General features: G+C 68.8%; 57 protein-coding genes. 25 read left to right on the top strand and 32 right to left on the bottom strand.

All coding sequences use genetic code 11. The annotated features are described in order from the left end of the window. The first annotated feature begins 157 nt into the window (after nt 1-157). From icmF to ACIHAX_RS26545, 3 genes are all read left to right on the top strand, one after another. Nucleotides 158-3,376, top strand: coding sequence for a fused isobutyryl-CoA mutase/GTPase IcmF (icmF, locus tag ACIHAX_RS26555; protein ID WP_397280174.1), 3,219 nt, complete (start codon nt 158-160; stop codon nt 3,374-3,376). 211 nt (nt 3,377-3,587) lie between these two features. Further along, on the top strand, nt 3,588-4,658 hold the full coding sequence (locus tag ACIHAX_RS26550) for an amidohydrolase family protein (protein WP_364433117.1): 1,071 nt from the start codon (nt 3,588-3,590) through the stop codon (nt 4,656-4,658). A gap of 46 nt (nt 4,659-4,704) precedes the next feature. Beyond that, entirely contained in the window at nt 4,705-4,818 is a 114-nt protein-coding gene (locus ACIHAX_RS26545) for a DUF3224 domain-containing protein (protein ID WP_379252146.1), read from the top strand. Here the strand turns inward: ACIHAX_RS26545 and ACIHAX_RS26540 are convergent. The 3 genes from ACIHAX_RS26540 to ACIHAX_RS26530 all read right to left on the bottom strand — a co-directional run bounded on the left by ACIHAX_RS26540 (nt 4,803) and on the right by ACIHAX_RS26530 (nt 9,466). Further along, entirely contained in the window at nt 4,803-5,600 is a 798-nt protein-coding gene (locus ACIHAX_RS26540; RefSeq protein WP_397280171.1) for a helical backbone metal receptor, read from the bottom strand. The two genes, ACIHAX_RS26545 and ACIHAX_RS26540, sit on opposite strands and share 16 nt — an antisense overlap. 282 nt (nt 5,601-5,882) lie before the next feature. Continuing rightward, nucleotides 5,883-6,650: an SWIM zinc finger family protein gene (locus ACIHAX_RS26535; RefSeq protein WP_364433124.1), complete on the bottom strand. Its 768-nt coding sequence runs from the start codon at nt 6,648-6,650 to the stop codon at nt 5,883-5,885. Next, a complete protein-coding gene (locus tag ACIHAX_RS26530) occupies nt 6,647-9,466 on the bottom strand; it encodes a DEAD/DEAH box helicase (protein ID WP_397280169.1) in 2,820 nt (939 codons plus the stop codon). Before ACIHAX_RS26530 ends, ACIHAX_RS26535 begins: the two co-directional genes overlap by 4 nt. Before the next feature lie 149 nt (nt 9,467-9,615). Between ACIHAX_RS26530 and ACIHAX_RS26525 the strand changes: the two genes are divergently transcribed. Next, a complete protein-coding gene (locus ACIHAX_RS26525; protein ID WP_355073623.1) occupies nt 9,616-9,978 on the top strand; it encodes a hypothetical protein in 363 nt (120 codons plus the stop codon). Nucleotides 9,979-9,982: 4 nt separating this feature from the next. On the opposite strand, the gene ACIHAX_RS26520 is transcribed toward ACIHAX_RS26525, so the two are convergent. Continuing rightward, nucleotides 9,983-10,789, bottom strand: coding sequence for a sulfurtransferase (locus ACIHAX_RS26520; protein ID WP_397280213.1), 807 nt, complete (start codon nt 10,787-10,789; stop codon nt 9,983-9,985). Between the two features lie 185 nt (nt 10,790-10,974). Here ACIHAX_RS26520 and ACIHAX_RS26515 point away from each other — a divergent pair, with 185 nt between their 5' ends. After that, entirely contained in the window at nt 10,975-12,177 is a 1,203-nt protein-coding gene (locus ACIHAX_RS26515; protein WP_397280166.1) for a benzoate/H(+) symporter BenE family transporter, read from the top strand. Nucleotides 12,178-12,344: 167 nt separating this feature from the next. On the opposite strand, the gene ACIHAX_RS26510 is transcribed toward ACIHAX_RS26515, so the two are convergent. The 3 genes from ACIHAX_RS26510 to ACIHAX_RS26500 are packed head-to-tail and all read right to left on the bottom strand — an operon-like array spanning nt 12,345 to nt 14,345. Next, entirely contained in the window at nt 12,345-13,151 is an 807-nt protein-coding gene (locus ACIHAX_RS26510) for an SDR family oxidoreductase (protein WP_364433131.1), read from the bottom strand. Nucleotides 13,152-13,171: 20 nt separating this feature from the next. Further along, nucleotides 13,172-13,810, bottom strand: a complete 639-nt coding sequence (locus ACIHAX_RS26505; protein ID WP_379252139.1) for an antibiotic biosynthesis monooxygenase family protein — start codon at nt 13,808-13,810, stop codon at nt 13,172-13,174. Nucleotides 13,811-13,853: 43 nt separating this feature from the next. After that, nucleotides 13,854-14,345, bottom strand: a complete 492-nt coding sequence (locus ACIHAX_RS26500) for an Lrp/AsnC family transcriptional regulator (protein WP_355073615.1) — start codon at nt 14,343-14,345, stop codon at nt 13,854-13,856. A 148-nt stretch (nt 14,346-14,493) separates the two neighbouring features. Here ACIHAX_RS26500 and pdhA point away from each other — a divergent pair, with 148 nt between their 5' ends. The 3 genes from pdhA to ACIHAX_RS26485 are packed head-to-tail and all read left to right on the top strand — an operon-like array spanning nt 14,494 to nt 18,088. Continuing rightward, nucleotides 14,494-15,606, top strand: coding sequence for a pyruvate dehydrogenase (acetyl-transferring) E1 component subunit alpha (gene pdhA / locus ACIHAX_RS26495; protein ID WP_356969376.1), 1,113 nt, complete (start codon nt 14,494-14,496; stop codon nt 15,604-15,606). Further along, nucleotides 15,603-16,586, top strand: a complete 984-nt coding sequence (locus tag ACIHAX_RS26490; protein ID WP_397280163.1) for an alpha-ketoacid dehydrogenase subunit beta — start codon at nt 15,603-15,605, stop codon at nt 16,584-16,586. The genes pdhA and ACIHAX_RS26490 overlap by 4 nt, the downstream gene beginning before the upstream one ends. 29 nt (nt 16,587-16,615) lie before the next feature. Continuing rightward, nucleotides 16,616-18,088, top strand: a complete 1,473-nt coding sequence (locus ACIHAX_RS26485; protein ID WP_364433140.1) for a dihydrolipoamide acetyltransferase family protein — start codon at nt 16,616-16,618, stop codon at nt 18,086-18,088. A gap of 12 nt (nt 18,089-18,100) precedes the next feature. Here the strand turns inward: ACIHAX_RS26485 and ACIHAX_RS26480 are convergent, their stop codons facing one another. After that, the gene (locus tag ACIHAX_RS26480; protein ID WP_364433143.1) at nt 18,101-18,523 is read right to left on the bottom strand and encodes a thioesterase family protein; all 423 of its coding nucleotides are present in this window, start codon (nt 18,521-18,523) and stop codon (nt 18,101-18,103) included. After that, on the bottom strand, nt 18,520-19,473 hold the full coding sequence (locus ACIHAX_RS26475) for an AraC family transcriptional regulator (protein ID WP_397280159.1): 954 nt from the start codon (nt 19,471-19,473) through the stop codon (nt 18,520-18,522). The genes ACIHAX_RS26480 and ACIHAX_RS26475 overlap by 4 nt, the downstream gene beginning before the upstream one ends. Nucleotides 19,474-19,861: 388 nt before the next feature. Here ACIHAX_RS26475 and ACIHAX_RS26470 point away from each other — a divergent pair, with 388 nt between their 5' ends. Further along, a complete protein-coding gene (locus ACIHAX_RS26470; protein ID WP_397280157.1) occupies nt 19,862-21,214 on the top strand; it encodes an MFS transporter in 1,353 nt (450 codons plus the stop codon). Between the two features lie 139 nt (nt 21,215-21,353). On the opposite strand, the gene ACIHAX_RS26465 is transcribed toward ACIHAX_RS26470, so the two are convergent. From ACIHAX_RS26465 to ACIHAX_RS26445, 5 genes are all read right to left on the bottom strand, one after another. Further along, nucleotides 21,354-22,103, bottom strand: a complete 750-nt coding sequence (locus tag ACIHAX_RS26465) for a hypothetical protein (protein WP_356969366.1) — start codon at nt 22,101-22,103, stop codon at nt 21,354-21,356. A 159-nt stretch (nt 22,104-22,262) separates the two neighbouring features. Next, the gene (locus tag ACIHAX_RS26460; RefSeq protein ID WP_364433154.1) at nt 22,263-23,411 is read right to left on the bottom strand and encodes a DUF5925 domain-containing protein; all 1,149 of its coding nucleotides are present in this window, start codon (nt 23,409-23,411) and stop codon (nt 22,263-22,265) included. Between the two features lie 100 nt (nt 23,412-23,511). Continuing rightward, nucleotides 23,512-24,924 (bottom strand): NAD(P)(+) transhydrogenase (Re/Si-specific) subunit beta, encoded by a 1,413-nt coding sequence (locus ACIHAX_RS26455; RefSeq protein WP_355073773.1) that lies wholly within the window; start codon nt 24,922-24,924, stop codon nt 23,512-23,514. A 17-nt stretch (nt 24,925-24,941) separates the two neighbouring features. Next, nucleotides 24,942-25,256, bottom strand: coding sequence for an NAD(P) transhydrogenase subunit alpha (locus ACIHAX_RS26450; protein WP_063023007.1), 315 nt, complete (start codon nt 25,254-25,256; stop codon nt 24,942-24,944). After that, nucleotides 25,256-26,461, bottom strand: coding sequence for a Re/Si-specific NAD(P)(+) transhydrogenase subunit alpha (locus tag ACIHAX_RS26445; protein WP_355073597.1), 1,206 nt, complete (start codon nt 26,459-26,461; stop codon nt 25,256-25,258). Before ACIHAX_RS26445 ends, ACIHAX_RS26450 begins: the two co-directional genes overlap by 1 nt. A gap of 406 nt (nt 26,462-26,867) precedes the next feature. Here ACIHAX_RS26445 and ACIHAX_RS26440 point away from each other — a divergent pair, with 406 nt between their 5' ends. Genes ACIHAX_RS26440 through ACIHAX_RS26430 form a run of 3 tightly spaced genes read left to right on the top strand, consistent with a single transcriptional unit; the run spans nt 26,868 to nt 28,823 of the window. Beyond that, complete coding sequence (locus tag ACIHAX_RS26440) at nt 26,868-27,329, top strand: HIT family protein (protein ID WP_355073595.1); 462 nt, start codon at nt 26,868-26,870, stop codon at nt 27,327-27,329. Then, the gene (locus ACIHAX_RS26435; protein ID WP_356964585.1) at nt 27,326-28,162 is read left to right on the top strand and encodes a maleylpyruvate isomerase family mycothiol-dependent enzyme; all 837 of its coding nucleotides are present in this window, start codon (nt 27,326-27,328) and stop codon (nt 28,160-28,162) included. The genes ACIHAX_RS26440 and ACIHAX_RS26435 overlap by 4 nt, the downstream gene beginning before the upstream one ends. A gap of 7 nt (nt 28,163-28,169) precedes the next feature. Continuing rightward, entirely contained in the window at nt 28,170-28,823 is a 654-nt protein-coding gene (locus ACIHAX_RS26430) for a Type 1 glutamine amidotransferase-like domain-containing protein (protein WP_397280153.1), read from the top strand. Nucleotides 28,824-29,253: 430 nt separating this feature from the next. Here the strand turns inward: ACIHAX_RS26430 and ACIHAX_RS26425 are convergent, their stop codons facing one another. Further along, nucleotides 29,254-29,763, bottom strand: a complete 510-nt coding sequence (locus ACIHAX_RS26425) for a GtrA family protein (RefSeq protein ID WP_364433166.1) — start codon at nt 29,761-29,763, stop codon at nt 29,254-29,256. Between the two features lie 60 nt (nt 29,764-29,823). Next, nucleotides 29,824-30,153: a hypothetical protein gene (locus ACIHAX_RS26420; RefSeq protein ID WP_356964590.1), complete on the bottom strand. Its 330-nt coding sequence runs from the start codon at nt 30,151-30,153 to the stop codon at nt 29,824-29,826. 225 nt (nt 30,154-30,378) lie between these two features. Between ACIHAX_RS26420 and ACIHAX_RS26415 the strand changes: the two genes are divergently transcribed. Both ACIHAX_RS26415 and ACIHAX_RS26410 read left to right on the top strand, forming a co-directional pair. After that, nucleotides 30,379-31,737 (top strand): FAD-binding oxidoreductase, encoded by a 1,359-nt coding sequence (locus ACIHAX_RS26415; RefSeq protein WP_397280150.1) that lies wholly within the window; start codon nt 30,379-30,381, stop codon nt 31,735-31,737. 46 nt (nt 31,738-31,783) lie between these two features. Then, on the top strand, nt 31,784-32,068 hold the full coding sequence (locus ACIHAX_RS26410) for a GNAT family N-acetyltransferase (protein WP_397280147.1): 285 nt from the start codon (nt 31,784-31,786) through the stop codon (nt 32,066-32,068). Between the two features lie 110 nt (nt 32,069-32,178). Here ACIHAX_RS26410 and ACIHAX_RS26405 read toward each other — a convergent pair whose 3' ends face one another. The 3 genes from ACIHAX_RS26405 to ACIHAX_RS26395 are packed head-to-tail and all read right to left on the bottom strand — an operon-like array spanning nt 32,179 to nt 33,491. Continuing rightward, nucleotides 32,179-32,385 carry a DUF397 domain-containing protein gene (locus ACIHAX_RS26405; RefSeq protein ID WP_397280145.1) on the bottom strand — a complete coding sequence of 69 codons (207 nt, stop codon included), beginning with the start codon at nt 32,383-32,385 and terminating at the stop codon, nt 32,179-32,181. A gap of 18 nt (nt 32,386-32,403) precedes the next feature. Continuing rightward, a complete protein-coding gene (locus tag ACIHAX_RS26400; protein ID WP_397280143.1) occupies nt 32,404-32,610 on the bottom strand; it encodes a DUF397 domain-containing protein in 207 nt (68 codons plus the stop codon). Beyond that, nucleotides 32,607-33,491 (bottom strand): helix-turn-helix domain-containing protein, encoded by an 885-nt coding sequence (locus ACIHAX_RS26395; protein WP_397280141.1) that lies wholly within the window; start codon nt 33,489-33,491, stop codon nt 32,607-32,609. The genes ACIHAX_RS26400 and ACIHAX_RS26395 overlap by 4 nt, the downstream gene beginning before the upstream one ends. Before the next feature lie 344 nt (nt 33,492-33,835). On the opposite strand from ACIHAX_RS26395, the gene ACIHAX_RS26390 reads away from it, so the two are divergent. Together ACIHAX_RS26390 and ACIHAX_RS26385 are read left to right on the top strand one after the other, a co-directional pair. After that, the gene (locus ACIHAX_RS26390) at nt 33,836-34,246 is read left to right on the top strand and encodes a DNA-directed RNA polymerase subunit beta (RefSeq protein ID WP_397280138.1); all 411 of its coding nucleotides are present in this window, start codon (nt 33,836-33,838) and stop codon (nt 34,244-34,246) included. Then, the gene (locus ACIHAX_RS26385; RefSeq protein WP_364433178.1) at nt 34,239-34,460 is read left to right on the top strand and encodes a hypothetical protein; all 222 of its coding nucleotides are present in this window, start codon (nt 34,239-34,241) and stop codon (nt 34,458-34,460) included. Before ACIHAX_RS26390 ends, ACIHAX_RS26385 begins: the two co-directional genes overlap by 8 nt. Before the next feature lie 339 nt (nt 34,461-34,799). On the opposite strand, the gene ACIHAX_RS26380 is transcribed toward ACIHAX_RS26385, so the two are convergent. The 5 genes from ACIHAX_RS26380 to ACIHAX_RS26360 form a co-directional block, all read right to left on the bottom strand. Further along, on the bottom strand, nt 34,800-35,957 hold the full coding sequence (locus tag ACIHAX_RS26380; RefSeq protein ID WP_355073573.1) for an acyl-CoA dehydrogenase: 1,158 nt from the start codon (nt 35,955-35,957) through the stop codon (nt 34,800-34,802). 166 nt (nt 35,958-36,123) lie between these two features. Continuing rightward, entirely contained in the window at nt 36,124-36,810 is a 687-nt protein-coding gene (locus ACIHAX_RS26375; protein WP_355073571.1) for a TetR family transcriptional regulator, read from the bottom strand. A gap of 316 nt (nt 36,811-37,126) precedes the next feature. Next, entirely contained in the window at nt 37,127-38,170 is a 1,044-nt protein-coding gene (locus ACIHAX_RS26370; RefSeq protein ID WP_397280136.1) for a hypothetical protein, read from the bottom strand. Between the two features lie 29 nt (nt 38,171-38,199). Beyond that, nucleotides 38,200-39,159: an RNA polymerase sigma-70 factor gene (locus ACIHAX_RS26365; RefSeq protein WP_364433186.1), complete on the bottom strand. Its 960-nt coding sequence runs from the start codon at nt 39,157-39,159 to the stop codon at nt 38,200-38,202. A gap of 190 nt (nt 39,160-39,349) precedes the next feature. Further along, nucleotides 39,350-40,549 (bottom strand): NAD(P)/FAD-dependent oxidoreductase, encoded by a 1,200-nt coding sequence (locus ACIHAX_RS26360; protein WP_397280133.1) that lies wholly within the window; start codon nt 40,547-40,549, stop codon nt 39,350-39,352. A gap of 222 nt (nt 40,550-40,771) precedes the next feature. Between ACIHAX_RS26360 and ACIHAX_RS26355 the strand changes: the two genes are divergently transcribed. Then, nucleotides 40,772-41,230: a helix-turn-helix domain-containing protein gene (locus tag ACIHAX_RS26355; RefSeq protein ID WP_364433192.1), complete on the top strand. Its 459-nt coding sequence runs from the start codon at nt 40,772-40,774 to the stop codon at nt 41,228-41,230. 2 nt (nt 41,231-41,232) lie between these two features. Continuing rightward, a complete protein-coding gene (locus ACIHAX_RS26350) occupies nt 41,233-41,799 on the top strand; it encodes a PIN domain-containing protein (protein WP_364433195.1) in 567 nt (188 codons plus the stop codon). Between the two features lie 11 nt (nt 41,800-41,810). Here the strand turns inward: ACIHAX_RS26350 and purE are convergent, their stop codons facing one another. Continuing rightward, the gene (gene purE / locus ACIHAX_RS26345; RefSeq protein ID WP_195045335.1) at nt 41,811-42,326 is read right to left on the bottom strand and encodes a 5-(carboxyamino)imidazole ribonucleotide mutase; all 516 of its coding nucleotides are present in this window, start codon (nt 42,324-42,326) and stop codon (nt 41,811-41,813) included. After that, nucleotides 42,319-43,539: a 5-(carboxyamino)imidazole ribonucleotide synthase gene (locus ACIHAX_RS26340; RefSeq protein WP_397280130.1), complete on the bottom strand. Its 1,221-nt coding sequence runs from the start codon at nt 43,537-43,539 to the stop codon at nt 42,319-42,321. Before ACIHAX_RS26340 ends, purE begins: the two co-directional genes overlap by 8 nt. A 39-nt stretch (nt 43,540-43,578) precedes the next feature. Between ACIHAX_RS26340 and ACIHAX_RS26335 the strand changes: the two genes are divergently transcribed. After that, nucleotides 43,579-44,118, top strand: coding sequence for a GtrA family protein (locus ACIHAX_RS26335; protein WP_355073560.1), 540 nt, complete (start codon nt 43,579-43,581; stop codon nt 44,116-44,118). Nucleotide 44,119: 1 nt separating this feature from the next. Here the strand turns inward: ACIHAX_RS26335 and ACIHAX_RS26330 are convergent, their stop codons facing one another. From ACIHAX_RS26330 to ACIHAX_RS26320, 3 genes are read right to left on the bottom strand one after another with little or no spacing between them, the layout of a single operon-like run. Then, nucleotides 44,120-45,421, bottom strand: a complete 1,302-nt coding sequence (locus ACIHAX_RS26330; protein WP_355073558.1) for a HAMP domain-containing sensor histidine kinase — start codon at nt 45,419-45,421, stop codon at nt 44,120-44,122. Between the two features lies 1 nt (nt 45,422). Next, the gene (locus ACIHAX_RS26325) at nt 45,423-46,100 is read right to left on the bottom strand and encodes a response regulator transcription factor (RefSeq protein WP_040865082.1); all 678 of its coding nucleotides are present in this window, start codon (nt 46,098-46,100) and stop codon (nt 45,423-45,425) included. Between the two features lie 17 nt (nt 46,101-46,117). Further along, entirely contained in the window at nt 46,118-46,663 is a 546-nt protein-coding gene (locus ACIHAX_RS26320) for a PH domain-containing protein (protein ID WP_355073554.1), read from the bottom strand. 160 nt (nt 46,664-46,823) lie between these two features. Between ACIHAX_RS26320 and ACIHAX_RS26315 the strand changes: the two genes are divergently transcribed. Continuing rightward, entirely contained in the window at nt 46,824-47,777 is a 954-nt protein-coding gene (locus ACIHAX_RS26315; protein ID WP_355073552.1) for an acyl-ACP desaturase, read from the top strand. Between the two features lie 18 nt (nt 47,778-47,795). Here the strand turns inward: ACIHAX_RS26315 and ACIHAX_RS26310 are convergent, their stop codons facing one another. Together ACIHAX_RS26310 and ACIHAX_RS26305 are read right to left on the bottom strand one after the other, a co-directional pair. Further along, nucleotides 47,796-48,599: a biotin--[acetyl-CoA-carboxylase] ligase gene (locus ACIHAX_RS26310; RefSeq protein WP_397280126.1), complete on the bottom strand. Its 804-nt coding sequence runs from the start codon at nt 48,597-48,599 to the stop codon at nt 47,796-47,798. 27 nt (nt 48,600-48,626) lie between these two features. Beyond that, nucleotides 48,627-48,815, bottom strand: a complete 189-nt coding sequence (locus ACIHAX_RS26305) for a hypothetical protein (protein ID WP_364433205.1) — start codon at nt 48,813-48,815, stop codon at nt 48,627-48,629. Nucleotides 48,816-49,020: 205 nt separating this feature from the next. Between ACIHAX_RS26305 and ACIHAX_RS26300 the strand changes: the two genes are divergently transcribed. The 3 genes from ACIHAX_RS26300 to ACIHAX_RS26290 all read left to right on the top strand — a co-directional run bounded on the left by ACIHAX_RS26300 (nt 49,021) and on the right by ACIHAX_RS26290 (nt 51,820). Continuing rightward, on the top strand, nt 49,021-50,661 hold the full coding sequence (locus ACIHAX_RS26300) for an acyl-CoA carboxylase subunit beta (RefSeq protein WP_355073546.1): 1,641 nt from the start codon (nt 49,021-49,023) through the stop codon (nt 50,659-50,661). 203 nt (nt 50,662-50,864) lie between these two features. Next, nucleotides 50,865-51,191 (top strand): acyl-CoA carboxylase subunit epsilon, encoded by a 327-nt coding sequence (locus tag ACIHAX_RS26295; protein ID WP_397280124.1) that lies wholly within the window; start codon nt 50,865-50,867, stop codon nt 51,189-51,191. After that, nucleotides 51,188-51,820, top strand: coding sequence for a Maf family nucleotide pyrophosphatase (locus tag ACIHAX_RS26290; RefSeq protein WP_355073542.1), 633 nt, complete (start codon nt 51,188-51,190; stop codon nt 51,818-51,820). Before ACIHAX_RS26295 ends, ACIHAX_RS26290 begins: the two co-directional genes overlap by 4 nt. On the opposite strand, the gene ACIHAX_RS26285 is transcribed toward ACIHAX_RS26290, so the two are convergent. After that, entirely contained in the window at nt 51,749-52,522 is a 774-nt protein-coding gene (locus ACIHAX_RS26285; protein WP_355073540.1) for a transcriptional regulator, read from the bottom strand. The two genes, ACIHAX_RS26290 and ACIHAX_RS26285, sit on opposite strands and share 72 nt — an antisense overlap. 169 nt (nt 52,523-52,691) lie before the next feature. Between ACIHAX_RS26285 and ACIHAX_RS26280 the strand changes: the two genes are divergently transcribed. Together ACIHAX_RS26280 and ACIHAX_RS26275 are read left to right on the top strand one after the other, a co-directional pair. Continuing rightward, complete coding sequence (locus ACIHAX_RS26280) at nt 52,692-53,609, top strand: sulfurtransferase (RefSeq protein WP_364433215.1); 918 nt, start codon at nt 52,692-52,694, stop codon at nt 53,607-53,609. Nucleotides 53,610-53,806: 197 nt separating this feature from the next. After that, nucleotides 53,807-55,612: an acetyl/propionyl/methylcrotonyl-CoA carboxylase subunit alpha gene (locus ACIHAX_RS26275; protein ID WP_397073605.1), complete on the top strand. Its 1,806-nt coding sequence runs from the start codon at nt 53,807-53,809 to the stop codon at nt 55,610-55,612. The last annotated feature ends 127 nt before the right edge of the window (nt 55,613-55,739 follow it).

Genomic DNA, 55,739 nt, shown 5'->3' with positions numbered 1-55,739 from the left:
CGATCTGCCGCGCGAACCGGTCGGCGCAGGGCCCGTCGTTCGATGAAACCGAGCGCGCACGACCCGCCGCCATCGGCTGGCGGTGTGATCGCAGTCACCGTAGAATTAGTTTGACGTCCTAGTATCGGGCGACAATGGAATCCCCGGAGGAATCCCAGTGGCCGACAGCAGCGCGCTCTACACGCCCACCCATCCCGTTCGCTTCGTCACCTCGGCGGCCCTGTTCGACGGGCACGACGCGGCGATCAACATCATGCGCCGCATCCTGCAGAGCCAAGGGGCGGAGGTGATCCATCTCGGTCACAACCGCTCGGTCAGCGAGGTGGTCGACGCCGTGCTCACCGAAGACGCCCAAGGCGTCGCGGTCAGCTCCTATCAGGGCGGCCACGTCGAGTACTTCGAATATCTCGCGGACGCCCTGCGGAAAGCCGGAGCCGAGCACGTGCGGATCTTCGGCGGTGGCGGTGGCGTGATCGTGGCGGAGGAGATCGCCCGACTGGCCGCGTCCGGCGTGACCATCTTCTCCCCCGAGGACGGACAGCGACTCGGCCTGCCCGGCATGATCAATCAGCTCATCCGCGCCTGCGACGTCGACCTCGCGGCCGAGCCGCCGGTGCTCGACGCGGTGCTCGCGGGCGAGCGCGCCTCACTCGCGCGCGTCATCACCTGTCTGCAAGCGGACGCGCTGCCGGAGGCCGACCGGCGGAAACTGGCCGAGACCGCGGCGGCGCGAACCGTGCCGGTGCTCGGCATCACCGGGACGGGCGGCTCCGGAAAGTCCTCGCTCACCGACGAATTGGTGCGCAGGCTGCGCTCGGACCAGCAGGACAAGGTGCGGGTCGCGATCCTCGCGGTCGACCCGACCCGGCGGCGCGGGGGCGGCGCGCTGCTCGGCGACCGCATCCGCATGAACGCCCTCGACGGCGAACACGTCTTCTTCCGGTCGCTGGCCACCCGCGGCGGACACGAACTGCCCGACAACATCGAGCTCATCGTGGCCGCCTGCAAGGCAGCGGGATACGACCTGGTGATCCTCGAAACGCCCGGCATCGGCCAGGGCGACGCCGCGGTGATCGACCACGTCGACGTGTCGATGTACGTGATGACGCCCGAGTTCGGCGCCGCCTCCCAGCTGGAGAAGATCGACATGCTGGACTACGCGGACGTGGTGGCGATCAACAAGTTCGAGCGCCGCGGGGCCGCGGACGCGCTGCGGGACGTGGCCAGGCAGCTGATCCGCAACCGCGAGGAGTTCCACGCCGCGCCGCAGGACATGCCGGTCTTCGGCACCAGCGCGGCGACGTTCAACGACGACGGGGTGACGGCGCTCTACCAGCACCTGACCGGCCTGCTCGCGAACCACGGCCTGCGGCTGGAGCCCGGCGCGCTGCCCCGGGTGGACACCCGCGCGTCCACCAGGTTCGCCCAGCTCATCCCGCCCGCACGGGTGCGCTACCTGGCCGAGATCGCCGAGACCGTGCGCGACTACCACGCCGAGACCGCCGCGCAGGTCGTCGCCGCGCAACGGCTGCAACGACTCGAGCAGGTGGCGCTCGAACTGCCGGACGACACCGCCGTGGCCGAACTGACCGAACGCGCCCGCGCCGACCTCACCCCCGCGAACGCCGCACTGCTGGCCGAGTGGCCCGCCCTCGCCGAGTCCTACCGCGGGGAAGAACAGGTGGTCCGGGTGCGGGACCGGGAGATACACACTCCGCTGCGCCGGGAGACCCTGTCGGGCAACTCGATTCCGCGCGTCGCCCTGCCCCGCTTCACCGATCACGGTGAGCTGCTGCGTTTCCTGCGCGCCGAGCATCTGCCGGGGCGCTTCCCCTTCACCGCCGGAGTGTTCCCGTTCAAACGCGACAACGAGGACCCGGCCCGGATGTTCGCGGGTGAGGGCGATCCGTTCCGCACCAACCGCCGGTTCAAGGTGCTCAGCGAGCACTCCGACGCGAAAAGGCTGTCCACGGCGTTCGATTCGGTCACACTCTACGGGCACGATCCCGCCGAGCGGCCCGATATCTACGGCAAGGTCGGCACCTCCGGCGTGTCGATCGCCTCGCTCGACGACATGGAAGTGCTCTACGACAGTTTCGACCTGACCGCGCCGACCACCTCGGTCTCGATGACGATCAACGGTCCGGCGCCGACCATCCTGGCCTACTTCCTCAACACCGCGATCGATCAGGCGCTGGAACGCTTCACCGCGGAGCAGGGACGCCCGCCGACCGACACCGAAGCGGCCGACCTGCGAGCCCGCACGCTGGCCACGGTGCGCGGCACAGTGCAGGCCGACATCCTCAAGGAGGACCAAGGCCAGAACACCTGCATCTTCTCCACCGAATTCAGCCTGCGCATGATGGCCGACATCCAGGAATGGTTCGTACGCAACGGCGTACGCAATTTCTACTCGGTGTCGATCTCCGGCTACCACATCGCCGAGGCGGGCGCGAACCCGATCAGCCAGCTGGCCTTCACCCTGGCGAACGGATTCACCTATGTGGAGGCATATCTCGCGCGCGGCATGCATATCGATGACTTCGCGCCGAACCTGTCCTTCTTCTTCTCCAACGGGATGGATCCGGAGTATTCGGTGATCGGCCGGGTGGCCCGCCGCATCTGGGCCGTGGCCATGCGGGACCGTTACGGCGCCAACGAGCGGTCGCAGAAGCTGAAGTACCACATCCAGACCTCCGGCCGGTCGCTGCACGCGCAGGAGATGAACTTCAACGACATCCGCACCACGTTGCAGGCGCTCATCGCGATTTACGACAACTGCAACAGCCTGCACACCAACGCCTACGACGAGGCGGTCACCACCCCGACCGAGGAATCGGTGCGGCGCGCGCTGGCCATCCAGCTGATCATCAACCGGGAGTGGGGCGTCGCGATGAACGAGAACCCGCTACAGGGCAGCTTCCTCATCGATGAGCTCACCGATCTGGTCGAGGAGGCGGTGCTCACCGAGTTCGAGCGGATCAGCGAACGCGGCGGCGTGCTCGGCGCGATGGAAACCGGTTATCAGCGCGGCAAGATCCAGGACGAGTCGATGCGCTACGAACAGCGCAAGCACGACGGGTCGCTGCCCATCATCGGGGTGAACACCTTCCGCAACTCCCACGAGGAGCCGCACCGGGAGCTGGAACTGGCGCGCGGCACCGAAGCGGAGAAGCAGTCGCAGCTACGCCGGGTGCGTGAGTTCCAGCAGCGCAACCGGGACGCCGCCCATGCCGCACTCGCCCGGCTCGAAGCGGTCGCCCGCACCGACGACAACATTTTCGAGGTGCTGATGGACGCCGCCCGCGTGTGCACGTTGCAGCAGATCACCGAAACGTTCTTCACCGTCGGAGGTCAGTACCGCCGCAACGTGTGAGTCTTTTGCGCGCCGTGTTGAGCCGGTCGCTCGCGCGGGTTTCGAGCAGCCGTATGCCCGGGTGGCCCGGTTCGCGCTCGCGGACCGGGTTCGCCCGCGGATCCGGCGGAACCCGCCGTGCCGACTCGGCGGGCGCGGATTCCGAACTCACCGCGCGCCGGGCATGTGACAATCGCCGAGCAAACCTTCGGCGCGGTTGGGGACGGCAGACATGGACCTCTCGGGAATCCGGATCATCGACGCACACATCCACCAGTGGGATCCGTTCGGCACACCCCGGGATTTCAGCGCCCTGGCGAAGCTGTTCCGGCTGTTGCCGGTCCCGGTGGACGCCGCGAAGCGTCTCGCGCCGCGCCGGGACCGGGAATTCGTCGGTGACCCCGTCGCCTACCTGCGGCCCTACCTTCCGTTCGACTACCGCGCCGACGCCGGGAACGCGCCGGTGGAGGTGGTCGCGCACATCGAAGTCGAATGGTCGCAACCGGGACCGCTCGGGAAGGCCGGGGAGACCGCCTGGGTGGCCGGGCTGCCGCTGGAAGCGGCGCCACGGCTCGGCGCGATCCTCGCGGGCGGCGATCCGGCCGACCCCCGGTTCGGGGAGCTCCTCGACGCGCACGCGGCCGCCTCGCCGCTACTGCGCGGTATCCGCACCATGGTCGCCCACCATCCCGATCCCGGTGTGCGGTCGTTCACCGACGCGCCCGGCAAGCTCGCGACCAAGGAATTCCTGGACGGCTTCGCGCGGCTGGCCGAGCGCGGCCTGTCGTTCGAAGCCTGGGTGTACTCGCATGCCATTCCCGACGTCACCGCGCTGGCCGAACGCTATCCCGAAGTGCCGATCGTGCTGAACCACCTCGGCACGCCCGCGGGGATCTTCGGGGCGGTGGGCAAGCACACCGGCGCCAATCCCGGGCTGCGCAGGCAGTTGCTGGTGCGGTGGCGCGACGATCTCGCCGCACTGGCCGCGCGCCCGAACGTGGTCGCGAAGGTGAGCGGGCTGATGATGCCGATCCTCGGCCATCCGATCCCGCCGCGCGGCACGCCGACGCCGGTGCCGCAGCTGCTCGACCGGATCGGTCCGCTGGTCGAACACGCCGTGGACGTCTTCGGCGCGGACCGTCTCATCTGGGGGTCGAACTTCCCGGTGGACAAGCCGGTCACCAGCATCGCGAACAGCATCGAGGCGATCGCGACCGCCGTCACCGGCCACGGCGGCGGTCCAACCGAACTCGAGCAGGTCTTCCGGACCACCGCGCAGCGGGTGTACCGGATCGCCGACTGAGCCGGTTGTCGATGCCCGCCGCGCCGACCGCGCGAACGAGTTCTGCGTGATCGTGCCCGCCAGCGGCACCGGTGAACTCGCGGGCATCACGGGCACGGGCGGACTGCACGTGGACGCCGACGGCACGCACCACATCTGGTTCGACTACGAATTGGGTTGAGCCGCCCGAGCCAGTTGCGCGGTGAGGGTATCGCGGGCAGTTGCCAATGAGGGCCCATACCAGGTGAGGGCGCGGCCTTCCACCAGCGCGACCGGGATGTCCGGAAACGCTTCTGGCCCATCGGTTTCGGTGAAGACATAGGGTTCGTCGGGAAGCACCGCGAGGTCGACGCCTTCGATCAATTCGGCCTGCGTGACGCGCGGATAGCGGTCGGGGCGATCGGCATGCACCAGCCGCAGGCCCAAACGGCGAGCGATGTCGCCGGTGAAGGTGTTCCGTCCGACCACCATCCACGGGTCGCGCCAGACCGGGATGACGGCGGCGCGCGCCGGCTCGGGCGGTGGTGCGGCCCAAACGGATCGGGCCTCGGTGAGCCAGGCGGGCGAGTCGACGCCGAGCGCCTCCACGCAGAGCCGGGTCAGGGAGGCCATGGCCTCGTCGACGGTCTCTATCTCGGTAACCCACACCGGAATTCCCGCCGCGCGCAGGCGTTCTACGTCGAGGCGGCGGTTCTCCTCCTTGTTGCACAGCACCAGGTCGGGGGCGAGTTCGACGATCCGGCGGACATCCGGGTTCTTGGTCCCCCGGACGCGCTCGACCGCGAGATCGGCTGGGTGCGTGCACCATTGCGTGGCGGCGACGAGGACTTCCGGACAAGTGCGCGCCACCGCCTCGGTCAGCGACGGAACGAGCGACACCACCCGGCGCGGGGGTGTGCGGAGATCCACCGGAGTACCGAGGTCGTCGCGGGGCGACCCGGCCGCTGGGCTCTTTCCTGCCACGCTGTCAGCCTATAACAGAAGATTCACGCAGGTGGGCGGCCTTTTCTGGACGAAGCGAGACCAGCCGCGACGATCGGGCCACGCCGGGAGAGATGCGGCAAGTGCGGTGCAAGGGCAGCATCCGGGCGTGGCTGGGGCAGTTCCGCGCGGGGTTGAGCGGCGCGACACTGAATAACGGCACCCGGCGTCGGGAAGTCTCCGGTCCCTTCGCTCCGCCGGTATCGATCCCGCCCCGACAGACCGGCGGTAACCGACAGCCCCGATGCTGGGTGCCAACCAACGTCAGCGGTCGAACCGCCGATAGAGCGCGGTGAGATCGCGCAGACCGGTCGCGGCGACCGTCTCGTCCGCCGAAGTCATCCGCAGCGCCTTACGGAGCAGCAGCGGATCCAAATCCTCCGGCGCCGCCCGGAATTCGACCGCGGGCAAGTCCGGCAGCGAAACGCGCTCACCGTACGGATCGTCGGAAACGGTGGGTCTCGGCTCGCGCTCGATGCCCCCGATCAGCGTGTCCAGGTCGAGTCCGCGCAGGGTCAGGATCTCACGCGGGTGTTCGTCGAGCCGCTCGGCCAGCAGGTAGCAGACCGCCGCCACGTGCTTGCACGGCCAGCCCGGGTCCGGGCAGCTGCAGGTGAAATCCAGGTCCGCCGCGGTGCTCGGCAGCAGCAGCGGCCCCAGCCCGGTGGGCAACGCCCCCGAGGCGATCTCGGCGAGCATGCCCGGCGCCGAGCGAATGGTTTCGATGAGCAATTCGAGTTCGTCCTCGCGCACCGGGCGCACGGTGAACACCGCCGTGAACGGACGCGGTTGGCTGCCTTGCACTTCCGCCGTCACCGCGCCCGGCTCGATCCGGTAGTTCACCACCTGGCCGGATCGGGCGTAGTTGCGACCGCGCGCCAGCCGCCCCGGCTCCGCCATTCGCTCGACCGATTCCACCAGCGCCCTGCCCCACCAGGTGCGCCCGAAACCGCCTCGTCTGCTGCGGGCTTCCACTCCGCCGCGCACCGGCAGCTTCTTCCCGTACTCGGAGTAGTCGATGAACGGACTCATTCGCCCACCGCCGCCGCACCCAGGGCGAACAAGTCGCGCAATTCGTCGGTGCTCAGTTCGGTGATCCAGTTCTCCCCCGCGCCGACGGCCAGATCGGCGAGCTGCCGCTTGCCGTTGATCATCTCGTCGATCCGCTCCTCGATCGTGTCCACGCACACCAGCTTGCGCACCTGCACGTTGCGCTGCTGGCCGATCCGGAAGGCGCGGTCGGTGGCCTGGTTCTCCACCGCGGGATTCCACCAGCGATCCAGGTGGACCACGTGATTGGCAGCGGTGAGATTGAGCCCGGTACCACCCGCCTTGAGCGACAACAACATCAGCGGCGGTCCGTCCGGCGCCTGGAAGCCGGTCACCATCGCGTCGCGCTTCTTCTTCGGCACGCCGCCGTGCAGGAACGGGATCGCCGCGCCGAACCGCTCGGCCAGATAGGGCGCGACCAGCTCGCCGAATTCCCGGAATTGGGTGAACAGCAGCGCCTTCTCACCATCGGCCAGCACCGCGTCCACCACGTCCTCGACGAGGGCGAGCTTGCCGGAGCGATGTGCCCCTCGGTGCAGCACACTCGACCCGTCGCCCAGGAAATGCGCGGGATGGTTGCACACCTGCTTGAGCCGGGTGAGCGCACCGAGCACGGCGCCTTTGCGCGCCATGCCCTTCGCGTCCTTGATCTTGGCCAGCATGTCGTCCACGACCGCCTGGTACAGCGAGGCCTGCTCGACGGTGAGGTTGGCCCGCACGGTCATCTCCAGCTTCTCGGGCAGGTCGCTGATCACCGTGGGGTCGGTCTTCACCCGGCGCAGCACGAACGGCTGGGTCAGCCAGCGCAGGCGACTGATCGCGTTCTGGTCGCGCTCGCGTTCGATGGGCACCGCGAAGCGGGCGCGGAAGGACTGCGGACTGCCGAGCACTTTCGGCACCGCGAAATCCATGATGGAACGCAGCTCTTCCAACCGGTTCTCCACCGGCGTGCCGGTGAGCGCCAATCGATGTCGCGCGCGCAGCGACCGCGCCGCCCGCGCCTGCCGCGTCCCCGCGTTCTTGATGTGCTGCGCTTCGTCCAGTACGACGCGGTCCCAGTGCTGTCTGCCGAGTTCCCCGGCGTCGCGCGCCAGCAGAGCGTAGGTGGTGATCACCAGATCCGCGGCGGCGACCGTCTCGTCGAGTTCGGCGCCCACCCGCCGGCCCGCGCCGTGATGCACCCACACCCGCAGGTCGGGTGCGAACCGCTCCGCCTCGCGCTGCCAGTTGCCGACCACCGACATCGGGCACACCAGCAAGGTCGGGCCCGGCGGCGCCGGCTCGGACGTCGCGTTCTCGCACTCGTGCACCAGCAGGGCGAGCACCTGGACGGTCTTGCCGAGTCCCATGTCGTCGGCCAGGATCGCCCCGCAATTCATCCGGCTCATGGTCGCCAGCCAGGCCAAGCCGCGTTCCTGGTAGGGGCGCAGCTCGGCCTTCAACCCGACGGGCGCGGCGACCGCTTCCGGCTGCCGCGCGCGGTCGAGCAGGTCCCCCGCCCATCCCGAGGCGGTGACCTCGGTGATCGGCACCTGGGGCACCCGGGAGACCGCGATCTCGCCGAGCATGTCCGCGAAGGTGATCGGCGAGTCGTCGGCGTGCGCGGCGACGTACTTGGCCGCGGCGACCAGCGCCTTGTGATCGGCCTGCACCCATTGACCGCGCAACTCGACGAGATCGGATTTGGCGCGCACCAGGCGTTCCATCTCGGCCGTGGTCAGCACCATGCCGCCGAGCGCGAGTTCCCAGCGGTAGGACACCAGGCCGGGCAGACCGACCGTGCTCTCCGCGGCGGGCACCGCGCTCTCCACCCGCAACCGCATGCTCGGCTCGGCGACACTCCAGGCGCGCGGGAGCAGCAGTTGGACCCCCACCGCATGCAGGGCGTGCACGCCGTGCGCGACCAGGTCGAGCACCACTTCGGTGGGCAACAGCAGATCCATGCTGCGCGGATCGCTCGGCAGGTCACGCAGCCTCGGATATGCCCGCTTGGCCGCGCCGAGCTTGTCCACCGCGATCCGGACCAGATTCGGGTCCTCGTGCAGCGGAACGGTTCTGGGCGCCTCACCGGTGAGCCGCAGGCACACCTCCAGCCGCCACAACGCCACCGACGCGTCGGCGAGACCGAGTTCGCCATCCGGTTCCAGCAGACGCAGCACCAGTTCCGGCTCGTCACCGGTCAGGCTGGCCCGCCAGCCCTCGAGCACCTCGGCGACCTGATAGCTGCCGTTGTCCAGCGGAATGTCGCCGACCAGGGCGGCCACCAGGGGATGCGGCGAGTCCGGCAGGTCGGCCAGTGACCGCGCGATCGGGTCGGTGAGTTCGGTGACCAGGTCCTCGAGCAGCGCTGCCGGACGCCCGGCCACCCGCAGCGCCTCCGGCATGGCGACCGCCAGCTCGGCCAGCCAAGCCCGCTGCCGCTCCCCGCCGACCAGCCGCCAGCGCACCCACCACTGGCCGTCCTCCCTGCGCAGGTCCGGCACGACACGCCCGGCGCGCACCCAGCGTTCGACGCCGCCCGCGACATGCGCCAGATACCGCAGATCCCCCGCCACCAGGTCGGCGGGCAACCGCTGCCGGAGGGCCTCCGCTGCCGCGACCGGGGCCAGCGCGTGCGCGCGGACCTGCTCGGTCCCGGCGATCCCGTGCTCGACGACCAGGACCTCGGCCCGGTGCCGGAACTTCGACGCGCGCAGCACGCTGCCCAGCGGATCCGGAAGCTCGGCGGACGTCGCGGCGACCGGCGAGTCGTGCCAGAGCAGCAACCCGGCACCCGGCGACCACAGTCCGTGCAGCATCACCCCATCCAAGCAGGCGGGTACGACACGGCCGCGCACACCGTGCCCGGACCGTTGTGGATTTCTGCGCCCAACCGGCACATACTGGAATATCCGCAGGTCATCGCAGAACAACCGCAGCTTGGTGTCAAGGAAGCGGAGGAAGCAGCATGACGATTCTGCTCCAGGTTCTCGAGCAGAGCTTCACACCGACGACCACGTGGGAACGGCGCAAATTCACCTTCGTGCATGCCGACAAGATCGTCGGCATGCGGCTCGACGGGCAGTGCGGGGTGTGGCTTGACCTGTCGCGCCCAGGTGAATCCCAGCGGCTGGCCCGCACCACCGACCCGCGCGAGGCGATCACGTTCCTGCTCACCACCTTCGCGAAGATCGCCGAATGCGAGGAGCGCGGCGGCTCGTGGGTGATCGGGCACGACGGATCGCATATCGAGTCGATCGCGGCCACCCGGTTCCCGCCCCGGGCGAGCGAGGTCGTCGACGACGATCTCCTGGCCCGGGCCTGGCTGTAAGGCGTCAGTTACCGGTCGCGACCGGCCGTTTCGGATCGTTCGACCACTGCGACCACGACCCGGGATACAAGGCCGCCTCCACGCCCGCGATGGCGAGCGCGGCGACCTGGTGCGCCGCTGTCACACCGGAACCGCAGTACACGGCCACCGGCCCGGATCCGAAATCGGCGAAGCGGTCGCGCAGTTCCGCGACGGCGCGGAAGCGCCCGTCCGCGTCGAGGTTGTCGGCGGTTGGAGCGCTCAGCGCGCCGGGGATGTGCCCGGCGCGGGGGTCGATCGGCTCCACGTCGCCGCGGAAGCGCTCGCTGGCCCTGGCGTCCAGCAGCACGCCCTTCCAGCGGGCCGCCGCGTCGGCGTCGATCACGGGCAGGTGACCGGGACGCACTTCGACATCGCCCGGCTCGGGGTCGGGTTCCGCGCCGGTCGCGACGGACCCGCCCGCGTCGATCCAGGCGGGCAGCCCGCCGTCGAGGATGCGCACGTCCGCGACACCCGCCCAGCGCAGCAGCCACCAGGCGCGCGCGGCGGCCATGCCGCCGGTGGCGTCGTAGACCACCACGGGGTCGCCCTCGCACAGGCCCCAGCTGCGCGCGCACTTCTCCAGTTGCGCGGGCTCCGGCAGCGGATGCCTGCCGCGCGCGGGTGACGGCGGCGCGGCCAGCTCGGTTTCCAGGTCGACGAACACCGCGCCGGGAACGTGGCCGGCGAGATAGTGCTGCGGCCCGTCCGGATCGCCCAGCGCCCATCGCACATCCAGTAGGCGAAGCCGCTTGTCCGGCAACGCTTCCCGAAGCTCCTCCGGTGAGATCAGTACCGCGCTCAACTCAGCTCCTCGTCCCGAATCGCGTCCTCGCGCACCGACTCCCCACCCTACGCACCCGAATGTGCCGATGTCGCCGAACACTCTCGCCCGTGCCGCACACCGGCTCGAGTTCAGTCCAGTTTCGGGGCACTGGCAGGCGACACGCGTCCGTGACCAGCGGCAATATCCGACCGGTGTCGAACGTACCCACCACCGAGACCACCGCGACGCGGGAACCCGAACGGGCGGGAGCGGGGCTGGCGCCGCCACTCGGCGCGGGCGTGGTGACGGCCCTGGTCGGATTCACCAGCTCGTTCGCCGTGGTGCTGAGCGGATCGACCGCGGTCGGGGCGAGCTCCGCGCAGGCCGCGTCGGGTCTGCTGGCGCTGTGCGTCACCCAGGCGATCGGCATGATGGCGCTGAGCTACCGCTACCGCATGCCGATCACGCTGGCCTGGTCCACACCGGGCGCGGCGCTGCTGGCCGGGACGGGCGCGGTGGCGGGAGGCTGGCCCGCCGCGATCGGAGCGTTCGTGGTGACGGGGGTGCTGATCGTCGTCACCGGACTCTGGCAGCGGCTGGGCACCCTGGTCGCGGCGATCCCGGTGGAGATAGCGCAGGCCATGCTGGCCGGAGTTCTGCTGCCGCTGTGCCTGGCGCCGGTGCGGGCGGTGCAGACGAGTCCGGCGGTGGTGGCGCCGGTGATCCTGGTCTGGCTCGTGCTGCAACGATATGCCCAGCGTTGGGCGGTGATCGCGGCCTTTGTCACCGCGGCGGTAGCCGCCGGCGTGAGCATCGTCGTGCAGCACCGTCATCTCGACGTCGGCGCGATGGCTCCGCGACTGGAACTGACGCTGCCGCACTGGAGCTGGCAGGCGCTGATCGGCGTCGCGATCCCGCTCTACATCGTCACCATGGCCTCGCAGAACATCCCTGGCACCGCGGTGCTGGCCTCGTTCGACTACCGGGTTCCATGGCGCGCGGCGATGACGGTCACCGGTCTCGGCACCGTCGTGGGAGCGCCCGCGGGCGGGCACACGATCAATCTCGCCGCCATCAGCGCCGCGCTCGCGGCGGCCCCCGCGGCGCATCCGGACCCGAAGCGGCGCTGGATCGCGGCATTCACGGCGGGCGCGATGTACCTGCTGCTCGCGCTGGGCTCGGCCGCCGTGGTCACGCTGATCGCGACCGCCCCGGCCGGAACCCTGGAAACAGTGGCCGGCCTGGCCCTGCTGGCGACCCTGGGCGCGGCCCTCGGCGCGGCGCTGCGCTCCGAACACCGCGAAGCCGCCGTGGTGACGTTCCTGATCGCCGCCTCCGGCGTCGGCTTCGCGGGGATCGGCGCCGCCTTCTGGGCTTTACTCGCGGGACTCGTGGTGCGCAAAGTGCTGCGTTAGTCGCCGGGCCGAGCGAAGGCGAGGCAGCTGCTCAGAAGGCGCAGCCGGACGCAGTCCGTCCACAGCCCGCACCGGGCCGAGCGAAGGCGAGGCAGCTGCACAAAAGGCGCAGCCGGACGCAGTCCGTCCACAGCCCGCACCGGGCCGAGCGAAGGCGAGGCAGCTGCTCAGGCCTGGAGCGCGGCCTGGAAGCGCCGCATGCCGTCGATCCAGCGGTCGTAGTCGGAGCCCTTGTGGCGGTACATCTTCAGCACCTCGGGGTGGGGCAGGATCAGGAAGTGCTCGTCGGTCACCCCGGCGAGCACGATCTCGGCGACCTCCTCCGGGGACAGCACCTCGCCCGCGCTGGTGACGGCCTTCACCGCGAGTTCCGCCTCGGCGGCGTGCTCCGGCGGAACGAGGCCGCCGCGCAGCAGCCGCGTATCCACACCCATCGGGCACACGCAGCTCACCCGCACTCCGCGGTCGCCGTAGGTGACCGACAGCCATTCCGCGAAACCGACGGCCGCGTGCTTGGACACCGCGTAGGGGGCCGAGCCGAGCTGGGTGAGCAGCCCTGCCGCCGACGCCGTGCCGACGAAATAACCACCACCACGGGACAGCCAGCCGGGGACGAGCAGCCGCGCGGCGCGGACGTGGGCCATCACGTTGACCTCGAGCGCCGCCGCCCATTGCTCGTCGGTGCTGTCCAGACCCGCGCCGCCGCCGATGCCCGCGTTCGCGAAGTACAGGTCGACCGGCCCGAACTGCGCCTCGGCGCGCTCGATCAACGCGCGGATCACCGCCTCGTCGGCCACGTCCCCGCCGACGGCGACGGCGTCCGCCCCGAGAGACTCCGCGACCCGCGCCGCGCTCGCACCGTCGAGGTCGGCGAGCACCACGCGCGCACCGGCGGCGACGAGCCGGGCGGCCAATGCCGCCCCGATCCCCGCGCCCGCCCCCGTGACAATGGCAACTTTGCCCGAAATCTCCATCCCCGCACCCTAACGGGACATCACCGGTCTTCCGCCGGGAAGCCCGCGACCACCTCGTAGAGCTGCGGGTGTGCGGTGGCGAACCCGGGCGCGGCGGCGAGCCGCCGCTGAAACGCCGGATTCTCCGTCGCGCTGCGCCACGCGGCGGCGCTGTCCCAGTGCGCCACGTTCACCGCCGTGTACCGCGCGGCGGGGTCGAGCGCACGGTGCAGGCGATTGTCGCGGAAGCCGGGGGCCGCGCTCATCAGCTCGGCCCTGGTTCGCCAGTGGGCCAGGAATTCCTCGAAGTGTTCGGCGGGCAGTTCGAAGACGTTGACGAAGGTGATGCCGGGTCCGTCCGAGTGCACAGCGGAGCGATATTCGGCGGCGACCCGGTACTCGCTGCCGACGACCTCGGCCTTGGCACCGGCGGCTCGGGCCGACGCGCGGAACGCGGAGTCGCGCAGCGCCGCGTCCCTGGCGGCGACGCTGTCCCACTCCGCAACCATGACCAACGGCAGCGGCGCGTCGGCGGAGGTCGCGCGGTGCATACGGGCGGAACGGAAGCCCGGTGCCCGGCTGACCTTACCGGCGCGCTCGCGCCACTGCGCGATGTACTCGTTCGCCCCGTCGAGCGGCAGCCGGATGGTATCGATCACGGTCATTCCGTCATGCGTCATGCCGCCATCCTGAAACCTCGATCGCACTCGAGGTCAAGGATATTCAGCCCGATTTCGCCAAGCGGTCGAGCAATGGGGCGGTACGCGGACCGACCAGCTCGCGCATCACCAGCGCCATGTTCGTCCGCTCGACGCCGGGGATCTTGAGGATCTGCCCGGCGATGCGATACAGGTCGTCGGCGTCCTGCGCGACCACCCGCACGGTGAGATCGGTGAGTCCGGTCATGCCGCACACCTCGGTCACCTCGGGCACCTCGGCCAGTTCGTCCACCACCGAATCCAGCCGGTGCTGGTCCACGACGACCGCGACGAACGCCGCGAGCGGATAGCCGAGCGCGCGCGGCTCGACGCGCCGCTCGAAGCTGCCCAGCACGCCACCGGCCTCCCAGCGGGACAATCGAGCCTGCACGGTGTTGCGGGACAGGCCGAGCCGAGTAGCCAGCTCGACACCTGTCGCCCGGGGATTGGCGACCAGTTCCAATAACAGCCTGGCGTCGGTGGCGTCCAGGCTCACACCGGCGGTTTCTCTGGTCATACCACGCAGTATGACACCACCGTGCGGGTCGCAATTGAGCATTCTGCCCATCCGACGGCCGACCACTTGCGCAGTTCGCATTCGGGTGGATGCTGTGAGATAGGACACAATCCGACCTGTCGAACACCTGGCGAGGAGGCGATCACTCATGCCGGGCAAATCCGAGTATCCGGTGCAACTGGTACAGCCGGACGGCCGTCGCGTCCTCGATCGCGAGCACGCCGCGCTGGTCGCCGACATCGGGCCGGACGACCTGCGGGCGCTGTACGAGGACATGGTGGTGGCCCGTCGGATCGACATCGAGGCCACCGCGCTGCAACGGCAAGGTCAGCTCGGCCTGTGGGCGCCCATGCTCGGGCAGGAGGCCGCCCAGGTCGGCTCCGCGCACGCGCTGCATCCCGACGACTACGTGTTCTGCAGCTACCGCGAAACGGCGGTCGCCTACTGCCGTGGCGTGCCGCCCACCGATCTCACCCGGCTGTGGCGCGGCGCCGCCCATCATTGCTGGGATCCGCACGCGGTGAACATGACCAACCCCAACATCGTCGTCGGCTCCCAAGGGCTGCACGCCACCGGCTACGCGTTCGCGGCGCACATGGACGGCGCGGAGACAGCCACCATCGCCTACTTCGGCGACGGCGCCAGCAGCCAGGGCGATCTGGCCGAAGCGCTCGGGTTCGCCGCGACCTGGAGCGCGCCCGTGGTGTTCTTCTGCCAGAACAACCAGTGGGCGATCAGCGCACCGGTGCGGGTGCAGAGCGCGACGCCGATCGCCCGCCGCGCGTACGGCTACGGCATGCCGGGCAGGCAGGTCGACGGCAACGACGTGCTCGCCGTCCTCGCCGTGACCAGGCAGGCGATCGCCAGGGCGCGCACCGGCGGCGGCCCGTCGTTCATCGAGGCGCTCACCTACCGGATGGGTCCGCACACCACGGCGGACGATCCCACCCGCTACCGTTCGGCCGCCGAGACCGAGCAATGGGCGCGGCGCGATCCGATCGACCGTATCCGCAGGTTGCTCGAGCGCGAGGGCCACTGGGACGACGCGTTCGGCACGCGGGTTGCCCAGCGGTCGGACGAGATGGCGGCAGTGGTGCGCCGCGCGACCATCGACATGCCCGATCCCGCGCCGAGCGAACTGTTCGAGCACGTCTACACCACCCCGCATCCGCTGATCACCGAACAGCGGAGGGCGTACGCGGAGTACCTGGCCGGCGATCCCGGCGGGCCCTCCGCACGAGGAGAAGGAGTCCCGCGATGATCACCACCTTCGCCGCCGCGCTCAACACCGGCCTGCGCCGCGCGCTGGAGGACGATCCGAAGGTCTTGCTGATGGGGGAGGACATCGGGCGCCTCGGCGGAGTGTTCCGGGTGACCGACACGTTGCAGAAGGACTTCGGCGACAATCGCGTCATCGATACGCCGCTGGCCGAATCCGGCATCATCGGAACGGCTTTCGGCATGGCGCTGCGCGGCTACCGGCCGGTGTGCGAGATCCAGTTCGACGGATTCGTCTATCCCGCGTTCGACCAGATCGTCTCGCACGTGGCCAAGATCAACTACCGCACCCAGGGAAAGGTCAACGCGCCGTTGACTATTCGCATCCCGTTCGGCGGCGGCATCGGTTCGGTCGAGCACCACTCCGAATCACCCGAGGCGTATTTCGCGCACACCGCCGGGCTGCGCGTCGTGACACCGAGCAACCCGGCCGACGCGTACTCGATGATTCGCGCGGCGATCGCGCTGAACGATCCGGTGATCTTCTTCGAACCCAAACGCAGGTACTGGGACAAGGCCGACGTCGATTTCGCCGCGCTCGACCGCGACGGCGGCCTGCCGCTGGATCGCGCGCGCGTGTGCACGACAGGCGCGGACGCGACCGTCGTCGCCTACGGCGGGACCGTGGCGACCGCGCTGACGGCCGCGAAGATCGCCGCGCGGGAGGGACACGCACTCGAGGTGATCGACCTGCGCAGCCTCTCGCCGATCGACTTCGACACCGTCGAGGAGTCGGTCGCGAAGACCGGGCGGCTGATCGTCACGCACGAGGCGCCGGTATTCGCCGGGCTCGGCGCGGAGATCGCCGCCCGCGTCACCGAGCGCTGCTTCTATCACCTGGAAGCGCCCGTGTTGCGCGTCGGCGGATTCGACGTCCCCTACCCCCCGGCTAAGCTCGAAAAGCACCATCTGCCCGACCCCGACCGCATTCTCGACGCGGTCGACCGTTCCCTCGCCGCGTGAGGCGGGCTCGCCGTAGTGAGAGGTGCCGCGTGGAAAACTCGGTCGGCCATGATCTTCCGGCGTCCGTGCTGGAATTCCGGCTGCCGGACCTCGGCGAAGGGCTGACCGACGCCGAACTGGTGTCGTGGGCGGTGGCCGAGGGCGACACGGTCGAGCTGAACCAGGCCATCGCCGACGTGGAGACGGCCAAGGCGGTCGTCTCGTTACCGTCGCCGTTCGCGGGCCGCGTGGTCGAATTGCTGGCGCGGCCGGGCGACACCGTCGCGGTCGGGTCGCCGCTCATTCGGATACAGGCGGCCGGAGCGGAAGAGACGCCGAGCGACACGGGGCGCACGTCGGTCCTGGTCGGCTACGGCCCTGAGGCGGAGGCGACGTCTCGGCGGCGTCCTCCCGCACAGCCCGGCGTTTCGCGGTCCGACGACGCCGACAGCCAGGCAGAGGCGCAGGGCGTTTCGCGGACCGACCACGCGGACAGCCAGGCAGAGGCACCCGCCGTCTCACGGACCGACCACGCGGACAGCCAGGCAGAGGCACCCGCCGTCGCACGGTACGACGGCACGGAGAGCCTGGTGGAGGAGGTTCACGAACAGCCACCGGGCACCGTACTCGGCGCGCCGCGGGCGGCGGCGACACCCGCCGCGCGGAAACTGGCTCGCGAACTCGGCCTGGACCTGTGGTTCATCGCGGGTTCCGGCCCAGGCGGCGCGGTCACCGTCGAGGACGTGCGCGGCGCGGTGCCAGTCTCGCAGCCGCGTCCGGCCACCGCGCCCGCCGTCGCGGACGCCGGAGCGCGCCCGTCCGCCCGCGAGGAGCGCACCCCGGTCAGCGGCATCCGCAAACGCACCGCGGCGGCGATGCTGACCAGCGCGCGCACCATCCCGCAGGCCAGCACGTTCGTCACCGCGGACTGCACCGCCTCGATGGAACTACTCGATCATCTACGCAGTACGAAATCCTTCGCGGGCCTGGCCTTGACGCCGCTGCCGCTCGTCGCCGAGGCGGCGCTCGCCGCGCTCGCCGACTTCCCCGGCATGAACGCCTGCTGGGACGAAGCGGCTCAGGAAATCGTCACCAAGCACTACGTCAACCTGGGTATCGCGGTGGCCACCGAGCGCGGGCTGCTGGTACCGAACATCAAAGAGGCGCAGACCCTGAGCCTGCGCGACCTGACCCGCGAGATCGGCTGGCTGGCCGACACCGCGCGCGCGGGCAGCGCGACGCCCGCCGAGCTGCGCGGCGGCACGTTCACCATCACCAACGTCGGCGTCTTCGGCGTGGACGCCGGAGTCCCGCTGGTCAATCCGGGCGAGGCCGCCATCCTGTGTCTCGGCTCGATTCGCAAGCGGCCGTGGGTGGTGCGCGACGAGATCGCGATCCGGTGGGTGACCACCCTGGGCGTCAGCTTCGACCATCGCATGGTCGACGGCGAACTCGCCGCCCGCTTCCTGGCCACTGTCGCGGGATTCCTGGAGGACCCGCTCACCTTGCTCAGCCGCGTGTGACGCGCCCGCCGGTCAGTCCGTGACGAGCTCCGCCGCGGCGGTGCGGATGACCTCCGGGATCTCGACCGGCTTGCGGGTCTCGGCGTCCACGTAGACGTGCACGAAGACACCGGTGGCGGCCAGTTCCAGCGCGCCGTCGGCCTCGCGGAAGATGGCCAGGTCGTAGGTGATGCTGGAGCGGCCGAGCCGGGAGACGCGCAGGCCGACCCGCAACTGATCCGGGAAGCTGATCGAGCCGAGGTACTGGCAGGAGGTCTGCGCGACCACGCCGAGCGCGGGCAGGTCACGGATGTCGGTTCCGGTGGCGTGCATCAACCATGCGTTGACCGCGGTGTCGAAGTACGAGTAGTAGGTCACGTTGTTCACGTGCCCGTAGTGGTCGTTGTCGGCCCACCGGGTCGGCACCGGCCAGAGCACCGGATACTGCTGCGTCACCCGGCCGACGATAGCTCAGTGGCGGTCACGCCCAACCGGTGGTCGCGCGGGGAGATCCCGAAGTGCCGTTTGAACGCGGTGCTCAGCGCGAAGGCGCTGCCGTATCCGACCTGACGGGCGATGGCCTCGATGGTGGCATCGGATTCCTGCAACAGGTCCGCGGCCAGCGCCAGCCGCCATTCGGTGAGGAACGCCATCGGCGGCTCACCCACCAGATCGGTGAACCGGCGCGCCAGCGCCGCCCGCGACATCCCCACCGCCTCGGCCAGGCCCGCGACCGTCCATCCGTGCGCCGGATTGTGCTGCAACAGGCGCAGAGCCTTGCCGACCAGCGGGTCACCGTAGGCGTGGTACCAGCCGGGCGCGTCGGCGCGGGAGAACCAGGCGCGCAACGCGGCGATCAGCACCAGATCCAGCAGGCGGTCCAGCACCGCGCTCTGCGCGGGCTCGTCCTTGATCACCTCGTCGACCAGTAGGTCGAGCACCCGACTGTCGAACTCGCCGCGCCGCAACACCAGCACCGGCGGGAGCGCGCGCAGCAGGCGACGGCTGGCCGCGCCCGCGGACTCATAGGTTCCGGTGACCATCAAGGTCGCGCCGTCCGGGTCGGTTCCCCACTGCCGGACGCCGAGGCTCAGTGTCTCGCAGAGGACTTCACCCTGCGGCGTCTTCGTCACCTGACCGGGATGGATGATGATCTGCGGCTCGGTCGCCGGGTCGTCGGCCACCGTGTACGGCGCGGGCCCACGGAAGATCGCGACGTCCCCCGCGCCGAGCTGCCGCGGCGCGCCCTGGTCGGTGACGATCCACGCGCCGCCGCGAATCATCGAGAGCACGGTGAGCGGAGCCTCGTCCTGGATACGCAGCGACCACGGCGGATCCAGCAGCGAACACATCAGGAACGCGCCGCGAGCGCGAGGGCCTTCGAGCAGACTGGCGAGCGCATCCACCCGTCCACAGTAGACGATCACGCATGGTCACAGGCCGGTGCGCCAGGTTCCGTCTCGACTGCGCCGGATATTCCGGGCTACCCGCCGCCATGGCGTGCCTGTTCGGCACCGGTGCTCGACGGTCGCAACGCCGAGCCCGCCGAGGTAGTGCGGCGCGCGCTCGGCCGGAGCCCGAAGGATTTCGCCGACTACGTCATGGCGACGGCTGTCAGCGGAATCCGGAATGTCCCGGCATCGTGACGCGTTTCACATGGTGAAAAGGACTCGCTCGCGGACGTGACGCGCAGTGTCGAGCGTCCCGCACGGCCGCACGACCAGGTCAACGGCGCCCTGGGCCGGTTCCGCGAGCGAGTCCGGTCGGGGTGGGGATTTTCTCGGTACCGTCGAAATGGTGTTGAGCCCGACGGTCGATCGTCAGTTCCGTGTGGCGCGTGCCGCGGTATTCACGGTTTTCGCGTTGAACGGCTTCCTGCTCGCCATGTGGGTGGTGCACATTCCGGTCGTCACCGACCGCACTGGGGTCGCCAAATCGACGCTGGGCATGTTCATCCTGCTGATGTCGGGCGCGGGCATCGTCGGGATGCGACTGGCGGGTCCGCTCGCCGATCGGTTCGGCAGCAGGACATTGGTCGGCGCCGCGGCGTGCTTCGGGTCGGTCGCGGTGGTGGGCCCCGGCTTCGCCACCGGGCCGTTTACCTTGGCGCTCGCGCTGGCCTGCTTCGGTTTCGGCAACGGAGCGCTGGACGTGTCGATGAACACCCAAGCGGTGCATGTGGAACGGGCCTACCGGCGTCCGATCATGGCCGCCTTCCACGCGTTGTTCTCCGGCGGTGGACTGGTCGGGTCCCTGCTCGGAGCCGCCGCGCTCCGGGCGGGCTGGGATGTGCGGGTGACCCTGGTCGTCGCCGCGGTGGGCTGCGTCGCTCTGGTCCTGACGCTGGTGCCGCGTTTGCTGCGGGAGACGGCATCGGAAACGGCGGAGTCCCCCGGCGTCGCCTCGTCCGTCCACGCGACCGAATTCGGCGCCGCACCACTGGAACACGACGCGACGGTGTCGCTGCGTCAGGGCGATTCGTCCGGGCACGACGTCATGCCGACAGGGACCGATGCGGCGTCCACCGCACAGTCGCCGGACCGGCTCGACCGAGACCGATCATCGCGCGCTCCCGCCACGACCTCCCTCGATACTCGCGCTCGCGGCCGAAAGGTGCTCGCGCTGGCCGTGCTCGCCTTTTCCCTGCTCTTGGCCGAAGGCGTGGCCGCCGACTGGAGCGCACTGCAGCTGCGCGACCATCTGGACGCCGACGCCGCTACCGCGGCCCTGGCCTTCGGCGCCTTCTCCACCACGATGACGCTCGGGCGGTTCGCCACCGACCGGGTCAGCCACGTCTTCGGCGGGGTCGCGGTGGTGCGCTACGGCTCGCTCCTCGCGGCCATCGGCCTGGCCGTGATCGTCGTCTCGCCGTGGATTCCGCTGACGCTGCTCGGCTGGGCCTTGACCGGCCTCGGACTCGCCGGGGGCATCCCGCAGATCTTCAGCGCGGCGGGGAATCTGGGCTCCCGCACGGCCGCGACCGACATGTCACGGGTGTTCAGCGTCGGCTACCTCGGCTTGCTCGCCGGGCCCACGGTCATCGGCTGGCTCACCGCCGTGATGTCGCTGACCACGGCGATGGTCGTGCCGATCCTCGCCGTACTGCTGTGCTGCGCGTACGCGAGCGTCGTCGCCACGCCACGCTGACCGGATCACGAAGTCCAGGCTCCGCCGAACAGGAAGCCGAGCCGAGCCCGGAACACGGCGATCGGCGCGCGCACGAACCATCTGGTCCGCAGCAAACGCGCGCCGATGCTCGTCATCGTTTCCAAGCTAGCCCCAACCGCTACTTGGGCGGCACCAGGCACATGGTGATCGGCTCGGGCTTGGGGTAGACGATGGTGTCGTTCTCGGTCGCCTTCGCTCCGCACGCGGACTTGTCCGCGGTGCCCCGCACGATCCGGCCGATCTTGAAGTCCGCCGTCGACCCGCAGGCCACCTTGGTGCTGGCGCCGAGGAAACCGCCGTCGATGCAGTCGCCCTCCTTTACGTTCAGCCGCAGGCATAGCGTGTACTCGTCGCCGCCGGTCTGGTAGTAGCTGGCGTAATCCTTGGTGGCGCAGTCCGCGTTCGCCCCGTCGAGCCGTTGCGCCACCACGTAATTGGCTTCGGCGTCGGAGCATTCCTTGGTTTCGAACTCGGCCTTGACGGTGGTGCCCGACAGCTTCGCGCACTGACCGATCTCGATCTTCTCGCCGTCCGAGCGGAACACGGTGCGAGCGCCCACGATCAGCAACCCGATCACCAGGACGACGCCGAGTATGCCGAGGATCTTGCCGATGCCGCTCCCGCCCCGATTCTGTCGGGGCGGGGGTCCGGGCGGCGGGAACCCGCCGCCGGGGTAACCCGGCTGCGGCGGGAAACCACCCTGCGGCGGGTAGCCCGGCTGCGGCTGACCGGGATAGCCGGGCTGGGGATAACCCTGCGGCTGACCGGGATTTCCCGGCTGGCCCGGAAAGCCCTGCGGCGCACCGGCAGGCGGCTGCTGCGGATAGCCGGGCTGGCCTGGATACGGTTGATTCGGTGGTGTGGTCATGGATCCCCTCCCCGGGTCTCGCTAGATTCCGTGCGCACAGAAGCGACGGGCGAACCCATGGAATCTAGCCGATCGGTGCGCGTACCGCCGTGTGGGATACCGCCCGGTTCGCCGCACCGAGTCGCCAACCGGCGCAAAGGCTTCGGTTCGCCAGAGTTCTCACAGGTACAGCCCTGGGTTCACCGCGTCCACAGCGACGGCATCGATCCGTGCCTCGCCGTCGCGCGCCGAGACGAGTTCGGCCAAACTCGCGCCGTCCGGAAACGCGGTGGCCGCGCCCGGCCGCTCGCGATCCAGCCAAGCCGCCGCCTCGCCGGAGGACAGCCGCCCGATCTCGATCCGCGCCAGGCACCGGCCCGGCCGCGTCACCGCCGGATGCAGGCGGGACAGATCCTCGTTGGTGGTGATGGCGACGAGCACGTCCCTGCCCTGGCCGAGCATGCCGTCGGTGAGGTTCAGCAACCGCGAGAGACCCTGCCCGGCAGCTTCCTTCGCTTCTCCGCGTATCAACTCGTCGCAGTCTTCCAGCACCAGCATCCGCCAGCGGGGCACGCCCTCCTCGGCGTTGTCCACACCGGCGGCCACCTCCATCAGATAGCCGGGCTTGCCGAACATCACCTCGGGATCGAGCACGCAGTCGAGCTGGCACCAGCCGCCCCAGGCCCGTGCCAGTGCGCGCAGCGCGGTGGTCTTGCCGGTGCCGGGCGGTCCGTGCAGCAGCACCAGTCTGCCGCGTACGTCGTCGGCGGTGAGCGTCATCAGGCGGTCCAGCGCGGTGGCGACCTGCCCCGCGTAGTTGCCACGGATCGTCGACCACTCGGGCGCCGTGATCGAGCGCGCACGCCGCTGCGGACCGTGGTTGTGCATGTGCCAGAAGCCCATTTCGACGGTCTCGCCCACCTCCGGCGGCGCCGCCGCGTCCCGGATGGCCTCGGCGAGCAACTCGTCCGCGAGCGCGTCGGTGACGGCGGTGACCTCGACCATCGCCGAGCCGCCCGACCAGCGCACGGACCGCAGCGACCAGCCGGGGCCCACGACCAGCGCGGCCCCGCTGTCGTTGTCGCGTACGGTGCGCACCACGCGGCCGCGGGCGGGACGCAACGGTGCGTCCGGTCGCACCCGTTCCAGCTGCGCGGTGCGCGCGCATGGATGATCGCCGCGCAGGAACGGACCGAGCGCGAGGGCATCGATCGCGTCGCGGATGGAGTAGGTGGAATCGACTACGACGGTCCACGGCAGCCGCTCGGCCGGATCGGCCGAGGGCTCCCCGGGACCGATCAACCGAAGAGACTCATGACGTGCGGACACTTCGAGAATGATCCGGGGCGGCGGGGCACGGTGTCCATCGAATTACGACAGTGCCCCCTCCACACCACAGCGGAGGGGGCACTGCGCGGAAACGCTTGGCCTACAAGGCCTTGAGTTCTTCGGTGACTGCTCCGACGGATTTCTTGGCGTCGCCGAACAGCATGGAGGTGTGGTCGGCGTAGAACAGCGGGTTGTCGATTCCGGCGAAGCCGGAGTTCATCGAGCGCTTGAGCACGATCACCGACTTGGCCTGGTCGACGTTGAGCACGGGCATGCCGTAGATCGGGCTCGAGGAGTCCTCACGGGCGGCCGGGTTGGTGACGTCGTTGGCGCCGATCACCAGGGCGACGTCGGTGCGATTGAATTCGCCGTTGATGTCGTCCATTTCCTTGAGCGCGTCATAGGACACTTCCGCCTCGGCCAACAGCACGTTCATGTGGCCGGGCATGCGACCGGCGACCGGGTGGATGGCGTATTTGACCTCCACACCCTTGGCCTCCAGCAGCGAAGCCATCTCCTTGACCGCGTGCTGCGCCTGCGCGACCGCCATACCGTAGCCGGGGACCACGATCACCTGGTTGGCGTACGCCATCTGGATCGCGGCGTCCGCGGCGGAGGTGGCCTTGGCCTGCTTCTGCTCACCATCACCGGCGCCCGGCGCGGTCCCGCCGCCACCGAAGCCGCCCGCGACGATCGCCGGGATCGACCGGTTCATCGCCTTGGCCATCAGGTTGGTCAGGATGGTGCCCGACGCGCCGACGATCATGCCCGCCACGATCATCGCGGTGTTGTTCAACGCCAAACCCGCCGCGGCGGCCGACAGACCGGTCAACGCGTTCAGCAGCGAGATCACCACCGGCATGTCCGCGCCACCGATCGGCAGCACGACCATCAACCCCAGCACACCCGCGAGCACCAGCACCGCGATCATCCACAGCTGCGACACCCCCTCACCCGTGGCGCCGACACCGATCACCACCGCCGCGGCCACCGCACCCAGCAGCAACAACAAGTTCAACGGTTGCTGCAACTTCCCGATCCCGATCGGGCGGCCGGGCAGGATCTCCTGCAACTTGCCGAACGCGATCAACGAACCCCAGAACGACACCGAACCGATGATCGCCGCGAACAGCGACCCGATCACGATGTGCACCGTCGGCTCCTCGTCGAAATGCGAGAAACCCTGGGAGTTGATGAATTCCGACCACGCGATGAGCGCGACCGTGCCACCACCGACACCGTTGAACGCGGCCACCAGCTGCGGCATCGCGGTCATCTTCGTGTACTTCGCCGGCGGCACACCCAGCACGACGCCGACCACCAGACCGGCGACGATCAGAATCCAGTTGCTGGTGTGGCGGATCGAGATCAACGTCGCGATCACCGCGATCACCATGCCCACCGCGGCGATCAAGTTGCCGCGCACCGCGGTCTTCGGGCCGGTCAAACCCATCAGACCGTAGATGAACAGCGAGAACGCCACAATGTAGAGACCGTTGACCAGATAGGTCACGTTGTCGAAGGTATGCATCATTCACCGGCCTTCTGAGCAGCGGGCTTCTTGCTCTTGAACATGCCCAGCATGCGGTCGGTGACCACGAAACCACCGATGACGTTCAGGGTTCCGAACACCACCGCGACGAACAGGATGATCTGGGTCAGGATCGAGGGATCCTGCACGTTGCCCAAGGTGACCAGCGCACCGAGCACCACGATGCCGTGAATAGCGTTGGTGCCCGACATCAACGGCGTGTGCAACGTGTTCGGGACTTTGGAGATCACGGCGAAACCCACGAACCCCGACAACACCAGGATCGCGATATTCGCCAGAAGTTCGGTATACATCAGTTCTCCACCTTCGCCTCGGTCGGCTCCGACACAGCCGCTGCCTCGGCGGACTCCGCTGCCCCCGTCGCCTCGGCAGGCGCCTCGGGCGCGTCCGGCTCACGGGTGACGCAGGAATCCGCCAGCACCTGGTCGCTGAAGTCGGGCGCGAGCTTGCCGTCCACCAGCATCAACTCCAGCAACGCCGCGATGTTCTTCGAATACAACTCCGAAGCGTGCTCGGGCATGGTCGCGGGCAGATTCAACGGCGAGGCGATGGTCACCTCGTGCTTCACCACGACCTCACCCGGCTCGGTCAGCTCGCAGTTGCCGCCGGTCTCTCCCGCCAGGTCCACGATCACACTGCCGGGCTTCATACCCTCCACCGCGGCCGCGGTCACCAACCGGGGCGCGGGACGGCCCGGCACCAACGCGGTCGTGATCACCACGTCGAAGCCCTTGATCGCGTCCTCGAGCGCCTGCTGCTGCTTCGCCTTCTCCTCGTCGGTGAGCTCACGGGCGTACCCGCCCTCACCGGCGGCATCGATGCCCAGATCCAGCCACTGCGCACCCACCGACCGCACCTGATCGGCCACCTCGGGGCGCACGTCGTAACCGGTGGTCCGTCCGCCAAGACGCTTCGCGGTGGCCAGCGCTTGCAGACCGGCCACACCCACACCGAGCACCAGCACCGTCGCCGGCTTCACCGTGCCCGCCGCCGTGGTCAACATGGGGAAGAACCGCGTCGACTCCGACGCCGCCAGCAACACCGCCTTGTAACCCGCCACATTCGCCTGCGAGGACAACGCGTCCATCACCTGCGCACGCGAGATCCGCGGAATCGCCTCCACCGCGAACGCCTGCACCCCCGCCGACTTCAGCGCACCGATCTGATTCTCGGCATTGCGCGGCGCGAGGAAACCGATCAGCGTCTGCCCCGACGACAGCTTGCCCACCTCGGCGTCACTGGGCGGGGCGACCTTCACCACCACATCCGCCGACCACGGATCGCCGATCGACGCACCCGCCTCCACATAGGCTTCGTCGGGAATCAGCGCGCCTTTCCCGGCCCCGGGCTCGACGACAACTTCCACACCCTGTTTCACCAGGCTCGGAATGATTTTCGGCACCAAAGCGACACGTCGCTCGCCCGCGTTGGATTCGCGAACGACACCGACACGCGCGCCGCGCGGCGACAGATCGCCTACGCTCTGCGTTGTCTCCACTTGTCAGACTTCCTTCTCTTACTGAGCTTCAGGCAACGGGCAGACGACCGGACGATGTTACCGATGAGTAAGTTCGCCCAAATCTTCGCAACTGTACCTGGCCCGCCGTGAGCCTAGCTGAGATGCCCATCACACACGCCGGACGGATCGCGCTAGGACGCCGGAGTTCCTCGGTCGCCACCGAGGGAGCCGCCGACCGCCGAGCGGCGTCCACCGTTTTTCCTTTTCGCTGTGTGATCGTGGTCTCCGCAGGTGAACACGGCAAGACCGTACGGAGAAGTTCGTTACCAACCTCGAGGTTGGGCACCTGGTGGGACGCCCGGCCCACAGCGGCATAGTGACATGCGTCATGCTGATCGGCGATCCGGGGTGTTCCGCTCGGCTCGTACGCCGTATGGTCCAGCGTGTGAACGACTGCGTCTTCTGCCGCATCGTGGCAGGCGAGGCACCGGCGGCGAAAGTGTACGAGGACGACACGCTGTGCGCGTTTCTCGATGTCCGGCCGGTCGCCCGCGGGCACACGCTGGTCATACCGAAGCGGCACGCCGCCGAGTTGGAGGACCTCGACGCCGAGCTCGGTGCGCAGATCTTCCGGACCGGTCATCGGCTCGCCCTGGCCATCCGGCGCAGCCGCCTCGCCGCCGACGGCGCCAATCTGGTGCTCAACGACGGAACGGCGGCGTTCCAGACCGTTCCGCACGTCCACCTGCACGTGATCCCGCGCAGACACGGCGACACGCTGCGATTCGCGAAGGGCTTTCTCCTGCGCCGCCCGCACGATCCGATATCCACCGCCGCGGCCATCCGGGAAGGGATCGCGGCATTGGACAACGAGGGCACAAGCCCGGAAAAGGAAACCGAGGGATGACCGAGACGTTCGATCGGGCCACGCTGATCGACCTGCTGTCACGGCAGTGGGAGGCGATCGACGCGCTGGTCGCTCCGCTGGACGAGGATCGCTGGCGCACCCCGTCGTCGCTGCCGGGCTGGAGCGTGTTCGACGTCGTCGCCCACATCATCGGCACCGAATCCTTCCTGCTGGGTGACCGGCCGCCCGCGCACGACCCGACCAAGGCCAAGACCGACGTGCGCACGCTGCCCTACGTGCGCAACGAGACCGCGGTGCTCAACGAGATCTGGGTCGACCGGCTGCGCCCGCTGTCCGGGGCCCGCCTGCTCGCGTTCTATCGCGACGTCATCGACCGCAGGCGCGCGGCGCTCGCGGCCATGGGCGACGCCGAATGGGAGAAGGAGACGGTCACGCCGATCGGGCAGGTGACCTACGGCAGGTTCATGCGGGTGCGGTTGTTCGACTGCTGGATGCACGAACTCGACATCGCCGACGCGCTCGGGGTGCGGGTCGAGGAAGGCGGTCCCCGCGGCGAATTGGCCTTCGACGAGTTCGCGGCCGGCATTCCGCGCGTGGTGGCGAAGAAGGGCGAAGCGCCGGAGGGCGCGCGGATCGCCTTCGCGCTGACCGGTCCGCTGGCCAGAACCCTGCGTATTCAGGTGGCGGGCCGGGCGAACTACGTGGACGCGTTCGACGGACCCGCCACCGTCGAGGTCGGCTTGGACTCTCGGCTTTTCGTGCGTCTCGGCGGCGGTCGGACCAGCGCCGAGGAGCATTCGAGCGAGATCACCGTCGAGGGCGACGACGAACTCGGGCAGCGCCTCGTCCGCCACCTGGCCTTCACCATCTGAGCCGCCGGTGCGACTGTTCCTGTCCAGCTACCGGTTCGGCACGCACTACGACCGGCTCGTCACGCTCGCGGGGCCGCCCGGCCGGGTCGCGCTGATCCCCAATGCCTGCGACGCCTGGCCGCAGGCGTGGGCGGGTGCGGTGACCAGCGACCTGGCGCCGCTGCGCAAACTCGGCTACCAGCCCGAGGTGCTCGACCTGCGCGAGTACGTCGGCCGGGCAGCCGAGCTGGAACGGAAGCTGGCGGAGTTCCCGCTCGTGTGGGTACGCGGCGGAAACACGTTCGTGTTGCGCGCGCAGTTCGCCCGCAGCGGCGCGGATCACGTTCTGCCCCGGCTACTCGCCGCCGACGCGCTCGTCTACGCCGGTTACAGCGCCGGGGCCTGCGTGCTGACCCCGGACCTGCACGGTCTGGATGCGGTGGACGATCCGGCCGAGGTCGCTCCGGCCTGCGGCGTCGAACCGCAATGGGACGGACTGGGTTTGGTGAACCACAGGATCGTGCCGCACATCGATTCGGCCACCGACCCCGAAGGCGACTGCACTCGCCTCGCGGCTCGCTACCGCGCCGAAGGCGTCGCGCACTGGGCGCTGACCGACGACGACGTGATCGTCGTCGACGGGGCGCGCACCGAAGTGCTGATCAGTCCGGTGGCGTCGTGATCTCTAGTTCGGGATCGCTGTCCGACACGACGATAAACATGCTCTCCTTGCAGGCGGCCGAGGGTCGAGATCGGGGTCGAGTGCCACATTCGCGGCGCTGAGATCGCCCGTCACGTCAGGCGCCAACGCCGATTCCCTACATGAAGACGGCTCGACGATCGTCGTCGCACGACCCCCGGGCGACTGGTAGCGGTGGCTGGGATAACCCACAGCCGTCGTCCGACAGCCGAGCGGCCATAGTCGTCGCACGACCCCCGGGCGACCGCCAGCGGTGGCAACCCATGGGATGCACAGCCGTTGTCCGACAGCCGACGGCGATCGATGTCCGTCGATTCAGGGCGAGTCGTCCAGACCGGCGGCCACTCAGCCGGGTCGCGGCCTCCTCATAGCGCGATACAGGTGTCCGCAGCACATCTCCACCGCCGACACCTCACATCGCGTCGGGAGCCAGCTCCGGTTCCGGCTCGACCGCGCGGCGGAAGACCACCCAGCGCATGGCGCTGTACATGTAGACGGCCTCGCACGCGCCCGCCAGCAACCGGGACACGTGGTACTCCACGCCGAGCGCGGTGAGCCCGCTGCCGATGCCCAGGATGAACGCGAGGTAGTTGACCACCACCACCACGACGTACACCGCGGCCTGCCTGCCGACCGGCGCGTGGGAATGGAAGTTGAACGTGCGGTTGAGCACGAAGCTGAGCCCGAACGCGCACACGTATGCCACCGTCACCGACGACCACACCGGCAGTTCGAACCAGCCGTGCAGGACGGTGAGCAGCGCCAAGTCGGCGGCGAAGGTGCCGCTGTTGATCAGTGCGAAGCCGAGGAAGGTCGGCGGGACGAGACGGTTCAGCCCGAACGGCATCCGGTGCACGACCGACTCGCACCAGCGGGTGAACCGGTCGGCGATGGTGTCGGCGGTCTCGGACAGCTCGTGCACGCGACCAGCGTGCCAGCGGCAGATGTCCGGCAGATGAGCGGGCGGCGACCGCGGGGTGGCTCAGCCGATCTGTGCCTGGCCCGGGTCGTCCGCGGCGTGGTCCAGGCTCGCCCATGCCGCCAGGCATCGCCGTCGCGCGACATCGTCCGCGTCCGCCAGCAGCGCCTCCAGCAACTCGCGGGGCTCGCGCCGCCAGAGGTCGGCCAGCTCGGCGCGGGTCTCCTTGTCGAAGACACCGGAGCGGTCCAGCGCGGTCAGCCATTCCTCGTGCTCGCCCGCGTGCACCCGGCGCAGCACGTCGGGGTCTATACCGTCCTCGACGAACTCGCTGGAGAACATCGCGGCGACCAGTTCCCGGCGACTCGGTTGCTCGCCCTGCATCCGTTCCATCCCTCCAAGTGCTCCGCGGCGAACCGCATGGACTGCCGGCGCCACGACGTGGCGGCGCCAGGAGAACTCGATGCCCCGAGCAGTCAAGCCCCTGTCGGCATTCTGGTCTCCCGTAGGCGGTAATACCACTGTGGCGGCTGACATCACATTCCAGGCCGTCCGTTCGCCACACACGCACGGTCGACCGATCAGCAAATATCGGGCACGGGGAGCTAGCGTGAGGTGGTGGACCTGCATGACTTGATCGCCGCCCTCCCCGACGGCGCGGTGCTCACCGACGTCGACCTGCTGGCGAGCTACCGCCAGGACTGGGCGCGCGATCCCGGCGCGGGCACCGCCCTGGCCGTGGTGCGCGCCACCAGCACCGACGACGTGGCCGCGACGCTGCGGTGGGCCAGCGCGCATCGCGTCCCGGTGATTCCTCGCGGTGCCGGGTCCGGGTTGTCCGGCGGCGCGACGGCCGTCGACGGAGCGATCGTGCTGACCACCGAGCGGATGCGGGAAATCTCCGTCGACCCGGTGACCCGGACCGCCGTGGTGCAGCCCGGCCTGCTGAACGCCGAGGTCAAGCGCGCGGTCGCGGAGCACGGGCTGTGGTATCCGCCGGACCCGTCGTCGTTCGAGATCTGCTCGATCGGCGGCAACGCCGCGACCAACGCGGGCGGCCTGTGCTGTGTGAAGTACGGCGTCACCACAGACTACGTGCTCGGCATGCAGGTCGTGCTCGCCGACGGCACCGTCGTGCGGCTCGGCGGTCCGCGTTTGAAGGACTCGGCCGGGCTGTCGCTGACCAAGCTGTTCGTCGGCAGCGAGGGCACGCTGGGCGTGATCACCGAGCTGACGCTTCGGCTGCTGCCCGCCCAACCGCCGCAGAGCACGGTCGTCGCCAGTTTCGCCACGCTCACCGCCGCCACCGAGGCCATCCTGACCATCACCGGCGAACTGCGCCCGTCGATGCTCGAGTTCATGGACTCGGTGTCGATCAACGCCGTGGAGGACGAGCTGCGGATGGGGTTGGACCGGAAGGCGGCCGCGCTGCTGGTCGCGCGCTCCGACGCCCCCGGCGAATTCGCCTACCGCGAGGCCGAGATCATGGCGGCGGCCTGCGAGAAAGCAGGAGCGACAGAGGTTTTCCACACCGAGGACCCGGCCGAGGGTGAAGCGTTCACGGCCGCCCGACGTCTGGCGATCCCGGCCGTGGAGAAGCTCGGGCCGCTGCTGCTCGAGGACGTCGGCGTTCCGCTGCCCCGGCTCGGCGACTTGGTGAGCGGCGTCGCCGAAATCGCCGAGCGCAATGAGGTCACAGTGTCGGTGATCGCGCACGCGGGCGACGGCAACACCCACCCGCTGATCGTGCACGACCCCACCGACGCCGACCACACCGCGCGAGCGAACCGCGCCTTCGGCGAGATCATGGACCTCGCCATCGCCCTCGGCGGCACCATCACCGGTGAACACGGCGTCGGACGATTGAAGAAGGCATGGCTGCCCGACCAACTCGGCCCCGACGTCATGGCCCTGACCCGCCGCATCAAGGACGCCCTCGACCCCGACGGCATCCTCAACCCCGGCACGATCCTGTAACCACCGCGACGGAACATTCCCCACGCACAAGGAGTTCTACCCCGACATGACGACCAGGCTCGAACACAACGTCGCCGATACCCGTTTCGAGATCTACATCGACGACACCCTAGCCGGGTACGCCGACTACGCCGAACGCGAGAACCCCAAGGTCCGCGACTTCCACCACACCCTGACCTTCCCCGAATTCCGAGGCCGAGGAGTCGCCGCCCAAGTCGTCGAATACGCCCTCGCCGACTCCCGAGCCGCCGGCTTCTCGGTCATCCCCACCTGCTGGTACGTGGAGCAGTACATCACCCAACACAGCGAATACGCCGACTTGGTGAAGTAAACACACCCAAGCACCGCGAGTGGCACACCACCGAGAGGTCTACTCGCGTTTTGCCACAGCCATGTGCCACTCGCGGATTGATCCCGAGCGATGGTGCCGGAGGTCTCAGGTTAGGGGCGTCCGGACTCGCCGTTGACCAGGCCTGCGGTGAAGGTGTCCCACGCGCTTGGAGTGAAGACCAGTGCTGGGCCACTCGGGTTCTTGGAGTCCCGGACGCCGACACCGCCTCCCGCGAGAAAGGCGACCTCAACGCATGCTTTGTCGCCCCCGCTACGGCTACTTTTGAACCACTTACTCCCGCTGAGGATGGTATTCACGGCGCAAACTTCCTTGCCTCAAGGGCGCTCGAATGCGCCGTGGGCTATGCCAGCGGTGAAAGCGTCCCACTCGCCCGGCGAGAACATAAGCGCTGGACCCGCCGGGTTCTTGGAATCCCGCACGCCGACGTGGCCTCTCGAGAGAAAAGCCACTTCGACACATGCTTTGTCAGCCCCGCTGTAGCTGCTCTTGAACCACTTCGCCTCGGAGAGATCGGTATTCACGGTGCATACTCCCTTGCTATCTGCCGGAGCAGGTGCTTGCTCTGATCCGGGTCCAGCGCCGCGCTTTCGAACCGCCGGTAGGCATCGAGATACCGGTTCACAGCGCTGTGCTTCTCCAGGTACAAATCGCCCGTGAAGCTCTCAACGTAGACAACTGTAGGCTCCTTCGGCTGTCGCTTGCTGTCACCCCCCGACTTCAAGATCACGAATGGTCCTACGGCCACACCCATCGGAAATCCGGCCGAGAACGGGAGCACGCGGATCGTGACGTTGGGCAGCCCCATGAGGTCCACCAGATGGCGGAGCTGGGCCGACATGATGCGCTCATCACCGACCATCCCGCGTAGCACCGACTCTCGAAGAATCGCATTCACAGTGACGGGTTTCGTTTTGCGTGTGATCAGCGATTGGCGCTTGCGTCGGAGGTGCACCCGGCGCTCGTGTTCCAGCGGTGTCTCGTTCGGGTAGCCGGCACGAATCAGCCCACTCGCATACGCGGGTGTTTGAAAGATCCCCGGCACGAGTTCCGGTTCGTACCAGGTCAGCGACCGGGCGGTGGCCTCCAGATCCACGAACACATCGAAGTTCTCGGGGATCAGGTCGCCGAACTCATGCCACCACGACTTCACGCTCGCCTGCTTCGCCAGCCCGACCAGTGCGTTCGTGTACTCCTCGGTGAAGTCGTAGATCTTGCACAGCGCCTCCACATCGACGGTGCGAATGCGCTCGGTCTTGCCGACTTCCATCCGCTGAACGGTGCTGACGCTCCACTGCATCCGTTCGCCGACGTCGGCCAACGTCAATCCCGCCGCTTCCCGTCCGTTTCGCAGATGCCTGCCCAACTGACGGCGAGGGAGGGTCGAGCCACCACTTTCGGCCATGCGATTCCTGTCCACTCCGGGCGACCCGGGTTTCTCATCTCCGGGCCGATTCTCCTTGCAGAATGAAAAACGTGCTGGTCGAGCTGATGAGATCTCATCTTTACGTAGTTCGTCGGACAGGTCCAGTGGTTCTCTGATCGTGCGCCCGGCAGGGGACGACGGAAACACGCGCATCGCAGAGCAATTCGCTCCCCTCACGGCTTCCGACCAGGGATTACCAGAGCTACGGGCGCACCCTGAACCCCTTCGATGAAGCAGAGGTCTCGTTGCGCCACATAGCGTTTGGAGACACGCCGTTGTCTCGCTGTCACTACTACCGCCAGGTATGCGGACTCCCCGCGGTCGTGGACCCTCCCCAGATCGGGCGGATCATCGTCCGCACCGGAATGGTCTGGGGCATAACCATGCCCGCTGTACTGGGACATCACGTGAAGGTGTGGATGCAGGACCAGGGCCACGAGCTGGGGCCGATCCTGTCGCATCCACGCTCGAAGCGGTGGACGTTCATCATCCGCCCTGACCTACCGGACGACGTGCCGCTGTTCGCCGAGATGTTCCGCTTGAACGTGTCGATCATCCGCTACGGCGGCATGATCGCGCTGCCGAGCCCTGCCGACCGAGGGACCAAGTTCCGCGCGTGGATACTACGCCCGGACACGGCATTTCGCCCTTCCGGCTGCGTGGTCGTCGCGGCGATCCGCCATTGCGTGGCCGCGAAGCTCGCGCGCGGTCGACGGGTGATCGCATATGCCTGACCGCGCAGTCTCCCCGATCCCGTCGGAGCCGGATGTGCACCTGTCGGTGTTCTGGCACGGAGCACGCCTCGACTTCGTCGCCTGCGTAACGGCCGCATGCCTTTTCGTCCAGGAATGGCGCGCCCGGCACTGGCACGACGCAGTGGAAGTATCCACAGACACCACCGACGACTACCCCAGACTCCCGTGCGAACGCCTCTACCTGGAGCCCTGACAGCGCCTTACCGACGTCGCCCCGGCAAAGTCCGCGACATGCGTCCACGAGTGGCACACCAGCGAGAAGGTCACTCGCGTTTTGCCGCAACCATGTGCCACTCGTGGCTGCATCGCTTCGAGAGAGGGGGCGCCTGGGATGGGGCCGACTCTGGGTCCTGGCGAAGCGCAGGCATCAGGACGTCCCGGTGATCCGGGTTTCAGGTTGCGCACCTATTCGGTGCCGTCGAGCCGACAGCGGGCGCGCGGTGCGATCGACAGGATGTTCGGGCGGCTTATGCCTCGACGTCTCGAGAGACGGTTTCAGGCGCGCCCGAACATCCGGCGATCTACGACAACCTCACTTGAGCAGCGCGCGGCTCATCACCAGACGCTGGATCTGGTTGGTGCCCTCGTAGATCTGGGTGATCTTGGCGTCGCGCATCATCCGCTCCACCGGGAAGTCGGTGGTGTAGCCGGCGCCGCCGAACAGCTGGACGGCGTTGGTGGTGACTTCCATGGCGACGTCGGAGGCGAAGCACTTGGCGGCGGCGGAGATGAAGCCGAGGTTCTTCTCGCCGCGCTCGGCGCGGGCGGCCGAGGTGTACACCATGAGGCGGGCGGCCTCGATCTTCATCGCCATGTCGGCGAGCATGAACTGGGTGTTCTGGAAGTCGGCGATCGACTTGCCGAACTGCTTACGGTCCTTGGTGTAGGCGATGGCCGCGTCCAGCGCGCCCTGGGCCAGGCCGACGGCCTGCGCGCCGATGGTGGGGCGAGTGTGGTCGAGGGTCTGCAGCGCGGTCTTGAAGCCGGTGCCCGGCTCGCCGACGATGCGGTCACCCGGCACCCGGCAGTTCTCGAAGTACAGCTCGGCGGTGGGCGAGCCCTTGATGCCGAGCTTGTGCTCCAGCGGGCCGACCACGAAGCCCTCGTCGTCCTTGTGCACCAGGAAGGCCGAGATGCCGTTGGCGCCCTTGTCCGCGTCGGTGACCGCCATCACGGTGTACCAGGAGGACTTGCCGCCGTTGGTGATCCAGCACTTGGAGCCGTTGATGATCCAGTCGTCACCCTCCTGCTTGGCCCGGGTGCGCATGCCTGCCGCGTCGGAGCCCGCCTCGCGCTCGGACAGCGCGTAGGAGGCCATCTCGCCGTTGACGATGTCCGGCAGCACCTTCTGCTTCAGCTCCTCGGAGCCGTTCAGGATCAGGCCCATGGTGCCGAGCTTGTTGACGGCGGGGATCAGCGAGGACGAACCGCAGACGCGCGCGACCTCCTCGATCACGATGCAGGTGGCCACCGAGTCGGCGCCCTGGCCGCCGTAGGCCTCTGGCACGTGCACGGCGTTGAAGCCGGAGGCGTTGAGCGCGGTCAGCGCCTCCTCCGGGAAGCGGGAGTTGCCGTCGACGTCCTTCGCGTGCGGGGCGATCTCCTTCTCCGCGAGGGCGCGGATCGCCTCGCGTAGTTCGTCGTGGAAGTCCTCGAGCTTGAACAGGTCGAAATCGGGGTTTCCCGCCATGGGGCCTTCACTCCTGATCGTCGGTGGTCGGCGCCGCTTTCCGTCGAACAAAGCAGCATCTCGGCACTCAGTGCCATCTATGAGTCGAGTATACCCATACTGATGCGGCTTACGTGGGGAGATGACGTGGCACTCAGTGTCAGATAGGTCGCACTTCGATCCGGGTTCACAGGTTGCCGAGCTTGCGGACCAGCAGGTCCGCGATCTGCTTCGGCGCGACGTCACGGGGAAACACCGCCACGACCAGCTCGTCCGCGCTCGCGGTACGCCCGGCGCCGCGCGGGATGGCGGCCAGCTCCATCCGCAGGTCCGCGGCGCCCGCGTCCGACTCGCCGCGCACCATGCGGCGCAGCAGGTAGTTGTGCGTCGCCGTCACCGCGGCGGTGAACTGCACCCGGGCCAGATCGGGGACGTCGGGCAGCCGCTCACGCAGGTAGTCGGTGAACAACCGTTCATAGCGGAACACCGTGACGATCTCGCGCTCCCGCAGCGCGGGCACCCGCCGGACCACCTGGTAACGCCGGGCCGCGATCTCCCGCCACTGCGTGAACCGCTCGAACACCTGCACCACCGCCGAGCACACCGCCTCCCACGGATCCTCTCGCGACGCGGCCAAAAACTCCTCCGCTTGCGCCAGCTGAGACTCGTGGTCGGCGAAGATCACGTCCTCTTTCGACCGGAACTGCCGGAAGAACGTGCGCCGGGAGATGCCCGCCGCCTCCGCGATCTCGTCGACGGTCGTCGCCTCATACCCCTTCTCGGCGAACAACCGCAGCGCCTGATCCACCACCGTGAGCCGAAAATGCGCGGTGTCGTCGCCTCCCCGCGTTCGAGCGATATCCCCTGTAGTCACGACCTCACACCGTAGTCAGCGGCCGAGAGCGCGAGTCCCCGACACCGGAAGCTTTCGCGGTCCGCCGCCGTATCACCAGGTCGACGGGGCTCGACCGCAGTTGCCGCGGCTCGGCGAGACCGACCGTGCTCCCAACCGGCGTTGCCGCGATCGTCGCGGTGACCAGGGCGTGCGACGCGCGTTGCCGCAACGCTGCCGTGCTGGATTCCCGGCCGATCGCGTCGCCGGGCTGCCCCTGCTGGGTGCGCTGGGTGCGAACACCCTGTTCGTCCGCGCACAGCCCGATCAGCGTGCGGAAGCATGCCCCTTCGTCCGGTCAGCTGCCGAGGGTCGCCGACATGTCGGCCGGTGTTGCGGTACCCCGAAGTCCCGCCGCGCCGGTGGCGGCACGGCGTGCGCGCAGCCCGCTGACCAGGCACAGCGTGACGCCGAGCGCGAGCCAGGCCAGCAGGACGAGGACGGCGTGGGTGGCCCCTCGACCGTCGAAGAAGGCAGTGGATCGCAGCAACCGGCCACCGGCACCGGGCGGCAGCAGCTGGCCGAGCGCGCCGGACCAGCCGGGCAGCATTTCGGGTGCGGTCGCGGTACCCGAGAGCGGGTTACCGATGAGCATCATGAGCACGGCGCCGATTCCGATCCCGGCGTATCCGAGCAGCGCCTCCAGCCCGAGGACGGCCGCAGCGGTGGCCGCGATGGACAAAGCGACGGCGCCGGAGTTGGCGACGTAGGAGCCGCTGAGCGAGCCGAGCCAGAACTGCAGGATCGCGGCGACGGCCAGGCCGCCGGTGACCGCGAAGGCGAGCGCTCCGGTGAGCCGACGGGCGGTGCCGCGCACGAGCCGGGTCAGCAGGACCGCGGCCAGCAGACCGCCCATGACCAGGGGCAGGGCGCCTGCCGACAAGCCAGCGCCGCGCGGGTCGTCGGCGGGCAGGGCGGCGAGGTCGCGGGCCGCCGTGCCGGGCTTGCCCTCCTGCGCGAGGCCGCTCGCGATGCCCTGCAAGGTCTGGGCGACCGCGGTGCTCGCGGCGGAGGCGACGATGACCTCGGGAGCACCGGAGCCGACGGCGATCGCCCCGTACACCCGCCGGTCGCGAATCAGCGTTTCCGCGGCCGCGGTGTCGGGGACCTCGGTGATCTCGAAGCCGCCCGGCAGCCGTTGCTCGAGTGCCGTGCGGACCTGAGCGACCGCGGTAGCCGGACCGGCGACGGCGATCGGCACATCGTGTACCGACGACCGCGCCGACGGCCAGGCGAAGGCGACGAGCAGCACGCTGACGATCGCCGTGAGCAGGGCAACCGCTCCGGCCACCGTCGGCCATCGCGACGGGAAAGTGTCGGCGAGCGGTGCCAGCGTGGTCATGTCTACTCCTCGAACGGTGGGGTCGGTGTTCATCGCAGGGTGAGCGGGGTCTGCGAATCGACGTGGGTCAGTTTCTGCGGGTTGCGCACGTAGTAGAGGCCGGTGATACGGGTGTCCTCGACGCGCATCGCGAGGACGCCGTCCAGTTCGCCGTCCATGCGCAGAGCCAGTGCGGGGCTGCCGTTGACCGTGGTCGATTCGACGGTGAGCGCGACATCGTGCTTGGTGAGGCCGCCGACGATGAAGCGCGCCACCTTTTCGGCGCCGAAGACCGGCCGTGGCGTGGCCTGTTTGATACCTCCGCCGTCGCTGATGGCGACGACGTCGGGGGCGAGCACGGCGAGCAGTCCTTGCACGTCGCGAGTCTCGAGCGCGCGCCGGAACGCCTCGGCAGCCGCCTCGGCCTGGCGCGCCGTGACCGAGCGGCGTGGACGGCGAGCTTCCACGTGGCGACGGGCGCGGTGGGCGATCTGGTGGACGGCGGCGGGCGTCTTGTCGACCGCGGCCGCGATCTCGTCGTAGCCGAACCCGAAAGCTTCGCGCAGCACGAACACCGCCCGTTCGATCGGGGTCAATGTCTCGAGCACGAGCATCAGCGCCATCGACACGCTTTCGGCGAGCTCGACGTCTGCGGCCACATCCGGTGTGGTGAGCAGCGGCTCCGGCAGCCAGGAGCCCACGTATGCCTCCCTGCGGCGCTTCACCGAGCGCAGCCGGTTGAGCGCTTGCCGGGTGGTGATCCGGACCAGGTAGGCGCGCGGCTCGGTGACGTGCGCCGCGTCGACGCCGACCCAGCGCAACCAGGTCTCCTGCAAAACGTCGTCGGCGTCGGCCACCGATCCCAGCATTTCGTAGGCGACGGTGAACAGCAGGTTGCGGTGGGCGAGGAACGTCTCGGTCGCCGCCGCGGCGGTGTGGTCGCCGCCGTCCCGGCCTTCTGCCTTCTGGTCGGTCCACCGTTTCTCATCGGCTCCACTGGCTGCTTCCATGAGGTCCTCTTCTGTTGCTCAGACATTCGATCCGACTCGCTGGATCGTCGATGCCCAGTCCGGCGCACACCGGACGATGCGCTCGCATCCGGCGATGCGCCGACGGCCGGGCGGGTGCGGCGGCGACGGCAAGAACAGCGCTGCCACACCCCGTGCGGGCGAAGTAGTCGACCGGAGACCACCGGCGCTGCTACACAGCCGGTTCGGCGGCGACCGGCGCGCCGCCGCGCTGCTCCCGCAGCAGCTGGGGCCGGTGCTTGCCGTCCTTGGGCCAGTGATGCGAGCCGGGCTTGCGCGCTTCGTTCACCAGGTGCTCGACACTGGCGGCGCAGGAGAACTCCTTCAACTTCTTGCCCGCGAGTCCACTGAAGTAGAGCGGCATCGCGGTGTCGTCCTTGTGGCCGAGCTGGAAGATTCCCGCGCCCCGGCCGAAACTGATGCACATCGCGGGGAAAGACAGGTCGATCGGCGCAGGCCTCTCACCCGCGATCCGGTTCAGCACCGTGTCGGCGGCATGGGCGCCAAGGCACCCCGCGGCATAGGCGCTCATCCGGAACGGCAGATCGGACGGCGCCGCCGAATCCCCGGCCGCGACGATGCGCTCGTCGTCGACGCTGGTCAACGTCTCGTCGGTGCGCAGCCGTCCCGTAGCGTCGGTGCTCAGTCCGCTGGTGACGGCCAGATCCGGCACACCGAACCCGGTGGCCCAGATGGTCACCCGACTCGCCAATGTGCGGCCGTCACCGAGTTCCACGGCATCCCGCGTCACCGCCGTGACCGCCGCATCAGGGCCTTCGAGCACGGTGATCCCCAACTTGGCGAGGTACTTGCGGGCAGTCCGCCGGGCCCTCGGGTGCAGGTACGGGCCGACCACGCCGCCGCACACCAACGTGACCGCGCGACCCTGCTCCGCCAGCTCCGCAGCGGTCTCGATGCCCGTCGGACCACCCCCGACGACCGTCACCGCCGCCGTCGTCGGCGTGTCGTAAAGCACCGACCGCAACCGCTGCGCCGCCTCCAAAGTGGCAATCGGATAAGCGAACTCGTCCACGCCCGGCACCCGCGAGCCCGCGCTGCCGCTACCCACCGCGTAGACCAGGTAGTCATAGCCGACCGTGCCCCCCTCGGCCAACGTCACGCTGCGCCCGGCCGCGTCGATCCGTGTCACGCTGTCGACCACCAGCCGGACCCCCTCGGCCAGCACTTCGGTGTAGTCGACGACCGCATCGTGCGTCCCGCCCACCAGCTGATGCAGACGCAGCCGGGGAACGAACGCCGAGCGCGGATTGATCACGGTCACCGCGACGTCATCGCGCTGCGTCAGCCGGTTCGCCGCCATCACACCGGCATACCCGCCACCGATCACGACCACGTCGATCTTCTTGCTCATGGTGTCTCCTTCGCTCCGAGAGGCTCGAAAACAAGACACCGCAGCCCCGAACATCCTGACACTAGGTGACGTAGATCACTATTCAAGCGCCGCGGGGTGCGCACCGGCATCGCGGGGGCTGGCCGCGGATCCGCGGCACCGGCCAGCGACTCGGTTGCGATGCCGGGGGAACGTTTCGAATATTTTGATTATTTCGTATACTGCGATTAGGAGGTGATCAGCGTGGCGAACATCCGAGACGCAATGCGCGCCGAGCCAGGAGCGATCGATGCCGATGTCGCAGCTCGGGCCATGCGCCGGATCAAGGACTATCTGATGCGGCACCCCGGCGAGCAAACCATCCAGGTGGCCCCTGAGCATCCGGGCGATGACGCCTTGGTACTGCCCCGCCAGGCCGTGAGCATGTTGGCATTCATCCTGGCGCAGGCGGCCGAGGGACGTGGTGTCACCGTCGTGCCCTCGCATGCCGAACTCACTACGCAGCAGGCGGCGGACATGCTGAACGTGTCGCGCCCCTACGTCGTGACGCTGTTGGAAGCAGGCGAGATTCCCTTTCGCCTGGTCGGGCGGCACCGTCGGATCCGATACGACGACTTGAAGCAGTACCAGCGGCGAGCCGAGGCCAAGAGCAGAGCCGCGATGGATGAATTGGCGGAACTCGGCCGAGATCTCGGCATCTGACCATGGCTTTCGTTGTCGTCTACGACGCCAATGTGCTGTATGGCAACACACTGCGGGATCTACTCATCCGCCTTGCGCGATCGGGTGCCGTGCAGGCGAAGTGGACTGATCGCATCCTGGACGAGGCGCTGAACAACCTAGCCGCGAAACGGCCGGACATTCCGACGGACCGGCTGACCCGACTGCGCGCATTGATAAACGATGCCGTGCCGGATTGCCGCATCTACGGATACGAACCACTGATCGACGCGGTGAAGCTCCCCGACCCAGATGATCGGCATGTCCTCGCAGCCGCCATCGCTGCTCGGGCACAAGTCATCGTGACTTCCAACCTGGCGGACTTTCCGGATGACGCGCTGGAACCCTGGCACATCGAGGCGAAAAGTCCCGATGATTTCGTGCTCGACCAGATCGATCTGGACGACCGTGTGGTCTGGGCGTGCATCCAGCAGATCGCCGATTCACGCACCAACCCACCGGAGACCACTGAAGACGTGCTGGACGCCTTGGAGAACGCCGGATTGGTGGAAGCGGTCGCAAGTTTGCGTGCAGGCAGGCGCGACCGCTGACCGTGCGTCGCTCAGCCCAGAAGTTTGGTGCGCAGCGCGTCGTCCTTTTCCAGCACCATCTGCTCGAGCCCGGCCTGGAACTGTTCCATGCGGGTGCGCAGGGACGGGTCGTGGGCGGCGAGGATGCGGGCGGCGAGCAGGCCCGCGTTGCGGGCGCCGCCGATGGAGACGGTGGCGACCGGCACGCCGGCGGGCATCTGGACGATGGACAGCAGCGAGTCCATGCCGTCGAGGTATTTGAGCGGCACCGGCACGCCGATCACCGGCAGCGGAGTGGCCGAGGCGACCATGCCGGGCAGGTGGGCAGCGCCGCCCGCGCCGGCGATGATGACCTTCAACCCGCGCCCCGCCGCGGAACGCGCGTAGTCGAGCATGCGCTGCGGCGTGCGGTGCGCCGAGACGACGCCCACCTCGAAACGGATCCCGAATTCGGCCAGCGCCTCCGCGGCGGCCTCCATCGTCGGCCAGTCCGAGTCGCTGCCCATGATCAGGCCGACCGCGGGGGCGATGGCCAGTTCCTCACTCATGCGGATCCCATCCGTCGGTCCAGATCGCGTGCGACATCCAGTGCGCCGCCCGCTCGGCCTTCTCCCTGACCTCGGCCACGTCGTCGCCGAGGATGTTGACGTGCCCGATCTTGCGGTCGGGACGCTCGCCCTTGCCGTACAGGTGCACCTTCGCCTCAGGGATCCTGGCGAACAGGTGGTGCAGCCGCTCGTCCATCGACATCGCCGGGGCCTGCGGCGCGCCGAGAATGTTCGCCATCACGGTCACCGGAGCCAGCGGCGCGGTGTCGCCGAGCGGGTAGTCGAGCACGGCGCGCAAATGCTGCTCGAACTGCCCGGTGCGGGCGCCGTCCATGCCCCAGTGCCCGGAGTTGTGCGGGCGCATGGCCAGCTCGTTCACCAGCAGCTCGCCGTCGGTGGTCTCGAACAGCTCCACCGCCATGACGCCGACGACGCCGAGTTCCTTGGCGAGATTCAGCGCCATCGTCTCCGCCGCGGCCGCCGTGTCCTCCGGCAGCTCGGGCGCAGGCGCGATGACGACCGCGCACTGCCCTTTGCGCTGCACGGTCTCCACCACCGGCCAGGTCGCCGCCTGCCCGAACGGCGAACGGGCCACCATCGCCGACAGCTCCCGTTTCAGGTCGATCTTCGCCTCCGCCAGCAGCTGGACGCCGCCGGCGAGCTGGTCGGCGACGATCGCCGCGGCCGCGTCGGCGGACTCCGGCATCCAGACGCCGCGCCCGTCGTAGCCGCCGCGTACCGCTTTCAGCACGATCCGCCAGCCGTGCTCGTCGCCGAAGCGCACCGCGTCCTCGACCGAGGTCACCGGCGTGAACGCGGGCACGGGCAGCCCCAGCGCGCTCAGCTTGGTGCGCATCGCCAACTTGTCCTGCGCGTAGACCAGCGCCCGCGGCGGCGGCTGCACGTTGACGCCCTCGGCGACCAGCGCCTCCAGGTGCTCGGTCGGCACGTGCTCGTGGTCGAAGGTCAGCGCGTGCGAGCCGACCGCCGCTTTGCGCAGTGCGGTCAGGTCGGTATGGCTGCCGAGCACCACCTCGGGGCTGACCTGGGCGGCCGGGTCCTCGGGGTTCTCGGCGAGCACGCGCAGCCGCTGGCCCAGCGCGATCGCCGCCTGGTGGGTCATGCGCGCCAACTGGCCGCCGCCGATCATGGTGACGGTGGGCATGGCCGAAGGATCGAAGGAACGTGCGCTCACGTCGGACAATATTGTCATGTCCGGCGCAAATGACAGCTACCGGTACACTCCGGTCTTGTGTCATTCGTCGACGACGTGGTCAGCGTCCTCCCCAAGCCGCTGCAAGATATCGCGTACCGGCAGCGGGAATTGATCAAGTTCGCGATCGTCGGCGCGACCACGTTCGTGATCGACAGCGGCATCTTCTACATACTCAAGTGGACGGTGCTCGCGGAGAAACCGGTCACGGCCAAGATCATTTCCGGCGTCATCGCCGTGATCGCGTCCTACATCCTGAACCGGGAATGGTCGTTCAAGAATCGCGGCGGGCGGGAACGTCATCACGAAGCGCTGCTGTTCTTCGCCGTCAGCGGCGTCGGCGTCGTCCTCGCCTTCACCCCGCTGTGGATTTCCAGCTACGTCTTCGACCTGCGCCAGCCCAACGTGAGCTTCACGGTCGAGAACGTCGCCGACTTCATCAGCGCGTTCATCATCGGCAATCTGCTGCAGATGGCGTTCCGTTTCTGGTCGATGCGCCGCTGGGTCTTCCCCGACGAAATGAGCGAACTCGAAGCGGAATTCGTCGACCTCGTGGAAGAGGAACTCGGCCGCGGCTGAGTCACCTCGGCTCGGGCACCACCGAGTTGGCCGGACGGGCCTTCGACCCGAGGAACACCGCGAACAGCGCGGGCCTGCGGCGCTGTAATTCCAGCCGTCCGCCGTCCGCTTCGACCAGCGCCCGCGCGAGCGCCAGCCCGACACCGGTGGAACCGCCCGCGGAGAAACCGCGGTCGAAGATGTGCGGCGCCAGCTCGTCGCGCACTCCGTGGCCCTCGTCGGCCACCTCGACACACACCAGCGGCTCGCGATCGGCTCCCGGCCGCACCGAGCGCACCGACACCGTGCAGGTCCCGCCGCCGTGCATGAGCGCGTTGTCCACCAGCACCGTCACCGCCTCACGCAACCGCGAACCCGTGATCGGGGCGCGCAACGACTCGTCGCCGGTGAGTGTCAGCGACCGTCCCGCCTCGGTGAACGGGTGTTTCCATTCGGCGACGACACCGCGCAGTTCGTCCATCACGGGCACCGGATCGCGGTCGGCCGCGTCCTCGTCGCGGGAGGCGCGGACCAGGTCGTCGATCGCATCGGTGAGCCGGTCGACCTGAGCCATCGCCTCCTCGGCCTCGTGCACCACCTCCGGGTCGGCGTGCGCGGACAACTCGTCCAGGCGCAACCGCACGGCGGTCAGCCTGCTGCGCAGCTGATGCGAGACGTCCGCCACCAGGGCGTGTTCGCGCTGGAGTCGTCCGGCGATCTCCACCGTCGCCGAGTCGAGCACGTCGGATACGCGATCCAGTTCCGCGATGCCGTGCCTGCGCGGATCGGGCCGGAAATCCCCCATCGCCAGCCGGGCCGCGCGCGCCGCCACGTCCCGCAGCGGATCGGCCACCCGCCGGGCGGTGACCACCGCGACCGAGACCGCCGCGCCGAGCGAGGCGAGCACCGCCAGCGCGACCACCGCGACCGCCTGGCGCTGCATGGCGTGCATCGGCGCGGACGGCACCTCCAGGCGCAGCGAAGCGGACTTGCCCATCGAAAGCGACTCGACCAGCGGGTCGGACACGTCGGCCACCCCCACGTCGCGGCGGACGGCGTTGTCCCGCTGCGACGGGTAGACGATGGTGAGCCTGCCGTTCTCCGGCACCAACGGCGCCACCGACCGGATGTCCAGCTCGCCGGACACCGTGCCGTCGCGTTCCTGCGCGATGATCTCCGTCGCGATCCGGTCCAGCCGGTTCTGCAGGTCGTTGCGCGTGATGTCCTCCACCCACAACCACGCCGTGTAGATCAGCGGCACGCCGAGCACCACCGTGGTGAGGGTCAGCACGGTGAGCATGGAACGCAAGATCCGGCGGCGCACGTCAGTCGGTGTTCAGCCGGAATCCGACACCGCGGACGGTGACGATGCGCCGCTCGGCCATGGGGCCCTCGTCCCCGATCTTGCGGCGCAGCCAGGACATGTGCATGTCCAACGTCTTGGAACCGCGCAACTCCGCGTCGCCCCACACCTCGCGCAGGATGGTCTCGCGCGCCACCACCTGACCGGCCCGGTCGATCAGCACCTTGAGCAGCTCGTATTCCTTGTTGGCCAAACCGATTTCGACGCCGTTGACCAGTACGCGCCGGGCGGCCGGCTCCAGGCGGATGCCGCCCACCTCGACCGTGTCGTCGCCGATTCCGCTGCGCCGCAACAGCGCTCGCACCCGGGCGAGCAACTCGGCGAGCCGGAACGGCTTGCCGACGTAGTCGTCGGCGCCCGCGTCCAGCCCGACCACGAAATCCACCTCGTCGGTGCGCGCGGTGAGCATCAGCACGGCCAGATCCGCGCCACGGGCGCGCACCTGACGGCAGACCTCCAGCCCGTCCATGCCGGGTAGGCCGAGATCGAGAATGAGCAGGTCGTGCCCGCCTTCCAGAGCCCGCTGCAGCACGGCGGGGCCGAAACTCTCGACAGTCACCGAGTAGCCCTCGCGGCCGAGCGCGCGCGACAACGGGGCCGCGATGGCATCGTCGTCCTCGGCCAGCAGTACAGCGGTCATACGCCCAGGCTACGGGCTCACCGGTAGCTGCGGCGGTCGTCCCAGCGCTCGTCGCGCCCGTCCCGATGGCGTTCGACCTCGAACACCTGGTGGTACAGCAACGAATGCACTTGCTGGACCGCGGGGATGTCGTCGTATTCCAGCGGCTCCGAGGAGGACGACTCGATGATCAACGTCCCGGTGCCGAGCAACCGATCGAACAGCCCATGCCGGAACTGCACGCTGGAGATCCGGCTCATCGGGATGTCGATGCCGCTGTGGGTGATGACGCCCTGGCGCACCAGCACCCGCCGGTCGGTGACGATGAAATGCGTCGACTTCCAGCTGATAACCGGTACGGCGCAACGCCATAGCAGAATCGCCACATACACCACGAGCACCGTGATGAGCAGCGCCGAGGCGGTGGTGCCCGTGGCCTTCTGCGAAATGAGTCCCCCCGTGAAACCCGCGAGAGCGGTGGCGACGATCAGCGTCACGATCGGCCAGAAGAGCATCTTCCAATGCGGGTGGCGATGCAGCAGCAACCGTTCGTCGGGCGCCAGCACATCCTCGGGATAACCCATGTCAGGAACAGTACCGCGTCAAGATGCCCGAACGGCTGACACCGCAGCGCGTCATGCTGCACAATCGGCACCCTGCGTGTGACCATTTCCGCGCAGTGGCTCTCTGTATCGCGCAACGCCCGGCTCACCATCATCGCCGATTCCGACCGTGGAGGAACGCGTGACCAAAGACCTGACCCCGCTGCAGATCCTGGCCGAACTCGAACCCGTCGCCGAAGAGAACCTGAATCGGCACCTGTCCATGGCGAAAGACTGGAACCCGCACGATTATGTGCCGTGGAGCCAGGGCCGCAACTTCGCCGCCCTTGGCGGCGTGGATTGGCAACCGGAGCAATCGCACCTCAGTGAGGTCGCCCGGGTCGCGATGATCACCAACCTGCTCACCGAGGACAACCTGCCCTCCTACCACCGGGAGATCGCGCAGAACTTCTCCGAGGACGGACCGTGGGGCACCTGGGTCGACCGCTGGACCGCCGAGGAGAACCGCCACGGCATCGCCATGCGGGACTACCTGGTCGTCACCCGCGCCGTCGATCCGGTCGCCCTGGAGGAGGCCCGGATGATCCACATGAGCAACGGGGTCCGATCGCCGGACGGGTGGGGCGGGTTCCTGGCGAGCGTCGCCTACGTCACCTTCCAGGAACTGGCCACCCGTGTGTCGCATCGCAACACCGGCAAGGCATGCAACGACGCCGTCGCCGATCGCCTGCTCCAGCGCATCGCCGCCGACGAGAACCTGCACATGATCTTCTATCGCTCCCTGTGCGGCGCGGCGCTGGACCTGGTGCCCGACCAGGCGCTGCCCGCGATCACCAGGATCATCACGAACTTCCTGATGCCAGGCGCCGGGATGCCCAACTTCCGCCGCTACGGCGTGCTGATGGCCAAGCACGGCATCTACGACCTGCGCCAGCACCTGGAAGAGGTCATCGAGCCGGTGCTCAAACAGTGGAACGTCTTCGACCGCTCGGACTTCGGGCCGCGCGGCGAGCAGGCGCGCGACGAACTGGGCACGTTCGTGGAGCAGCTGGCCAAAGACGTGATCAAGTTCGAGGAGCAGCGCGATCGCGCACTCGCCCGGGACGCCGCGCGCGACGTCGCCCAGCACGTCTGAGGCCGCCCGGAGAGGCGGTCAGTACTGGGCGCGCAGATGCGTGACATCGCCCGCGGACACCGCTTCGCCACCGATGAGCAGGCGGCCGTAGTCGTCGACGCCCTCGGCGATGCCGGTGAGCTGTCGGCCGCCGGGTAGTTCGGCGCGGACCTCCGTGCCGATGGTGGCGCACCGCTCGCGGTAGGCGGCGGCCAGTTCGTCGGTCGCCCAATCCGCGTCGCGCCACGCGGTGAAGCGACGGGCGAACTCGGTCAACAGCGACCGCACGAGCACCGTGCGGTCGGTCTGCCGCGCACCCGCGATGGTCAGCGACGTGGCGTGCGGCACCGGCAGTTCCTCTTCGGTCAGGCTCACGTTGAGCCCGAGCCCGATCACGACGGCGGGCGCGCCGCCCCCGCTCGCCGCGACCTCGGCCAGGATGCCCGCGACCTTGCGTGCGTCGATCAGCACGTCGTTGGGCCACTTGAGTTCCGCGGCGACGCCCGCCGTGGTCCGCAGCGCGTCGACCACGGCGACGCCGGTGAGCAGCGCCAGCCAGGCGAGCGAGGCGGGGCCGATCCCGGGCAGACGCACCAGCACCGACATCGCCAGTTGCGCCCGGGGCGGGCTGACCCAGGTCCTCGCGTGCCTGCCACGGCCCTGCACTTGGGTTTCCGCCAGCAGAACGACGTGGTCGGCGTCCGGATCGGCCGCCAGCGCGATCAGATCCGCGTTCGTGGACCCGGTCGACTCGACCACGTCGATCCGCGAGAAGAACGACAGTTCCGGTGAGTCGACGGCACTGCGCCGCAACTGCTCTGCATCCAACGGTGGCCTCTGCACACCGGCAGGCTACTCGCCGCGCGGGCGCTACCCGGCCAGGTCGTACCAGGAGACGAGCGGGTCGCGCGCCGCCATGCCCGCGCGGTCGTTCTCCGGCTCGCCCTCGGCGGTCTCGGTCCAGCACTCGGGCTCGCCGTACTTCGGAGCCGTCTCCGTGGTCCGTGTCCACGCCGCGGCGGCAGCGTATTCGGCGAAAGTCCTACCCCATTCCCACATGACGCGCTCCTCCCCTGAGCCGAAAATGTTTCGCCCTCAGGCTATCCGGACCCGACCGGTGGGCGATACTCATTTTCCGCCTCCCCAACGTCGCTACCGACCAGGAAGTTTGCGTCCGAAAATTGATCTAGCTGCGGTTTTCTACTCGCCGGTAGCCCCCGTCTGGGTTAGAGAGACGCACTGGTACTGGTTACACTCCGATGCCATGACGAGTGTCCAGCAGCAGCCCGCATCAGGTCCCGCGGGTTCCCCCGATATCCACACCACCGCCGGGAAGCTGGCTGACCTGCGGAATCGGCTGGAAGAGGCGAAGCACCCGATGGGTGAGGCCGCGGTCGACAAGGTGCACGCGAAGGGCAAGATGACCGCCCGCGAGCGCATCCTCGCCCTGCTGGACGAAGGCTCCTTCGTCGAACTCGACGCCCTGGCCCGCCACCGCAGCGTGAACTTCGGCCTGGAGCACAACCGCCCGCTCGGCGACGGCGTGGTGACCGGTTACGGCACCATCGACGGCCGCGATGTGTGCATCTTCAGCCAGGACGTCACGGTGTTCGGCGGCAGCCTCGGCGAGGTCTACGGCGAGAAGATCGTCAAGGTGATGGATCTGGCCCTGAAGACCGGCCGCCCCCTGATCGGCATCAACGAGGGCGCTGGCGCGCGCATCCAGGAGGGCGTGGTCTCGCTCGGTCTCTACGGCGAGATCTTCCACCGCAACATCCAGGCCTCCGGCGTGATCCCGCAGATCTCGCTGATCATGGGCCCGGCCGCCGGTGGCCACGTGTACTCCCCCGCGCTGACCGACTTCGTCGTGATGGTCGACGGCACCAGCCAGATGTTCGTCACCGGCCCGGACGTCATCAAGACCGTCACCGGCGAGGACGTCACCATGGAGGACCTGGGCGGCGCGCACACGCACATGACCAAGTCCGGTGTGGCGCACTACGTCGCCTCCGGAGAACAGGACGCCCTGGACTACGTCAAGGACCTGCTGTCCTACCTGCCGAGCAACAACCGGGCCGAGGCGCCGCGCTTCCCGGCCACCGACCCGATCGACGGCGCGATCGAGGACTCGCTCACCGACGAGGATCTCGAGCTGGACACGATCATCCCGGACTCGCCGAACCAGCCCTACGACATGCACGACGTGATCCGTCGCCTGCTCGACGACGACGAGTTCCTCGAGGTGCAGGCCGAGCGCGCGATGAACATCATCGTCGGCTTCGGCCGGATCGACGGCCGCAGCGTCGGCATCGTGGCAAACCAGCCCACCCAGTTCGCGGGCTGCCTGGACATCGACGCCTCGGAGAAGGCCGCGCGCTTCGTGCGCACCTGCGACGCGTTCAACATCCCGATCATCACCCTGGTCGACGTGCCCGGCTTCCTGCCCGGCACCGGGCAGGAGTACAACGGCATCATCCGGCGCGGCGCGAAGCTGCTCTACGCCTATGGTGAGGCCACTGTGGGCAAAATCACGATCATCACACGCAAGGCCTACGGCGGCGCCTACGACGTCATGGGTTCCAAGCACATGGGCGCCGATGTGAACCTCGCCTGGCCGACCGCCCAGATCGCCGTCATGGGCGCTTCGGGCGCCGTCGGCTTCGTCTACCGCAAGCAGCTCCAGCAGGCCGCCAAAGACGGCGGAGACGTCGATGCGCTGCGGCTCGAGCTCCAGAACGAGTACGAGGACACGCTCGTGAACCCGTACGTCGCCGCCGAGCGAGGCTACGTGGACGCGGTCATTCCGCCGTCGCACACCCGCGGCCAGATCGTCTCCGCGCTGCGACTGCTCGAACGCAAGATGGTTACCCTGCCGCCGAAGAAACACGGCAACATCCCGCTGTGATCGAGCGATACCCTCGATAGGCCGCGCACAAAGGGTGGGGCATCGGCCTCGGTAACACTTACGCTGGCGTGTACCGGCTTGTTGCAGAGAAGCAAAGAGTGCGTCCGAGGACGATTGCTTCATCCATAACTTGTCGGAAAACGGGAACAGCCTGATCAGTTCCGCTGATAAGGGCGAAGAGAGGACCTGGCACTGTGACGACCGTGGCAGAAGAAGATGTGTTGAGCGCCGTCGAACTGGATCTCACAGTCGACCCGATCGCAGACGAGGCCGGTGCGTCCACCGGTTCGACCGCGACAGCGCAATCCGCAGAGGCCACCCCGGAGCCGTTCTTCCGTGTCGTGAAGGGCTCGCCGACCGACGAGGAACTCGCCGCACTGGTGTGCGTCCTGTCCGCCGCCGCGAACAGCGCCGCGTCGGGCGGGCCCGCAGGCCCGCCCGACCTGTGGGGCCACCCGACGCTGATGCATCGCGGCGCTTCCCCGTTCTCCCCGTACTCCTTCCCACAGCTGTCCCACCTGCGCGGGTGACGCGGCTGATCCTGGCCTCCGCGTCCCCGGCCCGCCGGGAGGTGCTCCGCTCGGCGGGCATCGACCCGATCGTCCGGGTCTCCGCCGTGGACGAGGACGCGGTGGCCGCCGCTCTCCCCGAGGGCACCCCTCCGCAGGGGGTCGTGGTGGAGTTGGCGCGCGCCAAAGCGGCGGCCGTCGCCACCGCGGTTCCGGAGTTCGCCGCCGACTGCGTTGTGGTGGCCTGTGATTCCATGCTGCTCGTGGACGGCGAGTTGCAGGGCAAGCCGCACACCCCCGAGGTCGCCCGCGCGCGCTGGGGCGACATGGCCGGACGCAGCGCCGATCTCGTCACCGGGCACTGCGTGCTGCGGATGCGGGACGGTGGGATCATCGCCGAAGCGGTCGACTGCAGCAGCACCACCGTGCATTTCGCCAAGCCCGAGCCGGACGAGCTGGACGCCTACATCGCGACCGGCGAGCCGCTCCAGGTGGCGGGCGCGTTCACCCTCGACGGGCTCGGCGGCTGGTTCGTCGACCGCATCGATGGCGACCCGTCCAGCGTCATCGGCATCGGGCTACCACTGCTGCGCCGACTGCTTGGCGATGTTGGGATCGGCGTTACGCAGCTGTGGGGCCACACGGCCTGACGGCGTGGTGAACGCCTCGGCGTCACCGCCGGGCACCTTCGCGGTCTCCTGGGCCTCGGCGCGCTGCGCCGCGATGAGTTCCAGACGGGCCACGCACAGCTCCGGCTCCACGAACGGATGCATCCGCACGTCGATGGTCCCCTGCGCGCCGCCCCGGCGGAGGACGTCTTCGAGCAGCCCGAGGTGCACGCCGCAGACCACTTCGGAATGCGTTCGCGCGAGTTCGCGCAGCGGACACGCGGTCATCCGGATCAGCACCTTCCCCTCGTTCTCCGGGGAAGAGTCGCGCTCGGGCGCGAAACCCAGTTCCGACATCAACGTCATCGTGAGATCCTTGGCGTCCTCCAGCGACTCGACCCGATGGTCACCGACGTCGAGTCTGCTGCCCCAGGCGCGGCCCGCCGCATTCGCCGCCTCCGCCCTGCGCCGGGGATCCGGGCCGAGCTGGTCGGCGAGCACCTGGGCGAGATCCTGGTAGCCCACCGATCGCTGCACCGCGCTGTATCCGATGCGCGGTCGCCCGCGGCCACGCGGCGGCTGCTGGAACTGCCGGACGAGGGATTCCCTGGTGAGCACGTCCAGATGGAACCGGACCGTGGTGACGTGCTGTCCGGTGATTCTGGCCAGTTCCTGGGCGTCGAGAGGCTCGCTGGCGCCACGTAGGATCGCGAGCAGTCGCCGCCGCGGCCAAGAATCGGACATAGCTCACCCCTCCTCCCGGGAGACTTTATCGGATGTAGGTGCCCTTTATTCGGCCCTCATCCGATTTGTGATCTGAAACGAGAGCCACTGTCGCCTCACACCTACCATCGCTGTGAGGCCTCGAACCGCTGCCACCACCGTCCACCCATGCGTGAAGGACCCAAACACCGTGCCCGTCGCTCCGGACCCTCATCCCTCGCTCGGTTCCTACGCACACCCACACCGACTAGTAACCACGGAGTGGCTGTCGGCAAACATAGGCGCGCGGGGACTCAAGATCATCGAGGCCAACGAGGACACGCTGCTCTACGACATCGGGCACGTTCCGGGCGCCACCAAACTGGATTGGCGAAGCGATCTGAACGATCCGGTCACGCGCGACTATATCGACGGAACGCGATTCACCGAACTGATGCGCGCGAAAGGTATAGATCGTGACGACACGGTTGTGATCTACGGGGATCGCGGGAACGCGCAGGCGGCGCACGCGGCATGGGTGTTCACCCTGTTCGGGCACGAGGACGTGCGCCTGCTCGACGGCGGCCGCGCGGCGTGGATCTCCGAAGGGCGCGACACGACCTTCGAACCCGACTACCCGGTGCGCAGCGGCTATCCGGCTGTGCGCAGAGACGACAGCACCTTCCGAGCCTTCCGCGAGGACGTGCTCGCCCACCTCGGCAAACCGGTGCTCGACGTGCGCTCGGCCGAGGAGTACTCCGGCGCGGATGTGCTCCAACCGGCCAACCCCGAGGACGCGGCATTGCGCGGCGGCCATATTCCCAGCGCGTCGAACATCCCGTGGTCCGAGGCGCTCACCGCCGACGGGCGTTTCCGCTCCCGCACCGAACTCGACGACGTCTACCGCGCGTTGGCAGGCGCGGACGAGGTGATCGTCTACAGTCGAGTCGGCGCGCGATCCGCTCACAGCTGGTTCGTCCTGACCTACCTGCTCGGGCGCCACGGCGTACGCAACTACGACGGGTCATGGACCGAGTGGGGCAACTCGGTGCGCATGCCGATCGCCACGGGGGAAGAACCCGGCGAGGCGCCCGCGCGCGGCGGGTCGCGACGCACGCGGAGCAGGTAGGCGGGGCGCGGTCCCAAACACAGGACGCGTACGTTGTGATCCGCGACCTACTGTTCAGTAGGCCTAGCCGAGTTCGGCGACTGTTGGCAGACTGCCTACACTCGCCCGAGACGTAAGTTTGTCGATTATGGGAGCGGAGCCCGCACAGCGACCCCACCCCCGGCGAAGCGACCAGAAGAATGCACACAGGAGGCTCAGTGCCCAGCCATGCCAGCGCGCGGATCACAAAGGTACTCGTAGCTAACCGAGGCGAGATCGCCGTGCGCGTGATCCGGGCGGCCAAGGATGCCGGTATCGGCAGCGTCGCCGTCTACGCGGAGCCGGATGCCGATGCCCCGTTCGTCAAGCTCGCCGACGAGGCGTTCGCCCTGGGCGGGCAGACCTCGGCCGAGTCGTATCTCGTCTTCGACAAGATCCTCGACGCCGCCGCCAAGTCCGGCGCCGACGCCATCCACCCTGGCTACGGCTTCCTTTCCGAGAACGCCGACTTCGCCCAGGCCGTAATCGACGCCGGGCTGATCTGGATCGGCCCCTCCCCCCAGTCCATCCGCGACCTGGGCGACAAGGTCACCGCGCGGCACATCGCCGAGCGCGCGAAGGCGCCGATGGCCGCGGGCACCAAGGACCCGGTCAAAGACGCGAGCGAGGTCGTCGAATTCGCGAAGACCTACGGCGTGCCGGTCGCCATCAAGGCGGCGTTCGGCGGCGGTGGCCGCGGCATGAAGGTCGCGCACACCATCGAGGAGATCCCGGAGCTGTACGACTCGGCCGTCCGTGAGGCGACCGCCGCCTTCGGTCGCGGCGAGTGCTTCGTCGAGCAGTACCTGGACAAGGCGCGCCACGTCGAGGCTCAGGTCATCGCCGACAAGCACGGCAACGTCATCGTCGCGGGCACCCGCGACTGCTCGCTGCAGCGGCGCTTCCAGAAGCTCGTCGAGGAGGCCCCCGCGCCGTTCCTGTCCGACGAAGTGCGCGCGAAGATCCACGCCTCGGCCAAGGCCATCTGCAAGGAAGCCGGCTACTACGGCGCGGGCACCGTCGAGTACCTGGTGCAGGGCGAGACGGTCTCCTTCCTCGAGGTGAACACCCGTCTGCAGGTCGAGCACCCGGTCACCGAGGAAACCGCGGGCCTCGACCTGGTGCGCCAGCAGTTCCGCATCGCCAACGGCGAGAAGCTGGAGATCACCGAGGACCCGACGCCGCGCGGCCACTCCTTCGAGTTCCGCATCAACGGCGAGGACGCGGGCCGCAACTTCCTGCCCGCCCCCGGCCCGGTCACCGTCTACAAGGAGCCCACCGGCCCCGGTGTCCGCGTCGACTCCGGCGTGGTCCAGGGCAGCGTGATCGGCGGGCAGTTCGACTCGATGCTGGCCAAGCTGATCGTCACCGGCGAGAACCGTACGCAGGCCCTGGAGCGGGCGCGGCGCGCGCTGGCCGAGTTCGAGGTCGATGGACTGGCCACGGTCATCCCGTTCCACCGGGCCATCGTCGAGGACCCGGCGTTCATCGGCGACGGCGAGAAGTTCGAGGTCTACACCAAGTGGATCGAAACCGAGTGGGTCAACACCATCGAGCCCTTCACCGGCGCGGGCGCCCCGGCCGACGAGGACGAGGAAGCGCCGCGGCAGAAGGTCGTCGTCGAGGTCGGCGGACGCCGGGTCGAGGTCTCGCTGCCGGGTAACTTCACCGTTGGCGCCGGAGCGGGCGGGGCAGCGGGCAACGGCGCGGGCGTGATCCGCAAGAAGCCCAAGCCGCGCAAGCGTGGCGGCGCGGGCGGCGGCGCGGCCTCCGGTGACGCGGTCACCGCTCCGATGCAGGGCACCGTCGTCAAGGTCGCCGTGGAAGAGGGCCAGTCGGTCGAGGCGGGCGATCTGATCGTGGTGCTCGAGGCCATGAAGATGGAGAACCCGGTCAACGCGCACAAGGCGGGTGTGGTCACCGGCCTTTCCGTCGAGGCGGGCGCGGCGATCACGCAGGGCACCGTTCTGGCGGAGATCAAGTAGTACCCGGCGCAGACCGGGAAACGGGCGGGGGGGGGGGGGGGGGGGGGGGGGGGGGGGGGGGGGGGGGGGGGGGGGGGGGCGGCGGGCCCCCCCCCCCCCCCGGCGCCCCGCGGGGCACCGCTGCTGG

It is taken from the genome of Nocardia sp. NPDC051929 (genome assembly GCF_044548645.1).
Lineage (GTDB): Bacteria > Actinomycetota > Actinomycetes > Mycobacteriales > Mycobacteriaceae > Nocardia > Nocardia sichangensis.
Note: the sequence above shows the minus strand (reverse complement) of the source record. Positions and strands in the feature narration are given on the sequence as shown.

Bases quoted from the DNA above. Each gene is read 5' to 3' on its own strand.
- ACIHAX_RS26550 (WP_364433117.1), top strand. From the start codon at position 3,588: ATGGACCTCTCGGGAATCCGGATCATCGACGCACACATCCACCAGTGG.
- ACIHAX_RS26535 (WP_364433124.1), bottom strand. From the start codon at position 6,650: ATGAGTCCGTTCATCGACTACTCCGAGTACGGGAAGAAGCTGCCGGTG.
- ACIHAX_RS26530 (WP_397280169.1), bottom strand. From the start codon at position 9,466: ATGCTGCACGGACTGTGGTCGCCGGGTGCCGGGTTGCTGCTCTGGCAC.
- ACIHAX_RS26525 (WP_355073623.1), top strand. From the start codon at position 9,616: ATGACGATTCTGCTCCAGGTTCTCGAGCAGAGCTTCACACCGACGACC.
- ACIHAX_RS26510 (WP_364433131.1), bottom strand. From the start codon at position 13,151: ATGGAGATTTCGGGCAAAGTTGCCATTGTCACGGGGGCGGGCGCGGGG.
- ACIHAX_RS26505 (WP_379252139.1), bottom strand. From the start codon at position 13,810: ATGACGCATGACGGAATGACCGTGATCGATACCATCCGGCTGCCGCTC.
- ACIHAX_RS26500 (WP_355073615.1), bottom strand. From the start codon at position 14,345: ATGACCAGAGAAACCGCCGGTGTGAGCCTGGACGCCACCGACGCCAGG.
- pdhA (WP_356969376.1), top strand. From the start codon at position 14,494: ATGCCGGGCAAATCCGAGTATCCGGTGCAACTGGTACAGCCGGACGGC.
- ACIHAX_RS26490 (WP_397280163.1), top strand. From the start codon at position 15,603: ATGATCACCACCTTCGCCGCCGCGCTCAACACCGGCCTGCGCCGCGCG.
- ACIHAX_RS26470 (WP_397280157.1), top strand. From the start codon at position 19,862: ATGGTGTTGAGCCCGACGGTCGATCGTCAGTTCCGTGTGGCGCGTGCC.
- ACIHAX_RS26465 (WP_356969366.1), bottom strand. From the start codon at position 22,103: ATGACCACACCACCGAATCAACCGTATCCAGGCCAGCCCGGCTATCCG.
- ACIHAX_RS26450 (WP_063023007.1), bottom strand. From the start codon at position 25,256: ATGTATACCGAACTTCTGGCGAATATCGCGATCCTGGTGTTGTCGGGG.
- ACIHAX_RS26435 (WP_356964585.1), top strand. From the start codon at position 27,326: ATGACCGAGACGTTCGATCGGGCCACGCTGATCGACCTGCTGTCACGG.
- ACIHAX_RS26420 (WP_356964590.1), bottom strand. From the start codon at position 30,153: ATGGAACGGATGCAGGGCGAGCAACCGAGTCGCCGGGAACTGGTCGCC.
- ACIHAX_RS26410 (WP_397280147.1), top strand. From the start codon at position 31,784: ATGACGACCAGGCTCGAACACAACGTCGCCGATACCCGTTTCGAGATC.
- ACIHAX_RS26395 (WP_397280141.1), bottom strand. From the start codon at position 33,491: ATGGCCGAAAGTGGTGGCTCGACCCTCCCTCGCCGTCAGTTGGGCAGG.
- ACIHAX_RS26385 (WP_364433178.1), top strand. From the start codon at position 34,239: ATGCCTGACCGCGCAGTCTCCCCGATCCCGTCGGAGCCGGATGTGCAC.
- ACIHAX_RS26380 (WP_355073573.1), bottom strand. From the start codon at position 35,957: ATGGCGGGAAACCCCGATTTCGACCTGTTCAAGCTCGAGGACTTCCAC.
- ACIHAX_RS26370 (WP_397280136.1), bottom strand. From the start codon at position 38,170: ATGACCACGCTGGCACCGCTCGCCGACACTTTCCCGTCGCGATGGCCG.
- ACIHAX_RS26365 (WP_364433186.1), bottom strand. From the start codon at position 39,159: ATGGAAGCAGCCAGTGGAGCCGATGAGAAACGGTGGACCGACCAGAAG.
- ACIHAX_RS26360 (WP_397280133.1), bottom strand. From the start codon at position 40,549: ATGAGCAAGAAGATCGACGTGGTCGTGATCGGTGGCGGGTATGCCGGT.
- ACIHAX_RS26350 (WP_364433195.1), top strand. From the start codon at position 41,233: ATGGCTTTCGTTGTCGTCTACGACGCCAATGTGCTGTATGGCAACACA.
- purE (WP_195045335.1), bottom strand. From the start codon at position 42,326: ATGAGTGAGGAACTGGCCATCGCCCCCGCGGTCGGCCTGATCATGGGC.
- ACIHAX_RS26340 (WP_397280130.1), bottom strand. From the start codon at position 43,539: ATGACAATATTGTCCGACGTGAGCGCACGTTCCTTCGATCCTTCGGCC.
- ACIHAX_RS26325 (WP_040865082.1), bottom strand. From the start codon at position 46,100: ATGACCGCTGTACTGCTGGCCGAGGACGACGATGCCATCGCGGCCCCG.
- ACIHAX_RS26320 (WP_355073554.1), bottom strand. From the start codon at position 46,663: ATGGGTTATCCCGAGGATGTGCTGGCGCCCGACGAACGGTTGCTGCTG.
- ACIHAX_RS26305 (WP_364433205.1), bottom strand. From the start codon at position 48,815: ATGTGGGAATGGGGTAGGACTTTCGCCGAATACGCTGCCGCCGCGGCG.
- ACIHAX_RS26300 (WP_355073546.1), top strand. From the start codon at position 49,021: ATGACGAGTGTCCAGCAGCAGCCCGCATCAGGTCCCGCGGGTTCCCCC.
- ACIHAX_RS26285 (WP_355073540.1), bottom strand. From the start codon at position 52,522: ATGTCCGATTCTTGGCCGCGGCGGCGACTGCTCGCGATCCTACGTGGC.